The 46834-nt window shown below is 37.4% G+C and carries 45 protein-coding genes; 38 read left to right on the top strand and 7 right to left on the bottom strand.

Going from position 1 to position 46834, the window contains the following annotated elements:
* Positions 1–675 precede the first annotated feature (675 nt).
* The 6 genes from AC3WOM_RS17590 (at position 676) to AC3WOM_RS17565 (ending at position 6821) form a co-directional block, all read left to right on the top strand.
* On the top strand, positions 676–1317 hold the full coding sequence (locus tag AC3WOM_RS17590; RefSeq protein ID WP_427546431.1) for a FadR/GntR family transcriptional regulator: 642 nt from the start codon (positions 676–678) through the stop codon (positions 1315–1317).
* 21 nt (positions 1318–1338) lie between these two features.
* Positions 1339–2196 (top strand): acetyl-CoA carboxylase, carboxyltransferase subunit beta, encoded by an 858-nt coding sequence (accD, locus tag AC3WOM_RS17585; protein ID WP_492447777.1) that lies wholly within the window; start codon positions 1339–1341, stop codon positions 2194–2196.
* A complete protein-coding gene (locus AC3WOM_RS17580; protein WP_492447776.1) occupies positions 2189–3151 on the top strand; it encodes an acetyl-CoA carboxylase carboxyltransferase subunit alpha in 963 nt (320 codons plus the stop codon). The genes accD and AC3WOM_RS17580 overlap by 8 nt, the downstream gene beginning before the upstream one ends.
* Before the next feature lie 315 nt (positions 3152–3466).
* Positions 3467–4426 (top strand): 6-phosphofructokinase, encoded by a 960-nt coding sequence (gene pfkA / locus AC3WOM_RS17575; protein WP_492447775.1) that lies wholly within the window; start codon positions 3467–3469, stop codon positions 4424–4426.
* A gap of 28 nt (positions 4427–4454) precedes the next feature.
* Positions 4455–6215 (top strand): pyruvate kinase, encoded by a 1761-nt coding sequence (gene pyk, locus AC3WOM_RS17570; protein WP_427546441.1) that lies wholly within the window; start codon positions 4455–4457, stop codon positions 6213–6215.
* A 216-nt stretch (positions 6216–6431) separates the two neighbouring features.
* Entirely contained in the window at positions 6432–6821 is a 390-nt protein-coding gene (locus AC3WOM_RS17565) for an FxsA family protein (protein ID WP_369593500.1), read from the top strand.
* Here AC3WOM_RS17565 and AC3WOM_RS17560 read toward each other — a convergent pair.
* Positions 6805–7770, bottom strand: coding sequence for an AI-2E family transporter (locus AC3WOM_RS17560; protein ID WP_492447773.1), 966 nt, complete (start codon positions 7768–7770; stop codon positions 6805–6807). The two genes, AC3WOM_RS17565 and AC3WOM_RS17560, sit on opposite strands and share 17 nt — an antisense overlap.
* A 253-nt stretch (positions 7771–8023) precedes the next feature.
* Here AC3WOM_RS17560 and citZ point away from each other — a divergent pair, with 253 nt between their 5' ends.
* From citZ to AC3WOM_RS17435, 25 genes are all read left to right on the top strand, one after another.
* Positions 8024–9139 (top strand): citrate synthase, encoded by a 1116-nt coding sequence (citZ, locus tag AC3WOM_RS17555; RefSeq protein ID WP_427546447.1) that lies wholly within the window; start codon positions 8024–8026, stop codon positions 9137–9139.
* An 80-nt stretch (positions 9140–9219) separates the two neighbouring features.
* The gene (icd, locus tag AC3WOM_RS17550; protein WP_427546450.1) at positions 9220–10482 is read left to right on the top strand and encodes an NADP-dependent isocitrate dehydrogenase; all 1263 of its coding nucleotides are present in this window, start codon (positions 9220–9222) and stop codon (positions 10480–10482) included.
* A gap of 296 nt (positions 10483–10778) precedes the next feature.
* Positions 10779–11717: a malate dehydrogenase gene (gene mdh, locus AC3WOM_RS17545; RefSeq protein ID WP_492447772.1), complete on the top strand. Its 939-nt coding sequence runs from the start codon at positions 10779–10781 to the stop codon at positions 11715–11717.
* Between the two features lie 229 nt (positions 11718–11946).
* On the top strand, positions 11947–12387 hold the full coding sequence (locus AC3WOM_RS17540) for a MaoC/PaaZ C-terminal domain-containing protein (protein WP_492447771.1): 441 nt from the start codon (positions 11947–11949) through the stop codon (positions 12385–12387).
* Positions 12388–12440: 53 nt separating this feature from the next.
* Entirely contained in the window at positions 12441–13157 is a 717-nt protein-coding gene (locus AC3WOM_RS17535; protein WP_427546458.1) for a response regulator transcription factor, read from the top strand.
* Positions 13154–14689 (top strand): two-component system histidine kinase PnpS, encoded by a 1536-nt coding sequence (gene pnpS / locus AC3WOM_RS17530; RefSeq protein ID WP_492447770.1) that lies wholly within the window; start codon positions 13154–13156, stop codon positions 14687–14689. The genes AC3WOM_RS17535 and pnpS overlap by 4 nt, the downstream gene beginning before the upstream one ends.
* A 375-nt stretch (positions 14690–15064) precedes the next feature.
* Complete coding sequence (locus tag AC3WOM_RS17525; protein ID WP_492447769.1) at positions 15065–15433, top strand: CidA/LrgA family holin-like protein; 369 nt, start codon at positions 15065–15067, stop codon at positions 15431–15433.
* The gene (locus AC3WOM_RS17520) at positions 15430–16143 is read left to right on the top strand and encodes an LrgB family protein (protein ID WP_492447768.1); all 714 of its coding nucleotides are present in this window, start codon (positions 15430–15432) and stop codon (positions 16141–16143) included. Before AC3WOM_RS17525 ends, AC3WOM_RS17520 begins: the two co-directional genes overlap by 4 nt.
* 135 nt (positions 16144–16278) lie before the next feature.
* On the top strand, positions 16279–17256 hold the full coding sequence (gene hflK, locus AC3WOM_RS17515) for an FtsH protease activity modulator HflK (protein WP_427546468.1): 978 nt from the start codon (positions 16279–16281) through the stop codon (positions 17254–17256).
* The gene (gene hflC / locus AC3WOM_RS17510) at positions 17256–18266 is read left to right on the top strand and encodes a protease modulator HflC (protein WP_492447767.1); all 1011 of its coding nucleotides are present in this window, start codon (positions 17256–17258) and stop codon (positions 18264–18266) included. The genes hflK and hflC overlap by 1 nt, the downstream gene beginning before the upstream one ends.
* 535 nt (positions 18267–18801) lie before the next feature.
* Positions 18802–19215, top strand: a complete 414-nt coding sequence (locus AC3WOM_RS17505) for a DNA polymerase I (protein ID WP_492447766.1) — start codon at positions 18802–18804, stop codon at positions 19213–19215.
* A 426-nt stretch (positions 19216–19641) separates the two neighbouring features.
* Entirely contained in the window at positions 19642–19791 is a 150-nt protein-coding gene (locus AC3WOM_RS17500) for a hypothetical protein (RefSeq protein WP_492447765.1), read from the top strand.
* A 297-nt stretch (positions 19792–20088) separates the two neighbouring features.
* Positions 20089–22998: an S-layer homology domain-containing protein gene (locus tag AC3WOM_RS17495; RefSeq protein ID WP_492447764.1), complete on the top strand. Its 2910-nt coding sequence runs from the start codon at positions 20089–20091 to the stop codon at positions 22996–22998.
* Positions 22999–23239: 241 nt separating this feature from the next.
* Complete coding sequence (gene polA / locus AC3WOM_RS17490; RefSeq protein ID WP_492447763.1) at positions 23240–25867, top strand: DNA polymerase I; 2628 nt, start codon at positions 23240–23242, stop codon at positions 25865–25867.
* A gap of 12 nt (positions 25868–25879) precedes the next feature.
* Positions 25880–26752 carry a bifunctional DNA-formamidopyrimidine glycosylase/DNA-(apurinic or apyrimidinic site) lyase gene (gene mutM, locus AC3WOM_RS17485; RefSeq protein ID WP_492447762.1) on the top strand — a complete coding sequence of 291 codons (873 nt, stop codon included), beginning with the start codon at positions 25880–25882 and terminating at the stop codon, positions 26750–26752.
* Positions 26753–26765: 13 nt separating this feature from the next.
* Positions 26766–27368 (top strand): dephospho-CoA kinase, encoded by a 603-nt coding sequence (coaE, locus tag AC3WOM_RS17480; RefSeq protein WP_492447761.1) that lies wholly within the window; start codon positions 26766–26768, stop codon positions 27366–27368.
* Between the two features lie 238 nt (positions 27369–27606).
* Positions 27607–28629 (top strand): glyceraldehyde-3-phosphate dehydrogenase, encoded by a 1023-nt coding sequence (locus tag AC3WOM_RS17475; protein WP_427546488.1) that lies wholly within the window; start codon positions 27607–27609, stop codon positions 28627–28629.
* Between the two features lie 237 nt (positions 28630–28866).
* Positions 28867–29337, top strand: a complete 471-nt coding sequence (gene nrdR / locus AC3WOM_RS17470; RefSeq protein WP_427546491.1) for a transcriptional regulator NrdR — start codon at positions 28867–28869, stop codon at positions 29335–29337.
* 18 nt (positions 29338–29355) lie between these two features.
* Positions 29356–30723 carry a replication initiation and membrane attachment family protein gene (locus AC3WOM_RS17465; protein ID WP_492447760.1) on the top strand — a complete coding sequence of 456 codons (1368 nt, stop codon included), beginning with the start codon at positions 29356–29358 and terminating at the stop codon, positions 30721–30723.
* A gap of 24 nt (positions 30724–30747) precedes the next feature.
* Positions 30748–31677, top strand: coding sequence for a primosomal protein DnaI (gene dnaI, locus AC3WOM_RS17460; RefSeq protein WP_427546540.1), 930 nt, complete (start codon positions 30748–30750; stop codon positions 31675–31677).
* A 714-nt stretch (positions 31678–32391) separates the two neighbouring features.
* Entirely contained in the window at positions 32392–34323 is a 1932-nt protein-coding gene (gene thrS / locus AC3WOM_RS17455; protein ID WP_492447759.1) for a threonine--tRNA ligase, read from the top strand.
* Between the two features lie 432 nt (positions 34324–34755).
* On the top strand, positions 34756–35259 hold the full coding sequence (gene infC, locus AC3WOM_RS17450; protein WP_427546500.1) for a translation initiation factor IF-3: 504 nt from the start codon (positions 34756–34758) through the stop codon (positions 35257–35259).
* Positions 35260–35290: 31 nt separating this feature from the next.
* Positions 35291–35491: a 50S ribosomal protein L35 gene (rpmI, locus tag AC3WOM_RS17445; protein ID WP_283869127.1), complete on the top strand. Its 201-nt coding sequence runs from the start codon at positions 35291–35293 to the stop codon at positions 35489–35491.
* Between the two features lie 58 nt (positions 35492–35549).
* Positions 35550–35909, top strand: a complete 360-nt coding sequence (rplT, locus tag AC3WOM_RS17440) for a 50S ribosomal protein L20 (RefSeq protein WP_427546503.1) — start codon at positions 35550–35552, stop codon at positions 35907–35909.
* Between the two features lie 189 nt (positions 35910–36098).
* Positions 36099–36359, top strand: coding sequence for a DUF1294 domain-containing protein (locus AC3WOM_RS17435; RefSeq protein ID WP_427546505.1), 261 nt, complete (start codon positions 36099–36101; stop codon positions 36357–36359).
* Between the two features lie 49 nt (positions 36360–36408).
* On the opposite strand, the gene AC3WOM_RS17430 is transcribed toward AC3WOM_RS17435, so the two are convergent.
* Positions 36409–36804: a sigma-w pathway protein ysdB gene (locus tag AC3WOM_RS17430; RefSeq protein ID WP_427546507.1), complete on the bottom strand. Its 396-nt coding sequence runs from the start codon at positions 36802–36804 to the stop codon at positions 36409–36411.
* 102 nt (positions 36805–36906) lie between these two features.
* On the opposite strand from AC3WOM_RS17430, the gene AC3WOM_RS17425 reads away from it, so the two are divergent.
* The gene (locus tag AC3WOM_RS17425; protein ID WP_492447758.1) at positions 36907–37392 is read left to right on the top strand and encodes a dUTP diphosphatase; all 486 of its coding nucleotides are present in this window, start codon (positions 36907–36909) and stop codon (positions 37390–37392) included.
* A 94-nt stretch (positions 37393–37486) separates the two neighbouring features.
* Positions 37487–38575, top strand: a complete 1089-nt coding sequence (locus tag AC3WOM_RS17420) for a M42 family metallopeptidase (RefSeq protein WP_492447757.1) — start codon at positions 37487–37489, stop codon at positions 38573–38575.
* Between the two features lie 145 nt (positions 38576–38720).
* Here the strand turns inward: AC3WOM_RS17420 and AC3WOM_RS17415 are convergent, their stop codons facing one another.
* The 5 genes from AC3WOM_RS17415 to AC3WOM_RS17395 all read right to left on the bottom strand — a co-directional run bounded on the left by AC3WOM_RS17415 (position 38721) and on the right by AC3WOM_RS17395 (position 41229).
* Positions 38721–39026: a hypothetical protein gene (locus tag AC3WOM_RS17415; RefSeq protein WP_492447778.1), complete on the bottom strand. Its 306-nt coding sequence runs from the start codon at positions 39024–39026 to the stop codon at positions 38721–38723.
* 74 nt (positions 39027–39100) lie between these two features.
* Positions 39101–39328, bottom strand: a complete 228-nt coding sequence (locus AC3WOM_RS17410) for a hypothetical protein (RefSeq protein ID WP_492447756.1) — start codon at positions 39326–39328, stop codon at positions 39101–39103.
* A gap of 97 nt (positions 39329–39425) precedes the next feature.
* Complete coding sequence (locus AC3WOM_RS17405; RefSeq protein ID WP_427546517.1) at positions 39426–39581, bottom strand: hypothetical protein; 156 nt, start codon at positions 39579–39581, stop codon at positions 39426–39428.
* A 177-nt stretch (positions 39582–39758) separates the two neighbouring features.
* Complete coding sequence (locus tag AC3WOM_RS17400; RefSeq protein ID WP_492447755.1) at positions 39759–40757, bottom strand: serine hydrolase domain-containing protein; 999 nt, start codon at positions 40755–40757, stop codon at positions 39759–39761.
* 22 nt (positions 40758–40779) lie between these two features.
* Positions 40780–41229 (bottom strand): MarR family winged helix-turn-helix transcriptional regulator, encoded by a 450-nt coding sequence (locus AC3WOM_RS17395; protein ID WP_427546522.1) that lies wholly within the window; start codon positions 41227–41229, stop codon positions 40780–40782.
* A 241-nt stretch (positions 41230–41470) separates the two neighbouring features.
* On the opposite strand from AC3WOM_RS17395, the gene argF reads away from it, so the two are divergent.
* The 5 genes from argF to AC3WOM_RS17370 all read left to right on the top strand — a co-directional run bounded on the left by argF (position 41471) and on the right by AC3WOM_RS17370 (position 46542).
* Positions 41471–42436 carry an ornithine carbamoyltransferase gene (argF, locus tag AC3WOM_RS17390; RefSeq protein WP_427546525.1) on the top strand — a complete coding sequence of 322 codons (966 nt, stop codon included), beginning with the start codon at positions 41471–41473 and terminating at the stop codon, positions 42434–42436.
* A 334-nt stretch (positions 42437–42770) separates the two neighbouring features.
* Entirely contained in the window at positions 42771–43670 is a 900-nt protein-coding gene (locus tag AC3WOM_RS17385; protein ID WP_492447754.1) for a LysR family transcriptional regulator, read from the top strand.
* Between the two features lie 199 nt (positions 43671–43869).
* Positions 43870–45201, top strand: coding sequence for an LLM class flavin-dependent oxidoreductase (locus AC3WOM_RS17380; protein WP_492447753.1), 1332 nt, complete (start codon positions 43870–43872; stop codon positions 45199–45201).
* Between the two features lie 44 nt (positions 45202–45245).
* Entirely contained in the window at positions 45246–46253 is a 1008-nt protein-coding gene (locus AC3WOM_RS17375) for an LLM class flavin-dependent oxidoreductase (protein ID WP_492447752.1), read from the top strand.
* A gap of 13 nt (positions 46254–46266) precedes the next feature.
* Complete coding sequence (locus AC3WOM_RS17370; protein WP_492447751.1) at positions 46267–46542, top strand: glutaredoxin family protein; 276 nt, start codon at positions 46267–46269, stop codon at positions 46540–46542.
* Positions 46543–46834 lie beyond the last annotated feature (292 nt).

Raw genomic sequence — 46834 nt, 5'->3', positions numbered from 1 at the left:
TGCACTCCAATCAGCAATAGTGTAGAACTTTAAATATATTCTTCCCTCAAAAGTAAAGTAAAAGCATGTTACTCACCAACATTAAATGGATAGAATATTGGTACAATTCTACAGCTATTAACCTACATTTTATGCGTAAAACTACTTTGTAACTTTACATAAAGTACTGCTCTGCTTTCGCATAGAAAAATGTTATTAAAACTCCATTTTTGCACAATCTAGTGATGGGTAAGACTTCAAATTTATCACTATTTATTTGTGAAATGCCAGAAGAACATACTATGAGCAGTGGTTGATTGGAGTGTAGACTGAGTGACTCCTCGGGGATTCAGCGTCACAGATGAGACCCTGGAGCGAGCATATTAGGGGAACGAAGGCTAAAGGCATCACGTCCTGTGATAACGCCTTCGTGACCAACCTCCTGTTACCCCAAGCGGCTCATCGGGCGCCCCCAGGAAAGCACTCAGTCGGAACGGAGATCAACCCCTCGTTTTGAAAAAGGACTATACTTTTTAATTTGTCACCTTGATTTCATTGACATAATAGTATTTCAACAACATGAGAAACTGCATAAATTTTTATGCAGTTTTTTCTTTACTTTTCATCAGTTATTTTGTAAGCTAGAAACAACGTTAAAAGTGGTCTGACCACTTTTTGATAAGGGGAGTTAGTCGTATGGATAAAAAAACCGAACAAAAGAAAGTGTTTTTAGAAATCGTCCAACAATTACGTCAACTCATTAAAATAGAAAAAATACAAGCTGGTGAGAAGCTACCTTCCGAACGAGTTCTGTCAGAGCGTCTAGGTGTCGGGCGATCCTCTGTAAGAGAGGCATTGCGAAGTTTAGAATTGCTCGGACTGATTGAAACAAGACATGGCGGTGGTACTTTTCTAGCGTCCACACATAAACATCAGCTTGTAGAAATACTGTCGATGTTTATATTAGAAGATGAAAAATCAAAAAAGGATGTCGAATTAACACGACAAATTCATGAAAAGGAAGCTATCCGCGTAATAAGTTGTACAGAGATTCTTCGCACACTACCTGTGTGGGACAGTTTTTTTGTGAAACTAGAAATTGAAGGTACAGTTAATTGTCGAGATATTTTAAGAGAGCTAATAATAACGGCAGGAAATCGACTTTCTTTAAAAATCTGGTTTCAATTAGCAGCTTATGATGGTGACCGTTTAAATCGAAACTCAACAGAAGAGGAAAAATTAATCATTCAAACGATGTTGAAATCGATGCAGCTAGGCTATGAAAAAGAAGCATTAAAAGCTTACGAACAGTGGATGAATACTGAACAAAGCATTTAGACAACAAAGGGGGAGTCAAACATGGCAATACGTAGCTTATTTAGCGGTAATAAAAAAAAGAAAGAGAACGGACAAGAAAAGGCATTTCCAGAAGGACTGATGACAAAATGTCCTGAATGCCGCCATATTCAATTAACGAAGGAATTAGAGAAAAATCATAAAGTATGCACAAAATGCAGCCATCACTTCAAAATGACTGCACAGGAGCGTGTAAATTATTTCTTAGATGAAGGCTCATTTTTTTCTATGGATGATCATTTACAAACAAGTAATCCCCTTAATTTCCCAGCGTATGTGGAGAAAATTTCTGTAGATCAACAAAAAACAGGCTTAAATGAGGCTGTATTGACAGGAGTAGGTACATTAGACGGAGAAGAAATTGTCGTAGCAATTATGGATTCTCATTTCCGAATGGGCTCCATGGGCTCAGTAGTTGGAGAAAAAATTACACGTGCTGTTGAAAAGGCTACTGAATTACGTGTACCGTTTATTATTTTTACAGCTAGCGGTGGGGCACGTATGCAGGAAGGCGTTCTATCATTAATGCAGATGGCAAAAACGAGTGTGGCATTAAAACGACATAGTGACCAAGGTTTATTGTTTATTTCGATATTGACGCACCCAACAACAGGTGGTGTTTCGGCAAGCTTTGCCTCTGTTGGGGATATTAATATAGCAGAACCTCAAGCATTAATTGGCTTTGCTGGACGTCGTGTTATTGAAGAAACAGTTAGAGAGAAATTGCCGAATGATTTCCAAACAGCAGAATTTTTACTTGACCATGGTCAACTTGATGCCATCTTCCCTCGTAAAGATTTGCGAGATCAAGTAGCAGTACTTGTAAAAATGCATACGAAAGGCGGCGTACAGCATGTCTAAAAATTTAGCTTTTGAAGAACCAGTAATACAGTTACGAGAAAAAATAGATGAATTAAAATCAATAGCTGCTGAAGCAGATGTAGATATGACAGGTGAAATTGAAAAGCTTGAAATTCGTCTGACTCAGCTAGAGCAATCCATATATGCCAATATGAAGCCATGGGATCGTGTGCAGGTAGCTAGACATCCAGAAAGACCAACGACATTACAATATATAGAAGCAATGTGTGAGAATTTTATAGAATTACATGGGGATCGGACATTTGGTGACGATGCCGCCATTCTTGGGGGAATTGGATTTTTTGAAGGACAGCCGGTAACAATTATTGGACATCAACGTGGAAAATCTACGAAAGAAAATATTCGTCGTAATTTCGGTATGCCACACCCAGAAGGTTATCGAAAAGCATTGCGATTAATGAAACAGGCTGAAAAATTTAAACGCCCAATTATATGCTTTATCGATACAAAAGGTGCATATCCAGGTAAGGCAGCAGAGGAACGTGGCCAAAGTGAAGCAATTGCTAGAAATCTGATTGAGATGGCAGGCTTAAAAGTACCAGTGATCAGTATTGTTATTGGTGAAGGTGGTAGCGGTGGTGCACTTGCATTAGGAGTAGCTAATCGTGTCTTTATGTTAGAGAACTCAACGTATTCTGTTATTTCTCCTGAGGGAGCAGCATCCATCTTATGGCGTGATGGAAGTCTTGCGAAACAAGCTGCAGAGGCAATGCGTATAACAGCGCCTGATTTAAAGGAGCTAGGTGTCATTGATGGCATCATCCCAGAAATTACAGGTGGTGCACATCGCAATGTAGCGAAGCAGGCTCTTTATATAAAAGAATGTATAAGTGATACACTGAAAGCATTGAATTCTTTAAATGGCGAACAATTAGTTGAAGATCGTTACGAGAAATTTAAACAAATCGGTCAGTATACAGAAACAGAACTATAAATACTGATAAGAAAATATTTCTTGATTTGAGTTTTAGATCAAAACTTTTAGTTGAAAATCTGCTCGTAAAGAGATTATTTTCGTCTTTTAGTTGAAGAAAAGCTTTTATGATATAAGAAGATAGTAGCGCAAAAATAACGCCAGACTTCTTGAAAAAATGTTAGATTTCGGATGTTTTTGAATGGAAAGAGTGTGTGAAAGCGCATTCTTTTCATTTTTTATGTAAAAGTTATGTTTTTATAGTCTTAGAACCCTTACATAGTTTGTTTTTTCATGTTAATGTGAATAATAATAGTAACTGCAGGAGGTTCGACAATGAAAAAAATTGCCGTATTAACAAGTGGTGGAGATGCGCCAGGAATGAATGCAGCTATTCGTGCAGTCGTTCGTAAGGCAGCCTTTCATGGAATCGATGTTGTTGGAATTAAGCATGGCTATGAAGGCTTAGTAAAAGGTTACATGGAAAATCTTGATCTAGGTTCAGTAGGTGGCATAATTCAACGAGGTGGTACACAGTTAAATTCAGCGAGATGTCCTGAATTTAAAGAAGGAACAGTCCAACAGCGTGGTATTGACAACTTGCGGGCAGCAGGAATTGAAGGATTAGTTGTTATTGGTGGTGATGGTTCCTACAGAGGTGCTATGGATTTAGTGAAGAAAGGCTTCCCTGTTGTTGGTGTACCAGGAACAATTGATAATGATGTACCAGGCACAGAATACACAATAGGATTTGATACGGCACTAAATACAGTTGTAGAATCCATTGATAAAATTCGTGATACAGCGACCTCTCATGAAAACTCCTTTATTGTAGAGGTAATGGGAAGAGACGCTGGAGATATTGCTTTATGGGCAGGTCTTGCAGCAGGTGCTGAAACTGTTTTAATTCCAGAAGAAGATTATAATTTAGATGACATTGTGGCACGCTTAGATCGAGGAGCAGCACGTGGCAAAAAGCATAGCATTATTATAGTTGCTGAGGGTGTCATGTCTGGCAGTGATTTGGCAAAATTGTTAAAGGGAAAAACGGGGAAAGAGACGCGTGTTTCTGTTCTTGGTCATATTCAGCGAGGTGGTTCTCCTACTGCACGTGATCGTGTTTTGGCAAGTCAATTCGGTGCTCATGCAGTTGAATTACTAATGGAAGGAAAGTCTGGCAGAGCGGTAGGAATTCGCAATCATCAAGTAATTGACTATGATATGCCTGAAGCTTTCGAAAAAAATCATGAGGCAGATGTAAGTTTATATACATTAATGAAAGAACTATCAATATAATTTGGCATAAAAACGGAGTGGGCATAAAATGAGAAAAACTAAAATCGTATGTACAATTGGTCCGGCAAGTGAGTCGCCAGAAACCTTAGAAAAATTGATTGAAGCAGGTATGAATGTTGCCCGCTTAAATTTTTCACATGGTTCGCATGAGGAGCATGAGGTACGCATTAATTTAATTCGTGAAGTTGCACAGAAATTAGGGAAGCCAGTTGGGATATTACTTGACACTAAAGGCCCTGAAATTCGTACACATAATATGAAAAACGGAGAGCTACATTTAACAGCAGGTCAAGTAATTGATATTTCAATGACTGAGGTTGAAGGGACAGAGACTAGCTTCTCTGTCACATATGAACGCTTGATTGAGGATGTGGAACAAAATTCCATTATTTTGTTAGATGATGGTCTCATTCAGCTACGTGTCTTAGCAACAGATATGGAGAAAGGTCTTATCCATACAATTGTTGAAAATGCGGGTGTTTTAAAAAATAAAAAAGGTGTGAATGTACCTGGTGTTTCTGTTCAGCTTCCTGGAATCACAGAGAAGGACGCACAGGATATTTTATTCGGCATCAAGCAAGATGTAGATTTTATTGCAGCTTCGTTCGTGCGTCGTGCAAAAGATGTGCTAGAAATTCGAGAGCTGCTTGAACAAAATGGCGGAAGTCATATTCAAATCATCCCGAAAATCGAGAACCAAGAGGGTGTTGACAATATTGATGAAATCATCTTAGTGTCAGATGGATTAATGGTAGCTCGTGGTGATCTAGGCGTTGAAATTCCAGCTGAAGAAGTACCATTAGTACAAAAGAAATTAATTTTAAAATGTAATCAAGTAGGGAAACCAGTAATTACTGCTACACAAATGCTAGATTCAATGCAGCGTAACCCGCGTCCAACACGAGCAGAGGCAAGTGATGTAGCGAATGCTATTATTGATGGTACTGATGCTATTATGTTATCTGGTGAAACAGCAGCAGGTCTATATCCAGTGGAATCTGTACAAACAATGAATAAAATCGCACAGCATACAGAAAACTCTTTAGACTATAAGGCAATAGTCTCTATGCGTAGTCGAGAAAAAGAGGCAAATATGACAGAGGCTATATCTCAGGCTGTAGCGTATACGTCAATTAATTTAGGGGTAAAGGCAGTTTTAGCACCGACTGAAAGTGGTAATACAGCTAGAATGATTGCAAAATATCGCCCAGGTGTACCAGTTATTGCTGTAACGGGATCCTCAAATACAGCTCATACATTAACACTTGTTTGGGGAGTATATCCAGTTGTTTGTCAACGTGTGACAACTACAGACGAAATTTTAGAGCTTGCTGTTGATGAAAGCTTAAAGCATGGATATGTAACACATGGTGATGCAGTTGTTATTACTGCAGGTGTACCAGTTGGTGAAGCAGGTACAACTAACTTAATGAAAGTTCACATTATTGGAGATTTACTAGCTCGCGGTCAAGGAATTGGAAAAGCTTCAGTAGTAGGAAAAACGGTTGTTGCAAAAAATGCAGCAGAGGCACTAGCCTATGATACAGATGGTTGTATTATAGTAACGGTTGGGTCGGATCGTGATATGATGCCAGCGCTTGAAAATTGTCTTGGTTTGATTACCGAGGAAGGTGGACTTACAAGCCATGCAGCAGTAGTAGGTCTGAGCCTAGGTATCCCTGTTATTGTCGGAGTAAAAGAAGCAACAACTTTGATTCGTCATGGTCAAGAAATCACAATGGATGCAGAAACGGGCGTTATTTATAAAGGACATGCCAGCGTTCTTTAAGAAAGATAAAGAAGCTCTAGTGCAAACGACTGTACTAGAGCTTTATTCTAAACATAACGAAACACTTTTCATACATAAACATTCTTCATTCGCATCATGCTTGAATATAAATAGATTCATCTCTCTACATGGTGTTTCATTTGTTTTTTTAATGAAACAAAATGGGCTATAATAACGTATAAGAGGTATAGCTTTTTAGATAGAAGGGAGAAAAATATGAGAAAAGTTTTTCTTGGTTTCATTGTCTATGCATTAGCCGAATTGGCGTTATTAATAGTAATTGGTCAAAATATTGGTGTTTTCAATACATTATTGCTCATTGTTGCAACAAGTATTATAGGTATTTATGTAGTTAAAAATAAAGGTATGAATTCTGTGCAAAATGTTAAAAATACGATAGCACGAGGAGAGGCTCCAGGTCCTGCCTTAATTGATACTGTGTTAACATTCAGTGGTGGTGTATTATTAGCTTTGCCAGGATTTTTAACGGATTTGATTGGTTTGTTACTACTCATGCCTTTTTCCCGTAAAATGTTCCAACCAATCTTTTATTATTGGATGCGTAAAAAAATGAAAAAAGGTAACTTTATTATCGTTCAAAAATAGCATTTTCCTTTAACTTAACTGCCAAAAATAAAAAAATTGGGCTCAGTAAAATACCATAAAAACCAAATAATAAAATGGAGGCAGCACTGATGAAAAAGGTGTGGAAGGTACGTAATTGAAGCGTATTTGACCAAAGCATGGATTCAGCAAGCTGCCTTGTTAATTGAACGAATAAATATAATATTAAAATTGCGACACATAAAAAGGTATTGCCTGTGAAGTAAAAATAAATGCTCATGGGTACAAGAAATACACCAATGCCAAAGAATGGAAGCACATCTGCGAAGGCTACTATAAAAGCTTTAATGATAGCTTGTTCAAAGTTAAGCAGCACAAATCCTGCACATAGTATGAGCAATGTGATTGTGAAAAGCTGAAATTCCACAAATAGAAAGTAATGAAACAACTGCATTACTTTAGAAAAATGTGACTGCCACTCATTGCGATATTTTTTTGGCGCATATTGAAAAAACCAATAACGGGATTTCCGAGTTTCCAATAGGGCGAAATAGTATGCAACAAGGAATATAAATACTTCAATGACATGCTTCATAATTAATTGAAAAATATTCGCTATATAAACTAAAATCGAATCAAAAATAGACAACGATTTTTCCTTTAAAACTTGGATAAATATGGATTCATATTCATCGAAAAGTGGGAAATTTTGTAGTGTATCTCGGATTTCAGGAAAGATATGAATTACGCTATTGATAGATATAATAGCGAGAAAAAAGATACAAGAAAGTATCAAAATTTCCACGATAATTGCTGCAAGCCAATAAGCGATCCTACAATAAGTATGAAGGAATTTTATGATAGGATAAGTCGAAAAAGATAAAAAAATTGCAAGTGAAACGGGTAATACGAACCAAAGTATTACCAAATAGAATATAAAAAATAAAATACTTGTAGTTCTTTCGTATGAAAAATGCTTAATATTCCTCATTTTTACAAATTCACCCCATTTCAAAAGTTAAATTAATGTCAAAATATACAAAAATACCTCTTTAGAGCATATATATAATCGCTCGGGCGCCTTTTTCTTTATTTGGCGGATTTTCATTCACAAAGCTGTCAAAAATGATTATAATAGCAATGTAAGCGATTTACTTAATGGTTCATATGAGCAAAAAACGTAAATGTGACATACAAAATACATTTACAACCAAAAAAATAAGTATGAGGGAGCGATAATTATTATGTCAGCAACTAAAGGTTTGGAAGGTATCGTAGCAGCGGAATCTAAAATCAGTTCAATTATCGATGACACACTTACATATGTTGGTTACAACATTGATGATTTAGCAGAGAACGCGTCGTTTGAAGAAGTAGTTTATTTATTATGGCACACTCGTTTACCAAAAGAGGACGAGCTAGCTGAATTAAAACAACAATTAGCAGACAACATGACAATTCCGCAAGCAATTGTAGAGCAATTCAAAACATACCCACTTTCAACTGTACATCCAATGGCTGCACTACGTACTGCAGTATCTTTACTTGGTGTATTCGATGAAGAGGCAGATGTTATGGATCCAGAAGCTAACTACCGCAAAGCTATCCGTTTACAAGCTAAAATTGCTACAGTAGTTACTGCATTTTCACGTGTTCGTAAAGGTTTGGAGCCAGTTGCGCCAAAACCAGAATTAGGATATGCAGCAAACTTCTTATACATGCTTAAAGGTGAAGAACCAGCAGCAATCGAAGTTGAAGCATTCGACAAAGCATTAGTATTACATGCTGACCATGAATTAAATGCATCTACATTCACAGCACGTGTATGTGTAGCTACATTATCAGATGTTTATTCTGGTGTAACAGCAGCTATCGGTGCATTAAAAGGGCCACTTCATGGTGGTGCAAATGAGCAAGTTATGAAAATGTTAACTGAAATTGGCTCACTTGAAAAAGTTGAATCTTACATTCAAAATAAATTAGACAACAAAGAAAAAATCATGGGCTTCGGTCACCGCGTATACCGCAAAGGCGACCCACGTGCACCACACTTACGTGTAATGTCACAAAAATTAACTGAACTAACTGGTAAACCAGAGCTATATGAAATGTCAGTTAAAATCCATGACATGATTGTAGAACAAAAGAAACTACCTGCAAACGTAGACTTCTTCTCTGCGTCAGTGTATGATTCTTTAGGTATTGATCATGACCTATTCACACCAATTTTCGCAGTATCGCGTACTTCTGGTTGGGTAGCTCATATTTTAGAGCAATATGCTAACAACCGCCTAATCCGTCCACGTGCAGAGTATGTTGGACCAGGCATGCAAAAATATGTTCCAATCAGCGAGCGCTAATTTGGAAAATATGCTAGAATATTTGGGACTGTGTTACTGATAACACAGTCCTATGATTATGAATTTAGGAGGCAACAGCAATGTCAAACAAAATTGTAGTTGAAAATGGCGTACTTAATGTACCAAACAATCCAGTGATTCCTTTCATCGAAGGTGATGGAATTGGTCCAGATATTTGGGCTGCAGCATCTCGTGTAATCGACGCAGCAGTAGAAAAAGCTTACAACGGTGAAAAGAAAATCGAATGGTTAGAAGTTTTAGCTGGTGAAAAAGCATTCAACCAAACTGGTGAATGGTTACCACAAGAAACTTTAGACAAAATCAACGAATACTTAATCGCAATTAAAGGTCCTCTTACTACGCCAATCGGTGGTGGTATCCGCTCTCTAAACGTAGCATTACGTCAACAGCTTGACCTATATGTGTGCTTACGTCCAGTACGTCACTTTGACGGAGTACCTTCTCCAGTTAAACGCCCAGAAGACGTTGATATGGTTATCTTCCGCGAAAACACAGAAGACATCTACGCTGGTATCGAATTCGAATCTGGTTCTGAACAAGCTCAAAAAATCATCAACTTCTTACAATCTGAATTTGGTGTAAAACAAATTCGTTTCCCAGAAACTTCAGGTATCGGTGTGAAGCCAGTATCTAAAGAAGGTACTGAGCGTTTAGTGCGTTCTGCTATCGAATATGCAATTAAACATAACCGTCCGTCTGTGACATTAGTTCATAAAGGAAACATCATGAAATTCACTGAAGGTGGTTTCAAAAAATGGGGTTATGAATTAGCTGAAACTGAATTTGCTGATCAAACATTCACATGGAACCAATATGACGCTATCAAAGCTGAACAAGGTGAAGAAGCAGCAAACAAAGCTCAAGCTGACGCTTTAGCTTCTGGTAAAATCTTAGTAAAAGATTCTATCGCTGATATCTTCTTACAACAAATTTTAACTCGTCCAAAAGAGTTTGATGTAGTAGCTACAATGAACTTAAATGGTGACTATATTTCTGATGCATTAGCTGCACAAGTTGGTGGTATCGGTATCGCTCCAGGTGCGAACATTAACTACGTAACTGGTCACGCGATCTTCGAAGCTACTCACGGTACAGCTCCAAAATATGCTGGCTTAGATAAAGTAAACCCATCTTCAGTATTACTTTCAGGTGTATTAATGCTTGAACACTTAGGATGGCAAGAAGCAGCTGACATGATCAATACATCTGTAGAGAAAACAATTTCTTCTAAAGTTGTAACTTATGACTTCGCTCGTTTAATGGACGGCGCTACAGAAGTGAAATGTTCTGAGTTTGCAGATGAGTTAATCAAGAACCTATAATTTCTATTGTAATATAAAAATTATAGGTAAAGCGGATGCTTTATTCTGTCGATATAATTAGGGTAAAATGTATTTAGTTTAACTTCTTTCAGCAAAACTGAAAGAAGTTAAAGCCTCTGGCAGCTGTCACGAAATCGGAAAGGATTTCTTTGTGCAAGCACAAAGCCGATTCCGGACGCAATTATGTAGAGGCATAATTGATTAAAGCATTATGATGAACTTGATTAATCGAGGGAGGAGATATATTCTCCTCCCTTTTTTAAATATATAACCTAATTTTAAAGGAGCGTATTCAAATGTCTCTGAAACGTAAAAAAATCTCAGTAATTGGTAGTGGTTTTACAGGTGCTACAGCAGCATTTTTAGCAGCTCAGAAAGAACTTGGCGACGTCGTTTTAGTAGATATCCCACAGGCAGAAAACCCAACAAAAGGTAAAGCTCTAGATATGTGGGAAGCTGCACCAGTGCAAGGTTATGATTCATATGTGAAGGGTACTTCTAACTATGCAGATATAGCAGATTCTGATGTAGTCCTTATCACTGCTGGTGTTGCTCGAAAACCAGGGATGAGTCGTGACGATCTTGTTCAAATTAATCAGGGTGTAATGAAAGCTGTTTCTAAAGAAATTGCTGCTCACTCACCAAATGCAACGATTATCGTGCTCACAAACCCAGTAGATGCTATGACTTACACAGTTTACAAAGAAACTGGTTTCCCAAAAAATCGTGTTATTGGTCAATCTGGCGTACTTGATACAGCTCGCTTCTGTGCGTTTGTTGCTGAGGAGCTTAATATCTCAGTGAAAGACATTACTGGCTTTGTTTTAGGTGGTCACGGTGATACAATGGTACCACTTACTCGCTATTCATTTGCAGGCGGAATTCCATTAGAAACATTAATACCTGCTGATCATCTTGAAGAGATTGTTAATCGTACTCGTAATGGTGGTGCAGAAATCGTTAATTTGCTTGGTAATGGCTCAGCATATTATGCTCCAGCAGCGGCACTTGTTGAAATGGCAGAAGCAATTATTAAGGATCAGAAACGTATTTTACCATCTATTGCATACTTAGAAGGTGAATATGGCTACAATGATTTGTATTTAGGTGTTCCAACTTTACTTGGTGCGAATGGCATCGAAAAAATCTTTGAGCTAGAGTTAACAGACAAAGAAAAAGCAGCTTTAGATAATTCGGCAGAAGCAGTCCGCAATGTTATGAAAATTTTAGCTTAATAAAAAGCTTATGAAATCGAGTGGGAATCATTCCTACTCGATTTTTTTGTTTAGTAATAGTTCTATTAAGCATAAATCTCAGATAACTTGTTAAACCATATTTCTTCAATTGATTTGTACTAATGCATCGTATGCGTATCAGGAAAATGGTTATTCTGCTTTTCGTTGTACTTTTAGAATAAAATTGATACTATGAAGGTAGTATGATAGAAAAGGGGTTGGCGTATCTTTGCTTCAAAAAAACAGTAAGCTTGGTCTCACAATAGATGAAATTACAGTTGGCGAGAAGATTCATATTACTGAAAAGATAGAGGATAAGGATTTACTGCTTTATTTAGGCCTTACGAATGATAGTAATCCGCTTTATATTCAACATGATTATGCTGCGATGACACCTTTTCAAAAGCCAATCGTACCAACAATTATGTTAAATGGTATCATTACGTCAGCTGTGTCGAAGTACATTCCTGGACCAGGTGCACGAATTATTGAGCAGCATTTAAAATATTTAGGACCTCTCTTTCATTATGAATTATTTGATACGCTTTTAGAGGTAACAGAAATAAATAAGTTCCAAAATATAATTACTGTATCTGTTCATTCCTATAATGAGCAAAAACAGCTTGTGATTGAAGGAACCTTATTGGTGACACCACCACTTGCACTATAGACGTCTTGAGATTTGAAATGGGGGTTTCAAATCACTAACGGAGGCATTATTACATGACAAAAACAATTTTAGTTGTAGAAGATGAATTTTCTATTGCGACACTATTGAAATATAATTTAGAACAGGCAGGTTATGTTGTAGAAACAGCTGCAGATGGTCAAGAAGGATTGGATAAAGCAATTGACTTACAGCCAGATTTAATTCTCTTGGACTTAATGCTTCCAAGGCTTGATGGTATGGAGGTATGTAAACAAATACGTCAACAACGTATGAATACACCTATAATTATGTTAACTGCAAAGGATGATGAATTCGATAAGGTTCTTGGTCTGGAGCTGGGAGCAGATGATTATATGACAAAGCCTTTTAGCCCACGTGAGGTATTGGCACGAGTGAAGGCTGTGTTAAGACGTTTCACACAAAATGTTGTATTAGACGATAAAGATGAGCCTCAAGAGAAAATGTTTGAGTTCGGACAATTGCGTGTCTTTCCTGAGCGTTTTGAAGTATTTTTACAGGATGAAGCATTGGAATTCACACCAAAGGAATTTGAGCTATTGATTTATTTGCTTGAAAATAAAAATCGTGTTTTAACACGGGATCAGCTATTAAGTGCTGTATGGAAATATGATTTTGCTGGTGATACACGAATTGTGGATGTACACATCAGTCACCTTCGAGATAAAATTGAGGAAAATAGCCGAAAACCAATGTTTATCAAAACAATTCGCGGTCTTGGCTATAAATTTGAGGAGCCGAAGACAACATGAAATCAATGAGCAACCGCTTATTCTTGACATTCATGCTTTTACTCGGAACAATACTAGCTGTCCTAATGATTGTAATAGGTCAGCTTTTTCCCGTTTATATAGAGCAGTATAATGAACAGGCGAGCCTGCAGATGCAAGAATCAATCAATCAAGTATTGGATGAACGAAAGATTGAACTCTCTAAGGAAGATAGAGATGCCTTAAATACAGTCCAAAATGCAGAGGACCAGCGTTTAATTTTACCGAGTATTCACGCTCGATTATATGTGGTGCTCGTTATTCTTTTTACTATTGCACTAATTTTGATTGCAATTGTCAGTCGTTATATGATTCGAAATTTCACCGCACCAATCGATAATGTAACCGAAACAGCGCTGGAGCTGGCTAAAGGGAATTACCGTGCACGTGCCCATGAGAACGAGCAGGAACGTATGATGCCATTAAGTCATTCTATTAATATTTTAGCGCGTAATTTACAGGACATTACAACGATACGTGAAGTAGAAGAGGAGCGGCTAAAAACGTTAATTGAGAACATGGGAAGCTCGCTTATGATGATTGGACGTGAAGGTAATATATCGATTGTGAATCGTGTATTCTTAGAGCGTTTTGGAATGCAAATTGACGATGTTCAGGGGAAGGTCTTTCGTACAATAGGCTTACCTAAATCACTTGAGCAATTTATCGACCATGTCTTTTTAACAGAAATGCCTTATCGACAGCAAATTAAAATGGAAGTACAACAGGAGCTATACAATAAGGAAGTGTATGGTGCTCCTGTTATTGGCGATCATGGTCGCTGGCTTGGTGTTGTTATTGTCATGCATGATATTACAGAGCTTGTCCGTTTAGAGCAAATTCGAAAGGACTTTGTGGCAAACGTCTCCCATGAACTGCGTACACCAATTACATCGATTAAAGGATTTTCAGAAACTTTATTGGATGGCGCCTATAAGGATGAAAAGATGTTAATATCCTTTTTAGAGATTATTTATAAAGAAAGTAATCGTCTACAAATGCTGATTCAGGATTTATTGGAATTATCGAAAATCGAACAGCATGGTTTTACCGTGAATATTATGTCGATGGGCTTGCAGGACGTACTTATTCGAGGTGCGGAATTAACAGGGCCTCGTTTAGATGAAAAAAATATGAGCTTCCATGTGGATATAGAACGCGATGTTGAAGTGATGGGAGATGCCAATCGTATCATCCAAATCGTAACGAATTTAATTACCAATGCGATTACGTATTCTCCAGAAAATACAACTGTAACAATTCGTTTAAAGGAAAATGAAAAGTATGGGATAATTGAAATAGAGGATCAAGGAATTGGAATCGAAAAACACGAAATTGCTCGTGTTTTTGAACGATTTTATCGTGTGGATCGTGCCCGAAGTCGAAACTCTGGAGGGACAGGCTTAGGACTTGCTATTGTGAAGCATTTAGTAGAAGCACATCATGGACGTATTCAGGTAGAAAGTGAAGTTGGGGTTGGAACTAAAATGATTGTCATGATTCCGAAGAATTAACAATCTCTTTACAAAGGCAACATGTAACATTCACAAAGGGAGCTTATACTTATTTAGTAGAAACCCCCTATATAATCGACAAGTCTGTAAATAAAATATGTATCATTCATTACATTTTGATGGCGCTGCTTTGCACTCGCCAAGATAGAATCTATTGCCAAATTTTTTTGGTGATAGATTCTTTTCTGTTTTACACTGGACGAAAATAGGTGTAAAGTATAGTAGCATAAAGTTTAACTTACAATTTCAATGTTTAGTTGAACTAAATAATTGGGCTTTTATGGACAGTGAAATGAATACAGCTATTAAAAGATAAAGTATGATTCTCACTGTGTTTTCCTTAGAAGCTGGACAAAAATTGAGAGAAGGATGACCATGAAAATCGTCAAAAGTATCGTGCAAATTGGCTATCTTTATATACTATTATTTGTTGGAAATAGTATTGCACGCCTACTTCACTTGCCGATTCCTGGGAGTATAATTGGACTAGTTTTATTGTTTTTACTTTTGCAGTTTCATATCATTAAGCTTGAATGGATTGAGCTAGGAGCAGGATTATTGCTAGGTGAGCTATTGTTATTTTTCATTCCATCTGCAATTGGCGTAATCGATTATGAGGCTCTATTCGGTGTACAGGGTGTGAAGGTTGTGCTAGTGATTGTCGTGAGTGCTATTGTTGTCATGTTTACAACAGGCTTTACAGCGCAGTGGCTAGAGCAACGAAAAAAGGGTGATGCTGCATGAGTTTTTTCATTGCTATAGCAAGCTTAGTAGGGACCGTTGCCATTTTTTATGTGTGTAAAATGATTTATGTTAAATATAAAAAAGAGTGGCTAACGCCTATGCTAGTCACACCAATAATAATAATTTTACTATTATTATTAACAGGTACTTCCTATCAATCCTATAATGCAGGAGCAAATATTTTATCCAATTTATTAGGACCAGCTACAGTTGCATTTGCTGTTCCAATTTATAAAAATTTTAATTTATTAAAAAAACATGCTTTTGAAATCTTTCTTAGTATTGCTGTTGGTTCAGCCGTCGCTATTATCTCCTCATTTATGATGGCTTTAGTTGTTGGCTTAAATGATGAGCTTGTTCATAGCCTAGTACCACGCTCGGTTACTACACCAATTGCGATGGATATTTCTAATATGATAGGTGGCTCTCCTACCCTGACAGCCGTTTTTGTGATGACAACGGGAATATTAGGGAGTCTACTTGCTCCATTAGTTATAAAAGTGTGTCGCTTTCACAGACCTTCATCTAAAGGTTTAATGTTAGGAATGGGAGCGCATGGTACAGGTACCTCCAAAGCCTTTGAATTTGGTGAGCTCGAGGGTACCTTTGCCAGCCTTGCAATGATTGTAGCAGCCTTAATTAGCATCGTGCTATCCACAACATTGTTCCCAGCATTTGAACATCTAGTTGTTAATATCCTGTTGCCTTAAATGGTAACAGGATTTTTTATTTAATGTGGTATATGTCAAACTGCCTACAATAAAATATTAGTTTATTAAAATATTTTGAAACCTTTTAAAAAGTGTTCCGTATACAATAGTACTAAGCATAAGGGAGGAACAGACATGAGTGTGAAAAGGACACTAATGATGGTGGTACTTGGAATTTTCGGCATTGTTGCACTTATTGCTGTATTTACATCTTGGTACACAGTAGATGAATCAGAACAAGCAGTTGTTATAACATTCGGTCGTGCCGATGATACAGTAACAGAACCAGGTTTACATTTTAAATTACCTTGGCCTGTTCAATCAGTTGAGGTTTTATCAAAAGAAACATTTAGTTTACAGTTTGGCTATAAGCAAAATAAAAAAGGGGAATTGGAAGCTTATGATGCTGAAACGAAAATGATAACTGGAGACGAACATATTGTCTTAACAGATCTTGTCGTTCAATGGAAAATTACAGAACCGAACAAATTTCTATTTAATGCGCAAGACCCAGAAGAGATTTTACATAGCGCTACGTCGAGTGCAATTCGATCAATTATCGGAAGCTCCAAAATCGATGCTGCGTTAACAGAGGGAAAAGCGGACATAGAAGCAAACACAAGAACATTACTTGTTTCGCTTATTGAAAAATATGATATTGGAATAAGTATTTTGGGTGTTAAATTACAGGATGTAGAATTACCAAATGCTGATGTACGTGCAGCATTTACAGCTGTTACAGATGCACGTGAAATGAAAAATACTAAAATAAATCAAGCAGAAAAATATGAAAATCAACGTACAAATGAGGCAGAAGGGGAAAAAGACGCCATTATTTCGAAGGCACAAGGTGAAAAAACAGCCCGTATCGAGCAGGCACAAGGGGATGTAGCTGTTTTTAATAAAATGTATGAGCAGTATAAAGGAAATCAGCAAATTACACGTGAGCGTTTAATCTTAGAAACACTTGAGAATGTGTTACCGAAAGCACAAATTTACATGATGAATGATGATGGCAGCACAATGAAATACTTACCTCTTCAGGCACTGCAGCCCGTAGAACAAAAGCAAGAGCAGAAGCAAGAAGAGAAAAAAGAAGGGAGCGGTAACTAATGGATCAAAAAAATAAGGATCTTGAAAAATTCCTAAATTTTTTATCAGGCAAATCCAAAAATACTACTCCAAAAGAAGGAAATTCAGAGGATAATGTAATCAAGATGTCAAAAAAGGGTCCGATGAATCCAAAGAAATATATTTCCCTTGTTGTAACCTTAACAGCTGTTTTTGCCATTGCTATAATATTATTTGCAAATATTTATATTGTAAAAGAATCCGAGTATGCTGTAGTTCGACAGTTTGGGGAAGTAGTGAAATTTGAACGTGAGCCAGGTCTTAAAATGAAGGTTCCATTTATTCAAAGTGTAACGAGATTACCAAAAAACCAAATGACTTATGAAATATCGGAAGAGGAAATTAATACAAAGGATAAAAAGAGAATTATTATTGATAATTATGCAGTATGGCGTATTACAGATCCAAAGTTATTAATTTCAAATGCAGGTACAATTGAAAAAGTAGAATCTCGTATGGAAGAGTTTATCTATTCTGTTATTCGCTCTGAACTTGGGCGAATAGAATATACACAAATCATTAATGATGAAAACTCTTCTCGTGGGAGTATTAATGACCAAGTTACTGAACGTGTGAATGAATTACTTGCACAAGATAAATACGGCATAGAGGTTGTAGATGTTCGAATCCGTCGTATTGATTTGCCAAAAGAAAATGAGCAAGCTGTATTTACAAATATGATTTCGGATCGTGAATCAATCGCTCAAAAGTATCTATCAGAAGGTGATGCAGAGAAGCGTCGTATTGAAGCTCAAACAGATAGGAAAGTGCAAGAAATGCTGGCAACAGCTAAAAAAGATGCTGCATTAATTCAAGCAGAGGGAGAAGCGGAGGCAGCGAAAATCTATAATAAGTCATTTTCACAAGATCCTGAATTCTACTCACTTTATCGTACATTAGAATCCTATAAGAAAACTGTTGGTGAAGATACGGTTATTATTTTGCCATCCACTTCACCGTATGCAAAAATATTATCTGGCTATATCAAATGATTTTGTAATCCTTGCAGGGATTAAAATAAGAAGTCGCCTACCATTTTGGTGTGGCGACTTTTCTGTTTTTGATAATGTGTAAACTTATAAATTTTTATCCTCATTCAGCAGATGACTCCCACCTCTATAGGAAGTTAGATGAATGCGGTATTGGTTCCTATTCAGTGGGTGTCCAAACATCTACTAAATAGCGGAACTCAGTCTAAGAACGCCACGTCCTGTGGCAATTTATCTGTGCGAAAGCGAAGCGACAGCAACACACGACTGAGTGACCAACATCATGTTGCTGTCGCTGCGTTAGCACTACGCTTTCGCACAAAAAACATCTGTTGGCCTAAAGTCCTCGGCGGATGTAACAAATTTCCAAAAGAATGAATTGTGCGGGCACAATTCAAAATCTGAACGCAATTACGCCAAGGCGAAATTGATTAATATTAATTTGTAAATTAATAGAAATTTATAAATTTATATATCGTAGATTACTATTATCTGATAGAATAATGATGTTTAGAATGAAAAAATGGGGGTAATAGCTGTGAAATTACAAATTAGCACTTGGCTACAAAATTTAGGCATAGCCTGTAGTATTGCATCGTTGTTTACACTTTTCTTCCGTCTATCAGATTTTGAATGGATAACGAAAAGTGTTTATCATATACCAGTATTTTTTGTCACTTTGTTTTTATTAAGTCTAATTATCGCTGAGGATCTCCGAAAAGTATGTAAAAGAATATTTTGGTATGACAAAAGAAAGGTCAAGCGTCCTATTTGGCAAGTTGGTATTGGTTTTATTTTCTTTTTAGCACAAATTAGCACAGTGATGGTATTTAGTAAGGAGCTGACACAGCCACAATTGGGTGGGATGCCCTTATTTTTAGTGTTTGCTTTTATGAATGCGTTTATCTTAACGATTATATATGAAGAAATTTTTTATCGTACATCAAATTAATAGCATAAATCAATGAACTTTCATTCAAAAGTGAGATTCTTTTGAATGAAAGTTTTTTTTTATATTTTCTATTTGCTAGAGTACTCATTTTAAATATTAATACTGAAATCATTAACATTCATCAGTATTGTCTTTATTTTCTCTATAGTACATTTAGGAAGTAAGGTGATTTTTTTGTGGTTCATCCTCCCTGTGCAACCAGAGCTAAAGAGGGGAAATTTTTGGATTTCGAATAGCAACATAGGGAACTGAAAACAGTTGTGGGCTATTAGCGTTCATTTTTAAGAAAATTTATATTTTTTAACCTAATTTTAACCTTTATTATGTATGATGATTAGGATTTTCCAATTGTATATAACAATAAAAAATTTGGGAGGTATTGATGGAGAGGGTAGTTTTTTAGTAGTGCATTAACAACAGTGGGAAATGTTAAGTGGTACAGGGCAATCCTCTGCAAACATAAATCTTCAAGGCATGGATCTTAAATTGGTGTTACAGGCAGTTCAAACACATCGAGTGCAGATATTAGAGGAGCAGCTTAAATCTCAATTAAATAAGGTTCGACAAAGAAATTAACAAATCGCTGAGTTTAATGCACAGCCTGTAGAACTAAATAAGGAAAAAGCCGCTATATCTAAAGAAGATTAGAATATCATGCAGAGCTTGATAAACAAATCACCAACCTAAAAAATCAAATGGATGGCCAGAGTAACTCGCAGCAAATAGAGATGCTGCGTCTACAAAGCATGAGTAATAAACGTGATGAGGCTTTTGATGCAATGATGAATTTTATAAAAAAATGCAGGACAGTCGCTCATATATTATTAATAGTATGCGTTATGAGGTCATGGCTTTCTTGCTAGGAGGAAAATGATGAAAAAAAACAAGTTATTTATAGTAGCGGCAGCTACGGCGGTGGGAGTAAGTACTATAATAACAGGCACAAGCACTACAGTAGAGGCAGCAACGACCAATTTTTCAGATATACAAGAGACAAATAGTCATTATGCGGCCATTATGGATTTAGCACAGCGTAATATTATTCATGGTTTCCCAGATGGCACATTTAAGCCAAATGAGTCTGTCACATTTAAGCAAACGGCAAAAATCATTGCAGGTATACTCAATTTAGATGCGAGTGATGAACAAGAATGGGTAGCATTGCAAGCAGCAGGTCTTATTGATAGCACAGTAAACCCAAATGATCCTATTACTCGCAATGACATGGCAAAGGTCATTGCGAAGTCATTAGGGCTTACCGCATCTGGTAGTGTGTCAATACCCTTTACAGATGTGACTGCAGAACATCAGCAGGCAGTGACAGCATTATTTGAATATGGGATTACAAAAGGAACATCGGTTACTACTTTTAGTGGAGATAAATTTGTGACAAGAGGACAGCTTGCTTCCTTCATTGTAAGAGCTGAGCAGATCATAAAGCGAGCATCGACAGTTACAGGTTTTGCAGGGGCAACCGTTACAGTGGAGCGCATTCACAACAATCAGGTAACAATTGAAGGGCGAGAATGGCCGATTGGCAAGAATGCACAGACTATTTTAAATGATAAAAATGCTGCTGCTTTAGCAAATGCACAACTAGATGTTATTGTGGTGAATGGTGAAATAGCTGAGGTGTTAGCGATTGACTTAAACGTATCTGGAAGACAAGGTGCAAATGTTGTCTTAGATGGTGGTAATAGCTCTGTAGGCAATATCGTAGTTCATGCAGATTTTGTTGAGCTGAAAAATATGACCGTCACAGGGGATATTCGTGTCTTAGGGCGAACAACTTCTATAGCACTGAATCAGCTAAAGGTAAAAGGGGAGCTACTACTAGAAGAAGCTGAAACATCAAGAACGGCATCACTTACTAAATTAGCCGTTATTAATGAAAATGCTATTTCGGTAGAAATGACTAGAAGTGAATTAGTAGCTCTAATTGTAAAAGGAAGGGCATTTATTAATTCAGATTCACCGTTACCAGTCGTAACTCATCTAGGAAATGATTTACAGATTATTGCACCTAGTGTGAGCCTACTTAATTGGGAGTCTCCACCTGAAGGTTCACAATTAAGTGGAACAGCGAATATTGGAACGGTCATCATTGGTGCTGAGTATGATTTTAGGTTACAACAAATGCAACAGCAACTCGAAGCCAGTCAAGCCATTTTACGAGAACAGCAACAACTGCAGGAGCAGGCGAAAAAAGCAATATTGACTAGAATTAGTGATTTAACCACTCAAACAGTAGGCTTGCAACAGCAAATTAATGATTTAACAAAGGTAAAAAGAACACCAGTACAAGATAATCAATTAACGCTATTAAGACAAAAATTACAACAAATAGAAAATGAGCTACTTTCTCTAAGAGTACAATCAAACCAGCCGCAACCTAGCAATAACCCAGCAGGGATACCCAATTTGCCAGGATTTATCCCTTCAGTCGAACAAACAAAACAAATGGAAGAAAGAATACGACAGATACAAGAAGCGTCAAGAAAGCTGCAACAACAAAATGAAGACTATAAAAATCTAATTCAGACTGCTTTACAAATTAATGGAACATTAAACATTGGGAATATCATTGTACCATCACCTGCTGTTTCAACCTTCACTCTAGGCCCAAATGTACGCATTAATAATGTGATGACAGATATTTCTAGAGAAGCGCTACTTGCAATGTTTGCAAATGTTCGTCAAGGGCAAATTAAAACATTAACATCTGCTAAGGGGCAACAAACGCCTTTTAACTCAACGCCCTCGGAAGCAACAGATAGTGGTTCAAATAGTAACAGTGGTAGTAGCTCTGGTGGTAATAACACAGGTGGAGGAAATACAACAACTCCTGTAGATATGACAACCCTTAAGAAGATGATTAGTAATGCCAAGGAACGACATGCAGCATTGCAAAATGGAGATCAGGCTATATCTGAAAATGGTTACGAAATTCCACAGGCACGGCAATGGATACCTAAAAAAGCAACAGATGCGCTGCAAGTAGCAATTACTGAAGCTGAAGCAATGGTAACTAAAGCAGCGCAAGGACCTATGGTTTACCAGAGAGTTGCTTCTTTAACAAATACGAATATTTTACTTGCCAATACACAAACAGATATTAATCGTATGGCAGAAAAATTAGAGAAGTTGATGAATGTACAACCAATCAATGGGTTGAAGGAGAAAGCAACAATCCAACGTCTATTAAATAGCAAAGAGATTACGAGTATCCCAGACATTGAGGAACTGACTGTAGGTAGGGTATATGAAGCGATAGAACAAATGTTAAGGGACGAATTCGAACTAGAACAAGAGCCTTTAACTATTGAGGAGGAGGAATTGATTCTCGCAATGTTAAGGGAGTTTAAACTCAATATTCAAATCATTGACAATCAAGTAACAATTCCATTAAATGAAACTATTTCATATACAGATCCTGTGACAGGGCAAACATCAGAGCTTGTACCAGCAATATCAGCACAATTGACAATTGTTCAACCACTACCGCTTGTTATTAATGAAGTCTCTTATGTAGATGCTGAGAATATAAGACTAACATTCACTTCAAATATCGAGATACCAGAAGGGGAGCAATTTATATTTATGATAAATGATTCATTAACCCCGCTTTATGGAACAGTAAGTAGCAGTACAGATAATAGTGTAGTCATTCGAATTGATGGTCCTGTCCCATTATTTGCAACCTTTATCCATATTGAGCGTGAAAGTAAACCTGAATATAATCTTTTGAAAGAACCATTTACAATGGAGAACACAAACGTTTAATAGTAGTAAATAAAGTCAATCGCCATGAGCGGTTGGCTTTTTTGCCTATGGGTAGCAATACTGAAGGACTAGATAGCACTAAGAGTAATTGTTTAAAGTTACAATAAGCTTTTTTTGAGTGAAATGCATTGTTATTGTTGGCAAAATGGCTGTTTTCCCGATAAAGTAGAAGGAAGAGGCATTTTCAAACATACGTTTTCGTTTTACAATTAAGTAGAAGACAACGCAGGAGGATAAAATCATGACAAAGGAAAAATTACTATTATTGGACGGTAATAGTTTAGCGTATCGCGCGTTTTTTGCGTTGCCATTGTTAACGAATGATAGTGGCATTCATACTAATGCTGTGTACGGCTTTACAACAATGCTACAAAGAATATTAGAGGAAGAACAGCCAACGAAAATATTGGTTGCTTTTGATGCTGGGAAAACAACATTCCGTCATGAAACCTTTACAGAATATAAAGGTGGGCGTCAAAAGACACCACCAGAATTATCGGAGCAATTCCCTTATTTACGAAAGCTTATAGACGCATATGGTATTAAACAGTATGAGTTAGAGCTATATGAAGCGGATGATATAATAGGGACACTTGCTAAAGAAGCTTCATCACAGGATATCAATGTCATCATTGTTTCAGGAGATCGGGATTTAACACAGCTCGCTACTGAGCAGGTAACTGTGTACATTACTAAAAAAGGTATCACTGAAATTGAGAAAAATACACCAGCTTTTATTGAAGAAAAATACGGTTTAACCCCTCAACAGATTATTGATATGAAAGGCTTAATGGGGGATGCTTCTGATAATATTCCTGGTGTACCCGGAGTCGGGGAAAAAACGGCTGTTAAATTGCTGAAAGAGCATGGTTCAGTAGAGTCGTTATATGCTGCGATGGATACATTGAAGGCTTCTAAAATGAAAGAAAAATTAGTAGCCAATGAAGATCAAGCAATCATGAGTAAAAAGCTTGCAACTATCTTTACAGATGCACCAATAGAGGTTGCACTTGCTGATCTTGCTTATACTGGTCCGAATGAAGAAGAGTTAATGAATGTTTGGCGGGAGCTTGGCTTTAAATCACTGCTAGATAAAAGTGACTTTTCTGTCCAAGAAGAAGAACAAGCACCATTTGACTATGAAGTTGTGCAGGAAGTAAAGCCAGAACACTTAAAGGATGTTATGGCAGTGCATTTGGAGCTGGAGGACGAGCATTATCATACATGTCAGCAACTTGGCATTGCTCTAACAGATGGGGAGAAACCAATTTATGTACCTTTTGATAAAGTAGCTAAATCTGATGTTCTTCGTCTATGGCTAGAAGATGCGACAAAAATGAAATATATGTCAGATTCTAAGGCAGCCCAAGCAGCATTAAGACGTGCGGGGATTCGTTTAGCGGGTATTGATTTTGATTTATTGCTTGCTTCTTATATCAATAATCCTGGACTAAGCGGAGATGATGTGGCGACACTTGCGAAGGAGCTTGGCTATCGTGATGTGCAGGCAAATGAAACCGTTTATGGTAAGGGAGCCAAGCGAGCTATACCTGACATTGATGCACTAGCCGAGCACGCTAGCCGCAAAGCCTTTGCTGTGTGGTCATTACAGCCTAAGCTTGAATCTTTGCTAAAGGAAAACGAACAATTTGAGTTATATAAAAACCTTGAACTCCCACTAGCTTCTATACTAGGTGAGATGGAAAGTGAAGGAATTACAGTTAATCGTGCGACGTTAGAAAAAATGGGACAAGAGCTTAATGACAAATTAGTTATTATTGAGCAAGAGATTTATGCGGAAGCTGGTGAAGCCTTTAATATTAATTCACCAAAGCAATTAGGCGTAATTTTATTTGATAAGCTTGGACTGCCAGTTATTAAAAAAACAAAAACAGGCTACTCAACGGCGGCAGATGTATTAGAAAAATTAAAATCGGAGCATGCGATTATTGAGCATATTCTTTTATATCGTCAGTTAGGTAAATTACAATCAACCTATATTGAAGGCTTGCTTAAAGAAATTCATCATGAGGATGGCAAGGTGCATACCCGCTTCCAGCAAGCATTAACGGCTACAGGACGTCTAAGCTCTACGGATCCAAATTTGCAAAACATTCCTATTCGTTTAGAGGAAGGGCGCAAAATCCGTCAAGCATTTGTACCATCAAAAGAGGGCTGGATACTGTTTTCTGCTGACTACTCGCAAATCGAATTACGTGTTCTGGCACATATGTCAGAAGACAAAAATCTTGTAGAGGCCTTCCGTGAAGGGATGGACGTTCATACACGTACTGCTATGGATGTATTCCATGTATCATCAGATGAAGTTGATAGTAATATGCGTCGTGCAGCGAAGGCAGTTAACTTTGGGATTGTCTATGGAATCAGTGATTACGGCCTATCTCAAAACCTAGATATTACACGTAAGGAAGCAGCGACATTTATTGAAAAATATTTCGCAAGTTTCCCAGGTGTTAAACAGTATATGGATGATATTGTGCAGGATGCGAAGTTTAATGGTTATGTCACTACGATTTTAAATAGACGTCGATATTTACCTGATATCACGAGCTCCAATTTCAATATTCGAAGCTTTGCAGAGCGTACTGCCATGAATACACCTATTCAGGGAAGTGCTGCGGATATTATTAAAAAAGCAATGATTGATATGGATGCTCGCTTGAAAAAAGAGAATATGCAGGCAAAGCTTCTATTACAAGTGCATGATGAATTAATTTTTGAAGCACCTAAGGAAGAGATTGCATTGCTTGAAAAAATTGTTCCAGAGGTTATGGAGCAAGCCATAGAGCTCACAGTGCCGTTAAAAGTGGACTTTAACTATGGAGCAACTTGGTACGAAGCAAAATAAGGAGGGGTTCAAATGCCTGAATTACCAGAGGTTGAAGGTGTCGTCCAGGCATTAAAACCTAAAATTGAGGGACGCACAATCCAACAGGTGCAGCTATCTGAGGTGATTCGTTTTTCCTTTGGAGAAGGAAAACAATGTATTGTCAAGCAAGCTGAGCCTGATGCTTTTGAAATGTCCTTAACTCAAATGACCATTACAAAAATCGAGAGACGTGCAAAGTATATCTTTTTCCATATGCTGAAAGAGAATATACCTTATGTGCTTGTTAGTCATTTAGGGATGACAGGTGCATGGTTCGTGGTAAATTCGCCAGAGGAAATCAATGAAGCGAAATTTCAAAAGCATATACATGCAACTTTCCAAATGGCAGATGGCGGTTATTTAATTTATTCAGATATTCGTCGTTTTGGTGAACTTCGGTTTTTAGAAAAAATTGAAGACCATGTACCGTTAACAAAAATGGCACCAGAGCCATTCGATGAATTAGCTTGCGATTATTTTATTGCGCAATCAACATTACCGAAATATGAGAAAAAATCCGTAAAGGAAGTCATAATGGATGGACAGGTAATTTCGGGTTGTGGCAATATTTATGCAACTGAGGCATTATTTGCTCAAAGAATTCACCCAGTTCGCAAAATGAACCGTATTAGTGAAGAGCGTAAACGAGCACTATTTGAAGCGATTGTTACTGTTTTGCGCCAAAGCATTGACGCAGGAGGTTCAACGATTTCAGATTATCGTAATATTAATGGTGAGGCTGGAAGCATGCAGAATCGACTGCAAATGTATGGGAAGAAGATGTGTCCAGTGTGTGATACAGCAACGAGCCAAATGACGATTGGTGGGCGCACGTCCGTCTTTTGCCCAAATTGTCAACATTAAAGGGGATTAAGCGATGATTATCGGATTAACAGGAAGTATTGCGAGTGGAAAAAGTACTGTTGCGAAAATGATAACGGCTCTTGGTTTGCCAATTGTCGATGCAGATATTGTAGCACGCGATGTTGTGGAACCAGGAGCGGAGACACTAACATTAATCGCTGAGCAATTTGGACAAGATATTTTGCTGGAAGATGGCACTTTAAATCGTGTTAAACTTGGTGATATTATTTTCCATGAGCCTGCAAAGCGCAAAATTTTAAATGATATTATGCATCCAGCTATTCGTCAGGAAATGCTGCGCCAGCGCGATGCCTATTTAGAGGCTGGTAACAAGCATGTAGTGATGGATATTCCACTCCTATTTGAAAGTAAGCTACAGCATTTCGTTGAGCGAATCATTGTGGTTTCCGTGAGTGAGGAAGTTCAGCTTCGTCGCTTAATGGAACGCAACAATTTGTCGAAAGAGGATGCATTAGCACGAATGCATTCACAGCTCCCGATGTCCGTGAAGGAAAAGGGAGCAGATGCAGTAATTTACAATAATGAAAATTTAGAACAGACCGAGGAGCAACTGAAAAAAATCCTTGAAAAATGGGACGTTTTAGAAGTGAATTAAAGTACCTGTAAATAAAGACATTTTTTCATTATTTGATGCGTAGCAAGCATATCTTGCTATGCATTTTTTATGTTTGCTTACGCCATAATAAGGACAAAATTTGACAAAATTATTTTTCAGAAAATAAGAACTTTAATATTATGAGTATATAATGTTCATCTTTTTTAAAATTGTGTTATACTAATCACCATAAAGTATATAATTAATATGAGTATGTACTCACAGGAGGATTTTATAAATGACAGTATCAATTGCTATTAATGGTTTCGGACGTATCGGACGTATGGTTTTCCGCCAAGCGATCGTACAAGAAGGTTTAAATATTGTTGCTATTAACGCGAGCTATCCAGCAGAAACGTTAGCACATTTGATTAAGTATGACACAAATCACGGAACATTTGAAGGTACGGTTGAACCAGCAGGAGATGCTTTAATTGTAAATGGTAAACGTGTTCAAATTATTAGCGAGCGTGACCCATTAAAATTACCATGGGCTACAATGGGTGTAGGTATTGTTATCGAAGCAACTGGTAAATTTAATGATCGTGAAAAAGCAGCGCTGCACTTAGAAGCAGGTGCAAAGAAAGTTATTTTAACAGCACCAGGTAAAAACGAGGACGTAACAATTGTTTTAGGTGTAAATGACGATAAACTTGATATTGCAAAACATGATGTTATTTCAAATGCTTCTTGTACAACAAACTGCTTAGCACCAGTTGCTAAAGTATTAAATGACACATTTGGTATTGATAATGGCTTAATGACAACTGTCCATGCCTATACAAATGACCAAAAGAACTTAGACAATCCACATAAAGATTTACGTCGTGCACGTGGTTGTGCGCAGTCAATCATTCCAACATCTACAGGCGCTGCAAAAGCATTAAAATTGGTATTACCAGAATTAGAAGGAAAAATTCATGGCATGTCACTTCGTGTTCCAACACCAAACGTATCTTTAGTGGACCTTGTAGTGGATTTAAACACAGATGTAACAGTAGATTCTGTCAATGCTGCATTTGTAAAGGCTGCTACTGAGGGACCAATGAAAGGGATTTTAAACTTCTCAGTTGAGCCTCTAGTATCTTCTGATTACAATACAACAACTTACTCTTCTACAGTTGATGGACTTTCGACAATGGTAATGGGTAGCCGCAAAGTAAAAGTACTTGCTTGGTACGACAATGAATGGGGTTATTCTGCACGTGTAGTAGATCTTGTGAAAAAAGTGGCAAACGCTTTAGAAACAGTTAACGCATAATAATTATACTGAGCACATTGAAATCCAAGTGGTTTCGATGTGCTTTTTTGTTAGAGTTATAGTTTCTTGGATTAGCTTTAAAAGGAGATTTCCTTTAAAAATTGTTGGCATCTATACTTGTACTTTCTGCTTTCAGGGTTTATCATGAGCACACTAGCGTGAATGCGCTTTTCTTACATGTGGGAAATTTGTTATAATAAGAATATTAAATTGTTGTGAAATCAGGAGAGTAATGATATGAGATGTCCATCTTGCCAATTTAACGGAACACGTGTAGTGGATTCGAGGCCAGTAGATGATAATAAAGAAATTCGTAGACGTCGTGAATGTGAGTCATGTGGCTTCCGCTTTACAACGTTTGAAAAAATTGAAGAGACACCACTTGTTGTTGTAAAAAAAGAAGGTTCACGTGAGGAGTTTAGCCGTGAGAAGGTACTTCGTGGGCTTATTCGTGCTTGTGAAAAACGTCCAGTTGCTCTAGATGTACTTGAGGGACTAGTATTATCGATTGAAAAAGACCTTCGTCGTATTGGTAATTCAGAAGTACGCTCTGAGGATGTTGGGGAAATGGTAATGGACCGCCTAGCGAAAATCGATGAGGTTGCTTATGTCCGCTTTGCATCGGTTTATCGTCAATTTAAGGATATCAATGTCTTTATTGAAGAAATTAAAGACATTATTCAGCGTCAGACAGAGCAAAAATCTTAAGAAATACAGAGAGGATGAATGTCGTTGATTCATTTGTATAAGGAGTTGCAGCCTGCTGATTCTTTTGACATTCGTTTACCTCATGCATTATCTACACAGGAACGTCAATTAGTGACATTATTTTATCAGCCATTAACCGGAGCAGAGCCGATTAGCCTTTATTTAACACTTTGGGCAGAAGCCGAGCAAATACCATATCAGCAAATGACACATTATTATTTAATGAATGTTTTAGGGCTTCCGATAGGTAAAATATTCGAGGCACGAATAGCGCTTGAAGCGATTGGCTTATTACGTACATGGAAGAAAGAAAATGCGGGAGAGCGAAGCTTTTTATATGAACTGATACGTCCACTTGATGCAGATAGCTTTATGAAAGACCCGCTGTTATCCATGTTTTTATTTAGTAAAATAGGAGAGCAGGCTTATCGGAAGCTGCGCCAGCGCTTTATAGCTCCTGCAAGAGATGCAGAATTTAAAGATGTATCTCGTGCTTTTGTTGATGTTTATATGCCTGTAAATTCAAATATTCCAGATGACTTACAAGCTAGTAACAGCAGCAAGGATACTCAGTCAAAAATATATCCATTTTATTTTGATCAGTTTGATTTTGAGCTTCTTAAAGCAGGGTTATCGGAGCAATTAGTGCCTGCCAGTTTGCTAACGCTTGAAGTACGTGAAAATATAGCGAAACTAGCATTCTTATATCACTTAACTGCACTGGATATGCAAAAAGTAGTGATTCTTGCTTTGGATGATGACTTAGGCATTTCACAGGAACGATTGCGTAAGGCCGCTGCAGATTTTTATAAGCTAACAGTATCAAAAGAACCGCCAAAGTTAGCTAGAGTCACTGAGCCATTAACTCTTAAAGAAGAAGGGCAAAAAACAAGGGATTCGGAGCTTCAGTATTATTTAGAGACGACTCCACCAGTACAAGTTTTACGGGATATAAATAATGGTAAAGAACCTTTACAAACTTCCGTGCAGCTTGCTGAAAATCTAATAGTTCAACATGGAATGCCAGTTGGCGTTGTTAACGCTCTTTTGGAATATGTTATGCTCACAACTGATATGAAGCTACCTAAAAAGTATGTGGAGACGATTGCCGATCATTGGGTACGCAAAAATATACAAACAGCTAAGGAAGCAATGGAGCTCGCACGTCAGGAGCATGATAAATACACTACTTGGAAAAACAAGCCACAAACAACAAGTAAAAGTAGCCAAAATGTCAAAGGACGTTCAGGAAAGCAACGCGAAGAGAAGGTACCCGAATGGTTTTACAAACGTAACGAGCAGCAAGAGGAAAGCACCTCAAGTACGATAGATTTTGAAAAAGAACGGCAAAAGATATTAGAAATGTTAGGGAAAAGTGATAAGTAGGGAGGGTGAACGACAATCGAACAAATTAATGGACCATTAAAAAGAGCAGTTAATGTACCGTCATTTCAAGAGCGTTATGAAGCGATGCGTCGAGAAATTTTGGAAAACCCTCGTGTGCAAGATTTTTTAGCAGCGCATGCAAAAGAGTTAAGCTATGATTCCATTGAGCGTAATTTACCGAAGCTTCATGAATTTATAAGTCAATCTACTGTTTGCTGTGGCTGTGACAATACGGATCATTGTACAAACTATTTAAAAGGTTTTATACCAACTTTACGTGTAGTTCGAAATACAGTTGAAATGGATTATGTGCGTTGTGAGCAAAAAATACGTGAGGATGAGCACCGGAATGTAGCCAATATGATTGCGAGTATGCATATGCCTAAAGATGTGCTCCAAGCAACAATTCAGGATTTAATGATTGACGACGAATCTCGCGTTATGATTGCACAAAAAGCGGCACAATTTGTCAAGACTTCAGTGGAATCAGGGAAGCTTCCCGCAAAGGGCTATTATTTATACGGAAAGTTTGGTGTAGGAAAATCCTTTGTATTGGGCGCCTTGGCTAATGAATTAGCCTCTATAAAAATCCGTTCAGTAGTTGTTTTTGTGCCTGAATTTTTACGAGAAATGAAAAATGCCATTGGCGATAATACATTGAATGAAAAAATAGACTATGTGAAAAAGGCACCCGTGCTTATGCTTGATGACTTAGGAGCCGAAACAATGACCGCTTGGACAAGGGATGAAATTTTGGGAACTATTTTCCATTATCGTATGGCAGAGCAATTACCAACATTTATAACTTCAAATTTTAATTATGATGAACTGGAACACCATTTAGCACAATCACAAAAAGGTGATATCGAAGTTGTCAAAGCAGGACGAATTATGGAACGTATAAAAGCTATAACGGAGCCAATTGAAATGCGCGGCAAAAATCGACGGATGTAAGATTGCCAGTTGCATTTTACGACAATCGAGCGTATACTGTCTCATATAATAATTAACTTCTTTCAGCAGGCTGTGCAAACACCCGCTGAAAGAAGTTAATGCCTCCGGCGGATGTCACGGAATCGGAAAGGAGTACTTTGTGCAATCACAAAGCCGATTCCAGATGCAATTATGCCGAGGCATAATTGATCAAAAAATGCATTGATGAGGATAAGAATTTTGTGTATCAACTTTTTAGAGAGGGAAGTCATTGGCTGTAAGCTTCCTAGTATGAGCACATCATTTACTACCTGCTGAGCAGCGAAAGGGATAATCTTTCGCCGGTCCCTAGCCCGTTAGCTAGCCTTGAGCTTCGTCTGACTATTTATAGAGTCGGAAGGAAGAAGGGTGGAACCACGAGCATACGCTTCGTCCCTTTTGTGAGGGACGGGGCTTTTTTATTTTTTAAGATTATCGTGCTTGAAAAAGAGGGATACTTGCTCAAGCTGAGTGAAAGATGTTCATTGTAGTGATGTTTCTGCTCAGTTTTAGGGAACGCTCAAAAAAGGTTAACCTCGCTCAAAATCGAGATAGAAGTTGCTCAATAAAAGCGTGGATATGCTCAAATCAGACCAATAGCCGCTCAAAAAGCAAACCCGCTTAATTCAGAGTCAAGAAGGCTCTGTTTCTCATCAATCATTATGTATTTTATAAAAACTGAGGAGTGCAAAGAAAATGTCAGAAATGATTAAATTAACTTTCCCAGATGGCGCTGTGAAGGAATTTGCAAAAGGTACATCTACTGATGATGTAGCATTATCAATCAGCCCAGGACTTCGTAAAAAAGCATATGCAGGTAAAGTAAATGGTGTCTTAGTCGATTTAAAAACACCAATTGAAGAGGATGCTACAATCGCAATTATTACACAGGATGATGAGGAAGCACTGGAAATCTTACGTCACTCTACTGCACACTTAACAGCACAAGCGATTAAACGATTGTTCCCAGATGTAAAACTTGGTATTGGTCCAGTGATTGAAGGGGGCTTCTACTATGATATTGATGCTCCAACACCAATCACTGCCGAAGACTTACCAGCCATCGAAAAAGAAATGAAAAAAATTATTGCTGAAAACTTAGAAGTTGAACGCAAAAATGTAAGTCGTGCAGAAGCCCAAGCAATCTTTGAAGAAATCAGCGATGAATATAAATTAGAATTATTGGAAGCAATTCCTGCAGATGAGCAAGTATCTATTTATTATCAAGGGGAGTTTTTCGACCTTTGCCGTGGTATTCACGTACCTTCCACTGGTAAACTTCGTGAGTTCAAGCTTCTTTCATTAGCAGGTGCTTACTGGAGAGGGAATTCTGATAACAAGATGCTTCAACGTGTTTATGGTACAGCATTCTTCAAAAAAGAGGAGTTAAAACACCACCTACAAATGCTAGAAGAAGCAAAAGAGCGTGATCACCGTAAAATCGGGAAAGAATTAGAATTATTCACGACTTCTCAAAAAGTTGGTCAAGGCTTACCACTTTGGTTACCAAATGGTGCAACAATTCGACGTGTTATTGAACGTTATATTGTTGATAAAGAATTATCGCTTGGCTATAAGCATGTTTATACACCAGTATTAGGTTCCAAAGAGCTTTATCAAACTTCAGGTCACTGGGATCACTATCAAGATTCTATTTTCCCACCGATGGAGATGGACAATGAGACATTAATTATGCGTCCGATGAACTGTCCTCACCATATGATGGTTTACAAAAATAGCATGCATTCATATCGTAACCTGCCATTACGTATTGCAGAGCTTGGTACTATGCACCGTTATGAAATGTCAGGAGCTGTTTCTGGCTTACAACGTGTACGTGGGATGACTTTAAACGATGCCCATATCTTTGTTCGCCCTGACCAAATTAAAGCGGAATTCCAGAAAGTTGTGCAGTTAATTTTAGAGGTTTATAAAGATTTCGACTTAAATGATTATTCATTCCGTTTATCTTACCGAGACCCAGCAGATACTGAGAAATACTTCGATGATGATGAAATGTGGGAAAAAGCACAAAGTATGTTAAAAGAAGCAATGGATGAGCTTGGTTTAGACTACTTTGAAGCGGAAGGTGAGGCGGCATTCTATGGTCCTAAACTTGACGTGCAAGTAAAAACAGCAATTGGTAAAGAAGAGACTTTATCGACAGTTCAATTAGACTTCTTATTACCTGAACGATTTGATCTAACTTATGTTGGGGAAGATGGTAAACCACATCGTCCAGTCGTTATTCACCGTGGTGTAGTATCAACAATGGAACGTTTTGTTGCCTTCTTAATTGAAGAATATAAAGGCGCATTCCCAACTTGGTTAGCACCAGTTCAAGTAGAAGTGATTCCAGTATCGAATGAAGCTCACTTCGACTATGCAAAACAAATTGAAGAGCAATTAACAGCGGCTGGTTTACGTGTGGAAATGGATGATCGTGAAGAAAAATTAGGCTATAAAATCCGTGAAGCGCAAATGAAAAAAATCCCATACATGCTTGTCATCGGTGACAAGGAAGTAGAGGCTAATGGTGTGAATGTACGACGTTACGGCTCTAAAGATTCAGAAACAATTAGCTTTGAGGATTTCTTAGCAAACATTAAAGCAGAAATTACAAAATAACATCTATATAGAAATGGCTGGGGAATTTTTATAGAAATGTCTTACCCATTACTATGAATAGCCCCAGCTAGTAACTTAGGTGTTTAGATTAAAAATGATTTGGCTATTTTATTAGAATAAGCTAAATTAACATTTGACAGCTTATCCTATACATGCTAATATAATTAAGGTTAATGAATACAAAGTTTGTGGTTGAAGTAGAGGCTGCCCGCTTCTCACCTGATACAACGCTTTAAAAGCTGTGAACAGGTATGACACGTTGAATTGTTTTGCGCAGACTTGCGCATGCACATATAGCGGGCGGACATCTTCAAAGTGTCCGTCCTTTTTTTATGGACATGACAAGAGGATGTACCGTTCAACCGGGCAAGGCTTTGCCCAAACCATGTATTCGCGACAATTACTTGGAGGTGGATTACTATTAGCAAAGACATGTATGTAAACGAAGGCATTCGCGCACGTGAACTTCGATTAATCGATCACAATGGTGACCAGCTTGGTGTAAAGACACGTAATGAAGCGCTAGAAATCGCCGCTCGTGTAAACTTGGATCTTGTCCTTGTGGCCCCTCAAGCCAAGCCGCCAGTCGCTCGTATCATGGACTATGGTAAATTTAAATTTGAACAGCAAAAGAAAGACCGTGAAATTCGTAAAAATCAAAAGGTCATCGTTATGAAAGAGGTTCGCTTGAGCCCATCAATCGATGAGCATGATTTCCAAACGAAGTTACGTAATGCGATTAAATTCCTTGAAAAAGGCGATAAAGTTAAATGTAGCCTGCGTTTCAAAGGTCGTGCGATTACACATAAAGAAATTGGTCAACGTGTACTAGATCGCTTTGCTGAAGCTTGTGCTGAAGTATCGACGGTAGAACAAAAGCCGAAGATGGAAGGCCGAAGCATGTTCTTAGTTCTTCAACCAAAGAACGAGAAATAATATTAGACGAACAGTTTAGGAGGAATTCGACATGCCAAAAATGAAAACTCACCGTGGAGCTGCGAAACGTTTCAAAAAAACGGGTTCAGGTAAATTAAAATACGACCGTGCTTACGGAAGCCACTTATTCGCAAACAAATCTACGAAACAAAAACGTCACCTACGTAAAGCGAACATCGTTTCATCTGGTGATTTCAAACGTATTCGTTCATTACTTGTTTACATGAAATAATTTGACTACACAAAATAACTAACATTCATTTTTAAATGAAAAGCAGGAGGTAATTCATATGCCACGCGTAAAAGGCGGAACAGTGACGCGCAAACGTCGTAAAAAAGTTTTAAAATTAGCTAAAGGTTACTATGGTTCTAAACATACATTATACAAAGTTGCTAACCAAGCAGTAATGAAATCAGGTCAGTATGCATACCGTGACCGTCGTCAGAAAAAACGTGATTTCCGTAAATTATGGATCACTCGTATCAACGCAGCTGCTCGTATGAACGGTCTTTCTTACAGCCGTTTAATGCACGGTTTAAAAGTTGCTGGTATCGAAGTTAACCGTAAAATGTTAGCAGATCTAGCTGTAACTGATGCTGCAGCATTCACTCAATTAACAGATGCTGCAAAAAAAGCAGTCGCAAAATAATTAAGCGATATCATGCTTTTTACGTGATTGAAACGAAGCTACTCTCAATTTAATTCTGTGACGAAAGCGAAGCGGCAGTCGCAAAAAAAGCAGTCGCAAAATAATATGTGATTTTTCAGGACTGATGGATTTATCCGTCAGTCTTTTTTATGTTAGATTAGTAATAAATCATTTGCAAAGGAGACTTCAATGGGACAAGCATTAGTAGCCTATATGGCAATTGTTTCTATAGTCCTGCTCATAATGATGGGCATGGATAAGTCCAAAGCGAAAAAGCAAGAGTGGCGAATTGCGGAACGTACGCTTTTTACGCTGGCGATTGCTGGAGGTGCAGTAGGGGGCGTGTTGGGGATGTATTTATTTCGTCATAAAACACGCCATAACAGCTTTGCTTTTGGCTTCCCACTCTTAGCCGCTGTTCAAGTTTTTATCGTTGTACAGCTATGGTGAAATTGAGGAGGCATTTCAACAAAATCATACGATAATTAAAAACACATCCTCATGATGAGGATGTGTTCCGCATAAGCTGTTCAATGGGCTGCTTCCAATTAATTTTTGCGCTTGGATAGTTCAATAGAATTTCTTGCTGTAAATATTCAAAATCACTTTTTTTAAAGCCCTGTAGAGTCGCAGCATCACGGGCACCAACGAAAATTGTCACAACCTCAAAGGCTTCCTCAGTTGTACCAAGATATTTTTCACCTTCAAAAAGTGCACCCTTATAGGAAATAAAGAAATTTTTTCGGACATTTTTAACATCATCGTAAAAATAATATTGGCCTTTTTCATAGGCTTCATCAAGTTTTCGCTTAGGATCGGTTATATAACGAATCGCTTTGTAAAATACATAGATTATAAGCGCAATTACAGCAAGTCGAATTAGTAACGGCAACATGTTTCATTTCCCCCTTGAAGAAAGGTTATTCTTCCCTATACGATTGAAGAGGGAAATTAGTTTCACTTTTTATAAATTATTTTAGAAATTTAGGAGAAAAAAATGAATTTACAACAATTGTTTAAAATGCAGAAAGAGCTTGATGATTTTATCGAAAAAACACAAAAAATTGAGCAGGATGTTTTTAAAGAAAAAGGTTTAGCATTAATGGTTGAATTAGCAGAACTAGCTAATGAAACACGCTGCTTTAAATTCTGGAGTACAAAAGGGCCTTCAGAGCGTTCTGTCATTTTAGAGGAGTATGTGGATTCGATTCATTTTATATTATCCCTCGGTCTACTCAAGGGTTACACAACGCTAGAAAAATGGCCAGTAATTGAAGATAAGCAAGATTTAACAGAAATTTTCTTAATGACACAGGACTATATTTTAACCTTTATTCATCAGCCAACTGAGGATAGATATTTAACAATTTGGCAATGCTATGGTTTACTTGCGTATAATTTAGGCTTTACGTTTGAGGACGTTGTGGCAGCGTATATAGAAAAGAATGAAGAAAATTATAATCGCCAGCGTTCAGGATATTAATGTGAGAAATACATCAATTTTCAGACGATTATACTAGGAATATTTCGGTAAACGAAGTATAATAGAGAAGATTTCAGAAGTAGGAGGCAAAAGGATGACACAGCTAGATCCAACATTACAAATGTTTAAAGATTTAACGGATGCGAATGGAATTGCAGGGAATGAACGTGCACCACGTGAGGTCATGAAAAAATACATTGCACCATACGCAGACTCAGTAGAAACAGATAACTTAGGAAGTGTTATCGCAAAAAAAGTGGGCGATGAAAATGGTCCGAAAATTATGGTGGCAGGGCATTTAGATGAAGTTGGCTTCATGATTACACAAATCGATGATAAAGGGTTTATCAAATTCCAAACTGTAGGTGGCTGGTGGAGCCAGGTAATGCTTGCACAGCGTGTTACAATTACAACGCGAAAAGGCGATGAAATTATCGGGGTAATTGGTTCAAAGCCACCTCATATTTTACCAGCAGATGTACGAAACAAAGTAGTAGACATTAAAGATATGTTTATTGATGTGGGTGCAGCCTCAAAGGAAGAAGTGCTTGAATGGGGCGTTCGTCCTGGTGACATGGTAACACCTTATTTTGAATTTAATGTCATGAAAAACGACAAATATCTTTTAGCAAAGGCTTGGGATAATCGTATTGGCTGTGCTATTGCTATTGATGTTATGAAAGCGTTACAAAATGAAAAACATCCTAACATCCTATACTCTGTAGGGAACGTACAAGAGGAAGTCGGCCTACGCGGTGCGAAAACGGCGACTCATAAAATCCAACCTGATATTGGCTTTGCTGTCGATGTAGGTGTAGCTGGAGACACGCCAGGGGTAACAGCGAAGGAGTCAACAAGTAAAATGGGCGCTGGTCCACAAATCGTTGTCTATGATGCATCAATGGTATCTCACCGTGGCTTACGCGAATTTGTATTAGATGTCGCAGATGAGCATAATATTCCATATCAATTCGAAGCAATGGCTGGTGGCGGTACAGACGCTGGTTCTATCCACGTAACTGCAAATGGTATACCTGCACTATCAATCGGTATTGCAACACGCTATATCCACTCACATGCAGGTATTCTACATCGTGATGATTATGATAATGCCGTTAAATTAGTGGTAGAAGTTATTAAAAAATTAGACCGCGATGCTGTGAATAAAATTATTTTTGATTAATTCTTAATGAGGCCTTCTAACAAATAGTTGGAAGGCTTTTTTACTCGATTCCAAGAGCAATGATTCAGTTAATTGTGAAAGTATAACCAAAAACTTGAGATTATGAAATTTAATTATTAAGTGTCCTATTAAGGAATATAAACTCTTATGAACACCTTTCCTCTTTGTTTCCATAAACTTCATAAGCAAAATATCCAAGTAGTAGGCCTATCCCGGAGCCAAAACTTAGTGTAGATAATAAGGAAATTGAGAAAAACATGCTAAGAATCAAACCGATTAAACAACCAAAAAGCATTCCTAATGGCATTAAACTATCTAATAAAATTTGAGCATCTTTTGATTTTTTCTTACCTAACTTTCCCTGCTTATGTTTATGTTCGAGCCTTTTAACAACAAAGACCGAAATACCTCCGATAATTGCAATGGGGAGAACAATACCTACAAGCTCCATGAAAAACTTCATGCTGTAATCTCCTTTCATTTATTCCTATATCTTAGTAAGGGGGAATTCTGGGTACAACTCTATTATTGTTTTTTCCATTTATATGGGATATTTGCCCAATCAGACAACAGTGCAAACAGAAATATTAAAATTGTGATTGATATAGTTTCTCCCCACTTAATGTTATTTTGAATAATTAATTTCCATCCAATTGTTAATATGAAAAATAACAACGCAAATCGAATGTTTTTCTTTATCATACATACATTACCTTCATTTCGTTTTTTATCTACCGTTTTGTTTACTAACATAAAAACGGCTCCTTTGTTAAAGTGTAGCGAATTTATGAGGGAGTATCTACATATAACAAATGATATTGACTTTTTACCACTGGCAATAATTGCCCTGTTATTCAGTTCGCTTGATTGTTTTCATAATCATTAAGCAGATAATACTTGTAGATGCAACTACATACCATACTGTTTTAGATAAGTTCCCCCAAGAGTTAACCATTGCAATAAAAATCATGATTAGTAAAAGAGCGTAAACTAAATAACTACGCATACATTAACCTCCAAAATTACCCTTTTTAAAAATGATTGTAAATTATAATTTATAGAAATCATAACATAATGGAGTATCAATTGGAAGATAAGTGGGAAATGAACGAGTATTGAACGCGTAGCTATAACTAAAAGAATAGGGTATTCCTTTATCCATTCAAGAAACACCCCATTTTCTTTATAAAGATTTTTGTAAAAGCTGTAAGATATCTTTCCCCATATGAACAGGATTTGTTGTTAATATAGAGGATCGATAATTGGATAGAATCACGACACCTGCTTGCTGTTTTTTATCAAATCCTAGATAACTAGAGAAGCCTTTCGTTGATCCGTTATGCCAAATAATATCGTCTTCAAGTAGCCATCCCAATCCGATGCTTACATCTTTTGAAATAGTTTTAGTAGCATGGTGTGTTAATTGATAGCCTGCATTTTGTTCGCTTACATGTATTTTTATAATTTTTAATAAATCATCTACAGTTGATCGTATAGCACCCGCTGCCATAAATTCATTCATTTGAAGTGGTGGCTTATAATGTCCTCGAATAGTGTATCCCTGTAACAGGGTATCTTCTTTAGAGGATGGGATAGAAATAAAGGTGTTTGTTAAATTTAATGGCTCTACGATTCTACGTGTAATAGCTGTTTCAAAGTCCGTATGAAGTTCATTTGCTAATAAATAACCTAGAAGACCCATTCCCACATTAGAATACCTAAACCTAGCTTTAGGCTCATGTGTATGGGTTTTAAAATAATGTATTGTCTCATCCAATGAATAGGGACAAAATGGGTCACGAGGTGTTTGGTTATCAAAAAGATTATAGATGTTCTTTAGTACACCTATTCCTGGTAGACCAGATGTGTGATTTGCTAGATGCTTCAAAGTTATGGGATGATTATCTGGAATTGCAGAAAAATATTTACCAATTGAGTCATCTACCTTCACGATTCCTTCCTCAATCATTTCGCCAAGCATTGATGTTGTCAAAACCTTAGAGATTGACCCGATTTCATAGATATAGGGCTTTTTATCATATGTGACATTTGAGCCATTGAACATAAAAGTAGCGTCTTGGTCACGATAAAAAACACCTATGGATAAAGCTATATTCGGGCGGGATTTTATGTAAGGATAAGCAATTTTAAAGATATCCTTTTTTAAATCAGTTAAATCCACAATTATTCCTCCTTTTCACTCGCTAAATTTTTTCCTGCGCCTTCGAGATAATGGCGTGTAGTTTCATCAATATTTCTTTTAAATGTAGCAAATCCTCTTTTGGGAGCTGTGAATAGTATTTATCGATAATGGCAAGCTCGATTTCTTCCTGCTTCTGAAAATAATGATGACCCCGCGTATCCAACTCAATAATAATTTCTCTACGATCCTTTTTACTTATGGTTCTTTTAATAAAGCTTTCCTGCTCTAATCTGCCAATTAATTGACTAACAGCACTAGCAGATGTCCCCATCAGCTTTGCTAATTCAAAAGTCTGCAAGGGACCATGTGTCTGAAGAAGACTTAAAAATAGTGCTTGCTTTGTAGTTAATGTTTCGTCTAACAAGGTGGAGAACTCCTCTGTTAACATCACATTTGTTTCATATTCTACTTGGTTAAGCTCTCTCACAAGTTGTATAAGCTCATTCTCCATTTTTTTCACCACCTAAATAGTTAATATGTATTAATTATAAATGTATATTAATAATATGGCAAAGATCTTTAGAATGAAATGATTGAAAAATAGAAATATGCATAAATATTCGATATGACGCATTTTAGACACATTTAATTGTAGATTTCTAATTTTTAAAAATAAACATAAAAATTCAGTTGATTTTATATTTATGCATGTTATACTTATTTTAACAGCAACAGAACAAGGAGCGAAGGCTATGAAATTACTTGAGGAAGTACAGTTAAAGTTAGTATCTAGCTTAAAGGGAAAAGACCTACTAACTTTGTTAGACTATACAAGTGAAGAGGTTCAGCAGCTAATTGAATTAGCAACACAGCTGAAAATCATTACAAAAGAAGGGAAATGTCCGAAGCTATTAGAAGGTAAAACACTCGGCATGATCTTTGAAAAACATTCAACTCGTACTCGTATTTCATTTGAAGTAGGCATGAATCAATTGGGCGGAAAAGGTATGTTTATGCATGCGCGTGATTTACAAATTGGACGTGGCGAATCAATCTATGATACAGCACATGTGCTATCGGGCTATCTAGATGGTATTATGATTCGCGCAAATTCCCACGCTATGGTGAAGGAGCTTGCTGAGCATGCGGCTATACCAGTTATTAATGGACTAACAGATATTTATCACCCATGTCAGGCATTAGCGGATTTAGAAACAATCGCTGAAAATAAAGGTGAACTAAAAGGACTTAAAATTGCATATGTTGGAGATGGCAACAACGTGGCGCACTCATTAGTAGTCGCTTCTGCACATGTAGGAATGAACGTGGCAGTGGCAACGCCAGTTGGCTATGAATGTGATACAGAGGTTATCGCAAAGGCACAAGCTATCGCAACAGCAAATGGCAGTACAATTATAATCACGAATGATCCAGTAGAAGCGGTATTAAACGCGGACGTTGTATATGCAGATGTTTGGACATCCATGGGACAAGAAGAAGAAGCTGCAAAACGTCTTCAAGACTTTGCAGGTTATCAAATTAATGATGAACTTGTTTCCTATGCAAAGCCAAATTATATGTTCTTACACTGCTTACCTGCACATCGAGAAGAAGAAGTAGCGACATCTGTTATTGATGGCCCTAATTCTTATATCTTTGAGCAAGCAGAAAATAGACTACATGCACAAAAAGCAGTACTTGCATCTATTTTAGCTTAATTTTTGACATATGCTTCTCGGGTTGAGAAGTACTATATATACAGAGTTCATATTGATAACAGAGGGTGTCAATGTGAATAACATAACAGTGGTGCACAGACAGAGGGATGTAAGCCACACGCGATGTACGTTGTCAAGATGGATGGCCACATCGCTACATAGTAAAGTAACCTGGGAGACGCTGGGTTACTTTTTTGTTATGTTATTTTTGTGCGTATACTTGTATAATCATAAATCAAACTAGTATATTACCTAGTTTTCTGATTTTATTTATAGAGAATAAAAGCATTTATCTATATAATAGGATAAATAAGTAATTAGGGGAGGGCTTTAGGTGAATATTGATCATATCGAGGCATTTTTATATGTCGTGCATTATAAAAGTATCCATAAGGCTGCTAATGCGTTATTTTTATCTCAGCCAACTGTAACAGCTCGCATTAAATCATTAGAAAGAGAGCTAAATGTTGAATTATTTCATCGAGATGGGCGCAGTGTAATTTTATCAGATAAGGGCAAGGGTTTTTTACCATTCGCCACACAAATTGTGCAAACCTTTCAACAGGGAAAGAAGCAATTAGAGGAAACTCAGGAGACTGACGAAGTATGTATTGGCACTAATGGGGTGACAGCACAATATTTTTTAGCATATGCATTGCCTAAATGGAAGGAAAGTTTTCCGTATTTACGCTTTCAGATTGTTACAGGGTCAACAAATATGATTTTAGAAAAGCTGCAAAGTCATCAAATCCACTTTGGTCTTATCCAATATGTGCATCGAGAAGGGATTGGCAATGAGTTATTATTAAGTAATGCTGTTAAACTCGTGATGCATCGAGAACATTCTTTTCAACAGAATCCGCTAATTAAAGTAAAGGAACTAGCTCGGCAAAAAATGGTGTTTTTTGAATGTGGGGCCTTTGATTGGAATTATGTCCATAAGCTATTTGAGGTAGAGGGTGTCACTGCAAATATAGAAGTGCGTACAGATCATTTAGAAGTAGCGAAAGAATTTATTCGGACGAAAGGATATATGAGTTTTTTACCACATCTCTGTGTAAAAAAGGAGCTTGAAAGTGGGGAGTTTGTGGAGATTGATGTCAAGCACTTACTGGATATGAATCAACACATTTTTTTAACATATAACAATAAGGATACACTGGCTTCTGCCTTTTGGGAAAAGGTAGTGGAAACTGCTGAGCAATTTGAAAGCAGCTATGAAAAAGTAGATTGATAAAATATTTTATCAAACAGTAAATTTTTTTCTATTATGTAGCCTATTGCATATTGCAACAATGAGCTGTAATATCTTCCTCAACCCTATTTTATTTATGCATAATCAAGAGGAGTCATAAATGAAATATTATTTTTTTAAACAAAAACATACTTAACCACTATGTTTAGTAAAAATAAAATTCGAGGAGGAAATGAATATGGTGAGACAGAACAAAATTCGATTTGGAGCAATTATTCACGGTGTAGGTGGCAATATTTCAGGCTGGCGTCATCCAAAGGTAGAAAGTAATCAAAGTGTAAGCTTACCGTTTTATATCCAGCAGGCACAAAAGGCAGAGCAAGGAAAATTTGATGTAGTGTTTATTGCAGATGGTTTGTTCATCAACGAAAAATCCATTCCTCATTTTTTAAATCGCTTTGAGCCACTAACGATTTTATCGGCATTAGCAGTAGCGACAAAAAACATTGGGCTAGTCGGCACAGTATCTACCTCCTATAGTGAGCCTTTTACAGTTGCACGTCAATTTGCCTCATTGGATCATATAAGTGGGGGACGTGCTGGATGGAATGTAGTGACAACGCCATTAGAAAGCACTGCCTTGAACTACAATAAAACACTAGAACAGCATCCTAGTCACGCAGAGCGCTATCAAATTGCTGAAGAATATTTAGAAGTGACAAAGGGCTTATGGGATTCATGGGATGACGACGCTTTTATTGCGGATGTAGAGCAGGATGTGTTTTTTGATCCAGATAAACTACATACCTTAGATCATAAGGGACAATATTTTACTGTACAGGGACCACTTAATATTGCGCGTTCTAAGCAAGGTCAGCCTGTTATTTTTCAAGCAGGCTCGTCTGATGCAGGTATCCGTTTAGCAGCAAAGGATGCAGATGCGATTTTTACACATGGTGCATCTCTAGAAGAAGCACAGAAATTTTATCAAAGGGTAAAAACAGAGGCTGCCGCCTTTGGACGTGATCAACAGGAAATTAAAATTTTCCCAGGAATATCTCCAATTATTGGTGAAACATTGGAGGAGGCTGAAGCTAAATATCAGGAAATTGTTGAGCTGGTTTCCATAGAACGTGCACTTGCATATTTAGGACGATACTTTGATCATCATGATTTTACACAATATGATGTGGATGCCCCATTCCCAGAGCTTGGTGATATAGGAGCTAATAGCTTTAGAAGTACGACTGATTATATAAAAAAATATGCCAAACAAGAAGGACTGACATTACGACAGGTTGCTTTACGGGAGGCAACACCGAAAACAGCTTTCTTTGGAACAGCAGAGCAAGTCGCTGATTTAGTGCAGGAATGGTTTGAAAAAGAAGCAGCGGATGGCTTTATTATTGCTGTAACTGTACCTGGTGCACTTGACGATTTTGTAGATAAGGTTGTACCAATTTTACAAGCAAGAGGGCTTTACCGTGAAGAATATGAGGCGGATACATTACGTGGTAATTTAGGTTTACCGTTTAAGGAAAGCCGCTATGTCAAACACATTGTCTCTTAAAACCTAGTAAATTTATTTGAATAAAAAGATTAAGGAGGTAATGTATGAGCTATTCATTAGGCATATTAGATCAAAGTCCAATTATCGAGGGTGCAACAAACGAACAGACCTTGCAAAAAACAGTGGCACTTGCACAAAAAGCTGAGCAATTGGGCTACTCACGCTTTTGGGTATCAGAGCACCATAATACAGATTCTTTAGCAGGAACATCTCCTGAGGTATTAGTATCTTATTTACTAGCTAAAACAAAATCAATCAACATTGGATCGGGTGGGGTGATGCTACAGCATTATAGTCCCTATAAAGTAGCGGAAAATTTCCACGTACTAGCATCCTTGGAGCCAGGGAGAGTAGATTTGGGTATTGGGAAAGCACCTGGAGGATTACCGCTTTCTACAAAGGCCCTCCAATATGGCACGCTCAATCAAGGGGAAGATTTTGAAGAGAGACTAACATTTTTACAGCAATTAATTGAGCAATCAATACCAGAAGAGCACGAATTATCTGGTATACAAGCAACGCCGATTCCGAAGACAAAGCCAACATTATTTTTACTCGGTGCTAGTCCAGAAAGTGCTGCACTTGCAGGTAAACTAGGAACTGCATTCGTCTTTGCTCGATTTATTAATAGTGACAATAGTGTTTTGGCACAAGCAGCTAAAACCTATCGTAGTCACCACCCAAACGGCCATTTTGCGATTTCGATTGCTGCACTTGCTGCCCCAAGCAAGGAGGAGGCGAAAGAGCTAGTTGGTGATCAAAAAATTACAAAGGTGCATTTAGCAAGTGGCAGAAGCCTGACGCTACAATCAGTAGAGCTAGCAGAGAAATTTGGTCAGGAATCTGGAGAGGAATATACGGTTGAGCAGTATGAGGCCGATATTTTATACGGTACATCGGAAGAAATTAAAGCTATTTTAGATGACTACCATGTGCAATATCAAATCGATGAATTTATTTTGCATACGCCTGTCTTAAAGGATTTTGAGCGTGAGCGATCTTTTGAGTTATTGGGTCCAGTACATTTACAGCAAAAAGAAGCAGTAAGCTGAGGAGGAAAACATCATGACAAAAAATAGAGATGTAATAGTTTGGTCGAAACAGGGTTGTAGTTACTGTAATGAGGTAAAAACGTATTTACAAGAGGAGGGTATACCTTACAAAACAGTGGATGTAACGCATAATGATGCTTTCCGTGATATTCTTGATACAAAATATGGAATTCGTTATGTACCCGTTGTAGAAATTGGTTCAAGTGAAGATGGTATCTATCAAGCCGTTACAGAACTTGGTCTTGAGCATTTAAAGGCTGCACTAGTAGGAGAAAAAATACAGTCATAAACGCAATATAGAAATGGGGTGTATAAATAATAAAATTAATTGTTAATCGTGGTATAGTAGCACTATTTGTACTATTGGGCGCCCTTTTTTCAGTTTTTTCAATCAATTATTTTTTACCCACAGATATTGTTAGACAATTACTTGCAACTTGTTCTAACAGTTGCAAGTCATAGTGTTGAAAAACTAAATGGTCAAGGGACTCTTTGTGAACACTCCTAAGTCAAATGAAGGTGATTTCCGTTCCAGGCTACTCGCTTTGCCGCTGACGCTTCGCTTTCGCGCAGAGCAAGGC

It is taken from the genome of Lysinibacillus sp. FW301-JW8, assembly GCF_058788755.1.
The sequence above is the reverse complement of the archived record's forward strand: the minus strand, read 5'-3'. Positions and strand labels throughout refer to the sequence as shown.

What these genes read in the sequence shown, in the direction of transcription:
- AC3WOM_RS17375 (WP_492447752.1), top strand. Translation starts at nt 45,246, where the DNA reads ATGAGCTATTCATTAGGCATATTAGATCAAAGTCCAATTATCGAGGGT.
- AC3WOM_RS17560 (WP_492447773.1), bottom strand. Translation starts at nt 7,770, where the DNA reads ATGAGGAATATTAAGCATTTTTCATACGAAAGAACTACAAGTATTTTA.
- AC3WOM_RS17410 (WP_492447756.1), bottom strand. Translation starts at nt 39,328, where the DNA reads ATGTTAGTAAACAAAACGGTAGATAAAAAACGAAATGAAGGTAATGTA.
- thrS (WP_492447759.1), top strand. Translation starts at nt 32,392, where the DNA reads ATGTCAGAAATGATTAAATTAACTTTCCCAGATGGCGCTGTGAAGGAA.
- coaE (WP_492447761.1), top strand. Translation starts at nt 26,766, where the DNA reads ATGATTATCGGATTAACAGGAAGTATTGCGAGTGGAAAAAGTACTGTT.
- AC3WOM_RS17565 (WP_369593500.1), top strand. Translation starts at nt 6,432, where the DNA reads ATGAGAAAAGTTTTTCTTGGTTTCATTGTCTATGCATTAGCCGAATTG.
- AC3WOM_RS17535 (WP_427546458.1), top strand. Translation starts at nt 12,441, where the DNA reads ATGACAAAAACAATTTTAGTTGTAGAAGATGAATTTTCTATTGCGACA.
- rplT (WP_427546503.1), top strand. Translation starts at nt 35,550, where the DNA reads ATGCCACGCGTAAAAGGCGGAACAGTGACGCGCAAACGTCGTAAAAAA.
- AC3WOM_RS17370 (WP_492447751.1), top strand. Translation starts at nt 46,267, where the DNA reads ATGACAAAAAATAGAGATGTAATAGTTTGGTCGAAACAGGGTTGTAGT.
- AC3WOM_RS17405 (WP_427546517.1), bottom strand. Translation starts at nt 39,581, where the DNA reads ATGCGTAGTTATTTAGTTTACGCTCTTTTACTAATCATGATTTTTATT.
- icd (WP_427546450.1), top strand. Translation starts at nt 9,220, where the DNA reads ATGTCAAACAAAATTGTAGTTGAAAATGGCGTACTTAATGTACCAAAC.
- citZ (WP_427546447.1), top strand. Translation starts at nt 8,024, where the DNA reads ATGTCAGCAACTAAAGGTTTGGAAGGTATCGTAGCAGCGGAATCTAAA.
- pyk (WP_427546441.1), top strand. Translation starts at nt 4,455, where the DNA reads ATGAGAAAAACTAAAATCGTATGTACAATTGGTCCGGCAAGTGAGTCG.
- rpmI (WP_283869127.1), top strand. Translation starts at nt 35,291, where the DNA reads ATGCCAAAAATGAAAACTCACCGTGGAGCTGCGAAACGTTTCAAAAAA.
- infC (WP_427546500.1), top strand. Translation starts at nt 34,756, where the DNA reads ATGTATGTAAACGAAGGCATTCGCGCACGTGAACTTCGATTAATCGAT.
- mutM (WP_492447762.1), top strand. Translation starts at nt 25,880, where the DNA reads ATGCCTGAATTACCAGAGGTTGAAGGTGTCGTCCAGGCATTAAAACCT.
- argF (WP_427546525.1), top strand. Translation starts at nt 41,471, where the DNA reads ATGAAATTACTTGAGGAAGTACAGTTAAAGTTAGTATCTAGCTTAAAG.
- AC3WOM_RS17420 (WP_492447757.1), top strand. Translation starts at nt 37,487, where the DNA reads ATGACACAGCTAGATCCAACATTACAAATGTTTAAAGATTTAACGGAT.
- polA (WP_492447763.1), top strand. Translation starts at nt 23,240, where the DNA reads ATGACAAAGGAAAAATTACTATTATTGGACGGTAATAGTTTAGCGTAT.
- AC3WOM_RS17520 (WP_492447768.1), top strand. Translation starts at nt 15,430, where the DNA reads ATGAGTTTTTTCATTGCTATAGCAAGCTTAGTAGGGACCGTTGCCATT.
- hflC (WP_492447767.1), top strand. Translation starts at nt 17,256, where the DNA reads ATGGATCAAAAAAATAAGGATCTTGAAAAATTCCTAAATTTTTTATCA.
- AC3WOM_RS17525 (WP_492447769.1), top strand. Translation starts at nt 15,065, where the DNA reads ATGAAAATCGTCAAAAGTATCGTGCAAATTGGCTATCTTTATATACTA.
- AC3WOM_RS17475 (WP_427546488.1), top strand. Translation starts at nt 27,607, where the DNA reads ATGACAGTATCAATTGCTATTAATGGTTTCGGACGTATCGGACGTATG.
- AC3WOM_RS17415 (WP_492447778.1), bottom strand. Translation starts at nt 39,026, where the DNA reads ATGGAGCTTGTAGGTATTGTTCTCCCCATTGCAATTATCGGAGGTATT.
- AC3WOM_RS17425 (WP_492447758.1), top strand. Translation starts at nt 36,907, where the DNA reads ATGAATTTACAACAATTGTTTAAAATGCAGAAAGAGCTTGATGATTTT.
- hflK (WP_427546468.1), top strand. Translation starts at nt 16,279, where the DNA reads ATGAGTGTGAAAAGGACACTAATGATGGTGGTACTTGGAATTTTCGGC.
- AC3WOM_RS17465 (WP_492447760.1), top strand. Translation starts at nt 29,356, where the DNA reads ATGTCGTTGATTCATTTGTATAAGGAGTTGCAGCCTGCTGATTCTTTT.
- AC3WOM_RS17580 (WP_492447776.1), top strand. Translation starts at nt 2,189, where the DNA reads ATGTCTAAAAATTTAGCTTTTGAAGAACCAGTAATACAGTTACGAGAA.
- AC3WOM_RS17500 (WP_492447765.1), top strand. Translation starts at nt 19,642, where the DNA reads ATGTTAAGTGGTACAGGGCAATCCTCTGCAAACATAAATCTTCAAGGC.
- nrdR (WP_427546491.1), top strand. Translation starts at nt 28,867, where the DNA reads ATGAGATGTCCATCTTGCCAATTTAACGGAACACGTGTAGTGGATTCG.
- AC3WOM_RS17495 (WP_492447764.1), top strand. Translation starts at nt 20,089, where the DNA reads ATGAAAAAAAACAAGTTATTTATAGTAGCGGCAGCTACGGCGGTGGGA.
- AC3WOM_RS17380 (WP_492447753.1), top strand. Translation starts at nt 43,870, where the DNA reads ATGGTGAGACAGAACAAAATTCGATTTGGAGCAATTATTCACGGTGTA.
- AC3WOM_RS17590 (WP_427546431.1), top strand. Translation starts at nt 676, where the DNA reads ATGGATAAAAAAACCGAACAAAAGAAAGTGTTTTTAGAAATCGTCCAA.
- AC3WOM_RS17430 (WP_427546507.1), bottom strand. Translation starts at nt 36,804, where the DNA reads ATGTTGCCGTTACTAATTCGACTTGCTGTAATTGCGCTTATAATCTAT.
- accD (WP_492447777.1), top strand. Translation starts at nt 1,339, where the DNA reads ATGGCAATACGTAGCTTATTTAGCGGTAATAAAAAAAAGAAAGAGAAC.
- AC3WOM_RS17435 (WP_427546505.1), top strand. Translation starts at nt 36,099, where the DNA reads ATGGGACAAGCATTAGTAGCCTATATGGCAATTGTTTCTATAGTCCTG.
- pnpS (WP_492447770.1), top strand. Translation starts at nt 13,154, where the DNA reads ATGAAATCAATGAGCAACCGCTTATTCTTGACATTCATGCTTTTACTC.
- mdh (WP_492447772.1), top strand. Translation starts at nt 10,779, where the DNA reads ATGTCTCTGAAACGTAAAAAAATCTCAGTAATTGGTAGTGGTTTTACA.
- AC3WOM_RS17395 (WP_427546522.1), bottom strand. Translation starts at nt 41,229, where the DNA reads ATGGAGAATGAGCTTATACAACTTGTGAGAGAGCTTAACCAAGTAGAA.
- pfkA (WP_492447775.1), top strand. Translation starts at nt 3,467, where the DNA reads ATGAAAAAAATTGCCGTATTAACAAGTGGTGGAGATGCGCCAGGAATG.